Below are 43,643 nucleotides of genomic sequence, written 5' to 3'. Positions count from 1 at the left end.
AACAGTTCCGTAGAGTGGCTACGCGCTATGAGAGAAAGGCTAAGTACTATTTAGGGACGCTTCAATTAGCTGCTTCTATGATTTGGTTAGCGTAATTGTCAACGCCCCCTAAGTCCATTTAAATGGATAGTCCTTAGTTTTAGATAAAAAGGGGAACAGGAAGCGGTTCCCTTTTTTGTTTCTTAACTTTGCTGATGTTTATAGCTTGCAGCAGGCGAAGAGCGCGAGTTCCCCCTCACACTGGGCCAAGAGGGGATCAACAGCAATTCCCTCTTGGATCACCCTGCCGCCCCTAGCGAAGTTATTATCCTTATACTTCATTGAAAATATTCTATCATTTCCGATGGGGCGTCCTGCCCCGCGAAAACTAGGTGAACATCCATGTTCACACTCACGATAATTTCAATGTTTTATTTCGGTAACTTCGATGGGGAATTCAAAACAAAGACAGTGTGTTTTTTTCGAGTTAGTTTGTGATGAGCTATAACTCTGTTGATGTTTATTGCTTGCAGCGGGCTAAGATCGTGGATCCCCATCCACACTGGGATTAGGAGGACTGCTAGTCCTAACAACGTTCATGTTTAAAGGCCAGTTCGATGTCCCTATCTCTCGTTTATAACGAATAATCATATTATTCTTCACCCTACTACGCTTTACATGATTTTTTGCACGCATTTCAGCAATTTCGATGGGGAATTCAAAGGCTGTATGCTTCTTCGATTTAGTGTTGTCTTGAATGAAAGGGGGGGGGAATAATAAATACGCGTTTTTAACGATGGATTTTTTGATGGTAATCAATTAAGTTGTATTAAATGCAGTATATTAGCTATGTGTATTTTTACTAGTCTGATAAATGTGCCTGTGCACTAAATTAAGGGTTATAACTTACTCAGGGCCAGATCATGAATGTTTTTTGTACAAAAAATATTGAATTTGACCGAGATTTCAATGTGTGATCTTATACTCACTTTTTGTGATAGATAAGATGGTCCTTAACACTTTTGAACAGCATTTTGGCCAATTAGATGATCAACGACAGTCAGCCAAAATCACTTATCACCTTTTTGATATATTGTTCGTGACCTTATGTGCAGTGATAGCAGGTGCTGAAGGTTGGAAAGATATTAAAGAATATGCAGAAGGTCACTTAGACTGGTTTCAAAAGCATGGTTTTTTACCTTCCGGGATCCCTGTTGATGATACGATTGCACGTGTTATTGCAAGAATAAAACCTGAGCAATTCAATCAATGTTTCGTAACATGGATGCAATCGATTAATCAGCTCTCAAAAGGTGACATTATTGCGATAGACGGCAAGACACTTAGAGGCTCATATGACAGAGAAGATCGCCGCTCTACATTGCATATGGTTAATGCTTTTGCTTGTAAAAACAAGATGGTTATTGGTCAAGTCAGCACAGATGCTAAATCCAATGAGATCACTGCAATACCTGAACTATTAAAGCTGTTAGATATTAAAGGGGCATTAGTTTCTATCGATGCAATGGGATGCCAAAAAGACATTGCTAATACCATCATTAAGCAAAAAGCAGATTATCTTTTAGCACTCAAGGGAAACCAAAAGTCACTGCATAACGCAGTCGAAGATATGTTTAAAGATTTTCGTAGTTCAGAGTCAACCCACTTGAATATAGAAAAAATCGTAATCGTTACGAAGCAAGAAGTTATCAAATACTGGACGGCAAGAAGCTTGCTAAACAATTCCCAGAGTGGGCTAAGCTAAGCACCATAGGGATTAGCATGGGGTATCGCCAAGAGAAAGGGAAAGCGCCAAGCTTAGAATATCGTTATTACATTAGTTCAGCGACATTAACCGATGAAAAATTTGCTGAAGCCGTTAGGGATCACTGGGCTATAGAAAATAGTCTTCATTGGGTTCTTGATGTAACAATGAATGAAGATGACTGCCAAATTTACAAAGATAACGGTGCAGAAAACTGGGGGATATTACGTCAAACAGCTTTGAATATGTTAAGAAAAGAAAAAACGAAAGTGAGTATTCCAACAAAGAGAAAGCGAGCGTGGATGAAAACAGCCTTTCTTGAGAAGGTATTAACCTCTGGATCTACTGATGTGGATAAAAGTTAATCACTCATGCGGTTGCCCTGATAACTAACTGGAGAAGCATCTGTGTCTCAACGGATCAACGAAATTGTTAGTATATGTTCTAATCTTATTGGTGACTTGACTGTAGCTGTTGAAGTTTTAAGAGATTTTGAGTCGAAAAGTGCTCTATCTCCCGTAAAAAGGCAAGCTGTATGGCGGTTATGTTTTTTTCCATCATTATGAATTGCCGTAAATATGTTGAGGTTTGTGAGAAGTATGGGGCGGAACTCAATAAAGAGATCCCAGATATAAAAGTTCTTAAAGGTAAATATGTTGAAGAAATAAATCGAAATAGTGCAATTGCTGACTTAAGAAATCATTATGTTGCCCATGTACAAAAAAAGTCTGAAAAAAGAGCGCTTTCAGATGAAGACGTTCAAAATTATATTCTTAGTATGGTCGGTGGTGATAATGCATCAGAATTCATAAACTGGATATGTCCAGATGATTTTGAAAAGTCAAATAGGGAAGATAGCTTGGTTGGTGTTATTGAGATTATTAAGGATAAGGTGGTAAAACGTTATAATAAGAATTAAGTAGTCGGACGGTTAAAGTCATCTGCTGTTTTAGGTATTCAGATCATGGAGGGTGAAAATGTCTGATAAAATAGAATTTAATTCATTATGGGCTTATGAAGAAGACAGGGATTGCATATCATTTTCAGCACAATTACCAGATGGAACCATTGATTGTTTAATATCCTCCGAAGCACTTCAATATTGCTTCAATGATGGTTCTAATGAAGGTAAGGTACAAGCATTCGAAGCTAATAGGTTAGCCATTAACGAACTCGCAGTAGGAAAGATCAAGGCTGGTGCATTCGAAGGCGAAGACTTAATTCTTATTGTTATTTTTGATTGTGAAGCACATGGATTTGAATCGGAGTGCTAATCACTTTTAACTGGTTAGGTAAGTGGAAATGCGCCACAACTTCCCTATTTCTTAACGTTTTAAAAATACTACATTTTCTAATCGAACAACTCGAGTCATAGACATTTTTCTAGCGCGTTTCTATCCAAATATGATCTATTTACTAGCATTAAATACGTTTAAATATAGAGAGCTGATTTCAGCTCCCTATTTTATTATTGCTCTGCATGCTCTGCTGGCTGGAGAACAGGTAAAGCATCTTGGGCTGTTTTGATATCAGTAGGCTCTTCGATTGCTTCTGTTACTTTTTCATCTGTATCTAATGGCTTACTGTTGATTTGAGCCGTTAAATCTTGAATCAATGCCGTTTTCATTCTGTTAATTGTGGTTTGATAGTTTTTTGTCAGTTCTGCAAATTCAGGCCCTTCATCCCATGCTTTTTCATTGGGGGTGACTTCTTTAAGCTGGCCATACCACAGCATCTTGTTGGTGGTGAGATCTACTAACGTACCTGCAACTATCATCGTAGCATTAGGTTCAGAGAGAGGAATAAAGCCATGGTAACTGCGATTTACGCCTAATCGTAAAATCTTAAATAGCAATAAATGATCGACATTCAATTCTGCTTTTAGTGGCGTGAGATCGGCTGGGAAATAAAAATCTTCGCCTTTTTTCTTCCCTTTAAATTTTTGGATGGTCTTAGCTGTAATGGCATCTGTATCTAAGGACGTTAAGGTTATTGAATGTTTGTTCTCGCTGATTTTTTGCTTTAACTCATTTGATATATCAATAAAGCCTTCATCATCCAAGGTCTCAATGTGATTTGATAGCTCACTCGTTGCTGCGCTGATAATGGCCCAATCTAAAAGGCCTATAGCGCCTTCGGGGCGAAAATTGGCTTGTTTAGGAGATTGAATATGAATGCCGAGGCTTTTTCCCCCTTCCCAAAACTCATGCTCGAGTGTGATAGGGGGCTGAGTTGAGCAGGCAGCGAGTATGGCAATAATAGGGAGTAAAAAAAATAATTTAAAAATATTTTTGTTAAAGGTGAAACTGAGCACGGATGCAATCCTTTATATTTGTTTTAGCTTAATTGAGAAAGGCGCTAATTTAACGACGAAACCTTCAAATTACAACCTAAAAGAATCAGTTTTATAGTTTGTCACCATGTTATGTGACAAACTTATCATTATGTTACTTTGCGTTCTAATGTCTTATTGGTGGAGGGGGGATTAAACTACAGTTGCGCCTGATTTTTAGACTGTAGCATTGGCTTTTTACAATGGTATTCACTGATTTTGTTGAGGCTGGGTTCGAAGAAATAAGTATTAAAGCTTACATCTGTAGAGCTCGAAAATTGAAAATACATGAGTCCAGACTCTTTTATTTTTTTATTCTGTTGGTTTTCAACATAATCGACGGCGATGTGTTTATTTGCATCATAAAGCATGTGTCCTTTTTATTGCCCTGTTATTTGTTTGGAATCACCTGTAACAATCATTGAAAAACAAAGAAGCGCTCATCAAGGGGGAGGGATATTTTGATTAAGGCTAATACTCAACTGTCTATCATAACCATGGGTTATATTGTTGCATTGATAATGGTCTGTAATGGAACATTATCTGCCCAAGCATGTGTAGATATTAGTAAAAAAATATACATGATAATACGCGTTAGCTGTTGTAATCGAATAGGATGAAAAATGTTCATCAACTTAATGATCCTAAGCAAAAGGTGTCATATTAGTCATGTTTGCTGTTTTGGGTTAACTCTCTTTTTCACAATAGTATTCACCGATTTTATTGAGGCTGGGTTCAAGGAAGTAGGTGGTGAAGCTGATTTCTTGTGCGGATGAAAATGTGACATAAGTCAACCCAGGGCTTTTATTGTTTTTTTTGTTTTTACTTTCAAGGTAACTGACGGCTGTATGTGTCTGGACATCGTAGAGCATATAGCCCTTGGTGAAGCTTGATAGGGCATTTTCGGATCCAGAAAAAAGTAATTGAAAAATATAAAAGCGTTCTTCAAATGGGGTTAGCGTTGGGGTGAGGTTGATGGTTAATTGAGGATTGTAACCGCTCTGTAAGTGTTTGCAGTAATAATCACCTTCAATAGTACTGAGGGGCGTTTTATGTGTGCTTGCATTGGCTGGATGAGTCAACAAGATTAATAAAATGAGACTACTGCAAAATACTATTGATAAGGATAGCGATAAGCATTTTGAAAAGTATTGATGATTGATGCCCATAATGTTGCTCACTATTTTGTGGCGATTCAATAGTGAGTTTAGTGGGCAATTATGAGGTGTGTAAAATAAAGGGAGTATATATGTTCCTAATTGGGTTGAGGAGCGACTGTTTTAAGGACTTGTTCACAGTGTGCGATGCCCATTTTGTCTCTGAATCTATCGATGAAATAAGCGCTGAACTTAACCGGTTTGGAATCTGTGAGTTCAAACTCAATTAGGCCCGCGCCTCTAATGCGATTATCGACTTGATTTTCTAGGTAACCAACTGCACTGAGCTTTTGTGTATCGACAATCATATAACCTATGGCGTTACTAAAAACCTTATTGCCCTCAGTTAGCTCTTGATCGACGTTGCCAGAAAAATATACATTGTAAGTATAAAAACGCTTATCGATGTCGATATGTTGGGGGGTTTCAATGAGGGTGAGTTTTCTTTTTATTTTCTTTTTGACCCCTTGGCAAATATATTGACCAGCAATGATATCTTTAATCGGTTTCGTACTATTGGCGTAGGTAACACTAGAGTAAAATACGCTGGTGAGTAAGACGATAATGATTGAGTAGCCTTTTTGACGAAATTCCATTATGACACCTTGTTTTCATTGTTTCTTATCAAAATAACCCAATTTAATGAGACTCGTAAAGAGGTATAGCGAATGAAACAACAAATAATGTTATTTTTAACCCAGTTATTTTCTTATTTATCAGATTGTTGATGAATATGAGAGTTGCTTTGTTTGACGCATAAATTAGAGCCCACTCGACTTTCTAATTTGTCGATAAAGTAGGCTTCAAAGCTGATGCTACCGGTATCGGATAATGTAAAATATAGCACCCCCACCCCTTCTACTCTATTGTCGACTTGGTTTCTCAGATAGCCTGAAGCGGTTTGCCTTTTACTATCGAAAATCATATAACCAATGGAATTTCCATAGACTTTACTATTTCCTGCTGTTAGGTATAAAGAAAAACTATAAAAACCTTCATCTGTGGGCGATATTTTTTCATCTTCGATTATTTTAAGCTTTCTTAAATGCCCACCTTTCACGTTGGTACAGTGGTATCGACCTTCTATTATTTGACTTGTGATGCGTTTTTTCTTAACGGAAGGTGTTGGCGTTTCAGTAAGTTGGGTTTGAGCCTTAGTGGCTTGGGGATCCGTTATTTTAGTGGGGGCTTCCTCTTTAGCGTTATTGGCAGCATAGAGGAAAGATAAACTCGATAACCCTAAGTTAATAGCGATAGCATAAATAATACCCATATAAAGTTTAGCTAGCTTACTCGAAAAAAACATAATAACTCCTTTACTTTCTATCGATTGATAAGGTTTCTATAACGAATATAAACTCAGTCCGGCATTCGCTGCACTATGCTTAGGGCTAGTTTTATTTTAGCTGGTATAACCCGATAACAATAGCCACAGTTTGATAAACAAGATTAAGGATAGAAGATGGACTTGATAGAATTATCAATAGATACTGCACTTAACGCCCATAAAGGTCAAAAGGATAAAGCGGGTAAGCCTTACATATTACATCCATTACGTTTGATGGCTAAAATGCAAACGCCTAATGAAATGATGGTGGCGGTATTACATGATGTGCTGGAAGACTCGTCACTGACTGCGGCGGATTTAGTTAAACTTGGGATACCAGATGAGGTGGTAAAAGCGATTGAATGTCTAACAAAATGCGAAGGTGAGGCTTATGGTGATTATCTTGAGAGGGTGTTAAGCAGTTTATTGGCGGTTAAAGTTAAACGGGCAGACTTGGAAGATAATATGAATATTTTGAGGCTGGATACCATGACAGATAAAGATCTTAACCGCCTGCAAAAATATCATCAAGCTTGGCAAAAACTATCCGGATTGTAACGGTGATCCTGTCGGGATTTAGAATGAGAAGATAAATAGGTGTTCGGTATAGGTGGGTCAATAAAAAGAGACCCAATGACCTCTTTTTATGACACTATAGTTTTTTGTCAATATTAGTATTGTTTAGTGACCGTAAAATCATCATAGGCTAAGCGCCAAACACCATCGGCTTGTTTAGCCCACTTTTCTTCAGTAATAATCCCTTCACCCACATTCATTTTCCAATTTGATGATACCAATACGGTATGACTGTCTATCACGTTAAACTTGGTATCTTTATAAACTAAATCACTGGCACCACTCGCAATAAAAGGGGCCCAAAACTGATAAATCGCTTCTCGTCCGACAAATTCTCCCATGGGGCGTGCATTCATGGTGGCATCAACAGTGTAAGCATTAGCGAGGTATCTTGCATCGCCTTCATTGAAGTGTTGTATCCAACTTAAACTGGCTGCCCTAACTTGTGCTTCAGCTTGATCTTGGGAATGGGTGCTTAGGTTATTACAAGCCGTTAGCCCTAAACTAATGAGGATGAGATAGAGATATTTCATAAGTGAATCCAAATAAAGTGATTGATTGAAAGTGGATGAAGTATAGTCAGTCTATATTGATTGAAAAATAGCGAACGAGTGAATATATAGTTTAGTATGAATAAACAATTAAGTTATCGAATGCAGCTTTTTGCTCAAATCATTCGCTCGGGGAGTTTCACCGCAGCAGCAGAGCATTTAGGGCAAACTAAATCGAGTCTCAGTCAACATCTGACGCAATTAGAAAGTGATCTGGGGACTCTGCTTATTCAACGAACCACCAGACGGTTAGTGCTCACAGAGCAAGGTCGCTTGTTCTATCAACGTTGCAGTGAATTAGTGGAATTATTAGAGCTTGCTATTGATGAAGTGAGTACCGAGCCGTCTCAAATAAAAGGCAGCGTCACCATCACGGCACCTCAAGCCATAATCGATTTAATCATCATCCCTGTAATGGCAAGATTACAAAATCAATATATTGATTTAAAAATGAACCTATTGGTTGAAGATAAGCAGTTAGACTTACTCGAACATAAAGTCGATTTGGCTATTCGAGTGGGAAACATGGCTGATGTGAGCTACAAGGCAAGAAGAATAGGTACAATGAAGGAGCATTGGTATGAGAGCGCTGCTTTTAAAGCGAATGAGGTATCGTCAGTCGTTTGTTTACCTTGGCAAAGCGGTCAGCAGCGCATGATCAGAGTCAACAATCTTGCAGCAGCAGCGCAATTAGTCAGCCAAGGCGTCGGGAGGGCGTTATTGCCAGACTTGTTTGTTAAAGGTCTAGTGTTATCTCAATCGCTAATACGCTCTGATATTGAGGACATTAATCAATCGATCCCTATCTATGCCGTTCATGCGTATCGTGATCATCTTCCTCTACGAGTCAAGCGAATATTGGATGCAATAGAAGCACAATTTCAATTGCAAGCCGTTAGATATTAATAATACTGGCTAATTGCCTTTGATTCTTATTTATTTGAATAATGTAGATATTTTTATTTGGAACATTACCGCCATGAAAACGGATGTCGCCACTGGCACCAGAATAAAGCTTGAGTGTTGATAGCCATTGATCTAGCTGGGGCGGGTTTTGATTTTTTGAGCCTGCGAGTAATTCTGCCGCTAACATTGTGACATCGTGTCCTAGAGTCGTAAATGCATTTTTAGGCAATACAGTGTATTTTTGCTGATAATGTTGGATAGAATTTAGCGTCGATGCGGGGGCATCATTAGGGGATAAAACGGCATGAGTTGTAAAGTAGACATCGATTAATAATGTACTGGGTGCCTTTACTATCGTATCTGAGTCAAAACCGTCCGCACCGATAATGGGTTGTTCGAAACCTGCTTGTCTTAACTGCTTGATCACTTCAAGTGTCTTTGGGACGCCAGAGGCAAAATAAATAGCTATAGCTCCTTTTTTTAATGGACTCATTTTATTAATCAAATTATCTATTTTAAGTGTATCAGGAGTGAAACTTATTTTGGTGATGAGCTGACCCTTTAATAATTGAAGTTCTTTGATAAAAGCGTTGGTTACATTGATGGCATATTGCATTTGGGTGTTTTCAATGACGATAACTTGAGAGGCATGTAAGGTCTGCACTGCAAACCTTGTCGCAGCGGTACCTTGCATCGCATCTGTATAACAGGCTAGGATTAAATTTTGTGGGAATTTCACTGCTAATTTTCCTGATGTGGTGCCAGCAGTAATGAAGCGTTTATGGTTTCTTACTACGCTTGGCATTGCGGCTTTGCCGAGCTTAAAATCAATAAAGGGAATAACATCGTTTTAGTTAATTGTTTTTTGAATGAGTATTTCACTTTAAAAAATAGCTTCCTATCTATAGGTTTGCCTCTGAAGAGGAATCAATGAATAACTTTACTTCGTTGATGTTGCCTTTGGGGATATCAATATTGGTTGATAACGGATGCACAGATAAAATCACCTTTATATCGGGAATAACGGTGACACTTTGGATGATTATTGCTATTGGAGGACTTGTTTTCCCAGTGAGTAAACCCGAATAGGTCAACACTGCATTGGGCGCTCCATTGGAAAATATTTTATTAAATTCTTTTAAAAAATGATTGGAAGGGATCATTTTCGTCTCACTAAAAGATTCATCCGTGATGGCAATGACGCCTTTATCAATGTCGGTGAGTGATAGCTCATAGGAGGTGTTGCTTTTTTGATAGCGTATTTTACCTTTATCGGCGCTGAGTACGAATAACCATTGTTTGGCAGTAGCTGGAGTTATTTTTTGCTGTATTTGTGGCTTGGAAGCCTCGATGTTTTTTGCCATTACGCTATAAGAGAATAGGCTTGTAATGAAGAAAACGAATATAGGGGTGAACAAGTTTTTTTTGAATGACATAGCTTTCTCTCTAATCCTTGAGTAAGGCTTATCCTTTCTTTAAAAGGATAGAACGATGTAAATATTCAAAACCTCATATGAGTATAATAAAAGAATGACAGCTTGCTTGTTTTATCGCTAAAACCATTGAAGGTAACAAGCTTAGGTTGTTCTTTCTGTCGATAACTGTCTTAAAGTCGCTTATTGATTTATTTGTTTATTATCCGATAAAGGTGTGGCTGTAGATAATCAATAAAAGTGCTGACCTTGGTAGGTAAATGCTTGCGAGCAGAAAAAACCGCATAAATGGCATGTTTAGGTAAGGAATATTCAGTGAGTAGCGGTACTAATTTGCCCGTTTTAAGTGCATCGTTAACTATGAAAATAGGCATCTGGCAAATGCCGAGTCCATCGAGTAAAGCTTGATATAAAGCCTCGCTATTATTAACTCGGTAATTGCCTTTGGGTTGAACAGATATAACGCCTTTATTGCTATTAAATTGCCATTCACTCCCCGCTTGAAAGTATGAATAGACCAAACAATTATGGGCTTTCAATGCTTGAGGGCTATCGGGTATACCATGTTGTTGGAGGTAATCAGGGGATGCGCATAATACGCTGTCACAAGGCGCTAGCTTACGAGCTATAAGGCTCGAGTCTGGCAACTTTCCAATACGAATAGCAAGGTCAAAGCGGTGCTCTATCATATCTAACACCTTATCATCCATGATCATTTCAATACTGACTTTAGAATGTTTCTTTAAAAATGTGGAGATTAAAGGTGCAAGGTGTAGGCGCCCAAAAGCCATCGGTGCATTAATGCGTAAATGACCTTGAATCTCTATTTGATGTTGATTAATGGCATCTCTAGCATTGTTGGCCAGTGTCAGTGCTTCATTAACGCTATCAAAATAGATTTGGCCAGCTTGTGTCAGGCTTAAACTGCGTGTCGTTCTGTGTAATAAACGTATTCCTAGCGCGGTTTCTAACTGTGTTATACGCTTACTGACTGCCGATTTTGAGCTGTTGAGTCGTTCGGCCGCTTTTGAAAAGCTGCCTGTTTCAACAATGGCGACAAATACAGGAATAGCTGAAAAAACGTTCATAAGTGATCTCCTTTTAATGTTGAGTTTTATTCACAATTGAGTTTCCTTTTTTGGGGATTATAAATCAAATCGAAACAATATAAAGTTCGTTATCGTTGATAAGGCAGTCATATCCATCTTGCTAAATCAATGCTCAGTTCAGGGTCGTTGAGGCTTTTCAATTCAAGGTGAATTGATGAAGCAATGCTTGTAGTTTTTTAAGTCAATACAACACAGAAGTGGAATATATAAATGTTAAGACAAGTATCAGATAGATTACTCGCCATTGTGGCAGGTTCATTATTAGCTTTAATGATCAGTATTAATAGCGGATTAGCTATATTAAATTCTCCGCTTCAGGCCTCCTGGGCAGCGCATGGTATTGGTGCTTTGGTGGCCATATTTTTAGTCGTCGTGTATTCACGTTGTTTTCGATTGAGTCAGAGTAAAGCCAATCGCCATAAGAAGGATAATAAATTAATTAGCTTACCGTCTTGGGCTTACTTTGGCGGGATCCCTGGTGCCTTTACTGTGCTGTTAGCTGCAATAACAGTGAATAGTGAAATCGGACTCAGTGGCACTTTAGCGTGTGCGCTCGTCGGGCAAATTGTTTTTGGCATGATATCGGATCATTTTGGATGGTTTGAAAGCGAGATAAAAGCCTTTGTATTACAGGATTTATTAAAAGTATTACCGATTATAGCGGGCAGTTTTTTGCTTATATTCATTTAAAATACAAAGAGGTTAAGTAGTGTTACTTTATATTATTATTGGGTTGTTAAACGGTGTGGTAATTGGTTGTAGCCGAGCACTCAATGGGCAACTAAGTATGCATGTGATTGACCCATTAAAAGCCGTTATGCAATAGGATTAATTAAAAGTGTTGCCAGTGATAACGGGGACGTTTTTTTACTTATATTCATTTAAAATACAAAGAGGTCAAGTAGTGTTACTTTATATTGTTATTGGGTTGTTAAACGGTGTGGTGATGGGTTGTAGCCGAGCACTCAATGGGCAGCTAAGTATGCATGTTATTGACCCATTAAAAGCCGTTATGCAATAGGATTTATTAAAAGTGTTGTCAGTGATAACGGGGATGTTTTTTACTTCTACTCATTTAAAATACAAAGAGGTTAAGCAGTGTTGTTTTATATTGTTATTGCGTTATTAAACGGTGTGGTGATGGGTTGTAGCCGAGCACTCAATGGGCAACTAAGTATGCAAGCAGGCCCATTAAAAGCATCAGTGTGTAATCATTTAGTGGGTTTTATCCTGTTAAGCTTTTTATTGATTATCTGGAGCGTATTTCAGTCAGAGACGGAGTTATTGATTGTTTCTGCGCCTTGGTATTTATATTTAGGCGGTTTCATCGGTGCGCTTTATGTGGCGTTAAACAGTTTTATTTTATCGCAAATTGGGGCCGCGAATACCGCACTATTGGTGATCAGTGGGCAAATGATCACCGGAATATTTTTAGAGCATGAGTCTATGGCATTGAACAATTTTTTGGCCAATATCGTAGGCGTGATTTTGATTGGTATTGGGATTTACTTTTCACAGCTCAATTCATTTAAATTAATAAAGCAAAAATAAACCCAACAAGGTAACTTTTAGGTTTGATTAATGGTAATTAAGTTCCACCAGCATCAAAATCAATTTTTTCTTTTTGCTCTTTAGCAAACTCAAGCTTATGCTGATGCTCAACATCTTTCAGGCGGCTTGCTTCTTTTTTTGGAATATGTTGTATAGCATCTTCTAAAGCAAGAATGAGAAAATCACTGGATAATAGCTCTAAATCGCAGCCATATTCAGATGAAAGAGTTTCTAGTTCTCGATAGAGATGGATGGGTATATATACATTCAGTTTATGAAAATCGGGGAAGCAATTTCACAACGAGGATGTTCTACATGTTTTTCTGCACAGAGCTTTTCTATTAAGTGAGTTATTTTTGTTTTCATAAATACAGCTGTGCAATTTATGGTCAACCTAATGCTCGTAGGTGTAAATTTGTAAAATGTAAAATACTTGTTTCATTTTATTGTCATGCGGTTTTTATAAAGTTGGGTGAAAAAACAAGCTCTACTTTTACCCCTCCTGTTTTTGTATTGTGGATGTTAAATTGACCATTTAAATGTTGACTGCGCTCTTGCATGATTACCAATCCGTAATGATTGAGTTTTGTTGTTTTTTCAGGAAGGCCTATACCGTCGTCCTCTACGCATAAATGGATCTGTTTCTTTGTATCTGAAAAAACACGAACACTAACATTGTTGGCCTGAGAATGATTGAGTGCATTTTGTGTCGCTTCACGGGCTATCTGCATTAAATGGATTTCTTCATTTGGGGTGAGGGGTAAGTTTTGTATTTGATAATCTAAGTTAAAAAGCATTTTATTTTTTGCTCTTTCATTAACTTGATCGATGGTATAGATAAATGTTTGATATAAACCTTCATCATCGATTTTCAATCTAAAGGTAGTGAGTAATTCTCTCAGCTGCCGATAAGCATTATTAAGTCCATTTTTCAATTCGAGTTCAACATCTGCAATTTGAGCATCATTAGCCTTGCGTTGGCGAAGCTTCTGTAATCGAGCAACTTGCATTTTCAAATAAGATAAGGCTTGCGCTAGAGAGTCATGCAGTTCTCGTGCGATGGTATTACGTTCTGTTAATAATGCAATCCTGCGGTTTTGCTCATGCTGTTGACGAATGTAAAGTCCATTAGCTATTAAGGTTGAAATGGAAGAGAAAAGTTTATCCTGCCAAGGTTCGAGTATGATTCCTTTAGGTATGTGACAAATAAGAACACCGTAGTTAACATCATCTTTTTGGATGGCATAATGGGCAACTTGTGGATTGGTGCTTGGTTGTTTACTCGTATTTAAGCAATCATCACATTCTTTGGCTAAACAAGTTATTGGTAGCGGCTTATCTTGGGTAATTATGTGCTCATAGGGCACATTACTTTGCTCTGTGGTTAAGCATAAGTCAATGTCTGGCTTATTAGTGATAATGGCCAGTTTACTGATAATGGGGGCTAGATTCAGTTTTGAACCGGATTGATTGATCAGTTGTGATGTTTGATAGAGCAGGGCTAAAGAATCATTACTTTGGCGTGACTCGAAGGTTTTCTCTCTCACTCTTTGTTCCAGCTCGCCGTAAGAATTGGATAAAGCTTCTGACATTCGGTTCATGGTATCTGATAAAAGTCCTAGCTCATCATTTTGCTGAATTTGCGTTCTACTGGTGTAGTCGCCACTCATGATTTTTCTGGCTGTTTGAGTAAGTTCAGATAATGGCTTTTCAATTTTTTGATGCAGTTGGTACAAGATGAAAGCGGCCAGCGTGATGGTAATAAGCAGAGATAAGCTCAAAATCATGCGGATCATTAATATCCTATCTTCAGCCCCTTTTTGATAAAGGCCGACTAATTTATCTAAGTGATTAACGAAATATTCTATTTGACTATCGAGCAGTATTAAGTTTCTCTCGTTGAGCCTGTTTGGTTGGGCGGCGAGTAATAATAACCTCGGTTCTAAATCATTATTCCAGCTTCGTTGTGCTGAGGCCAATGAGTTTTCGATAGCAGGCTTGGCCATGGTGTTTAATAAGTTAGGATTGGATTGCTGCACTAAAAAGTTCAGTTTTTTAGAGAAGGCCTCAATAGCGGTATGAATTTTAGTTTGTTGTTGTGAATGGGTTAGAGTTTGCGTTTGTGGCAGTAAGGTTAAGTGGGTCAATATTTTATAGCTTTCATAGCGCAATGATCCGGCATTATTAATCACAAAGGCGTCTTGATCGGCCAGATCACTGATGAGGACAGAGCTTAGCATGCTAATAATCGATACCACGCTGATTAATAAAATCATGCTGCCAATTCGAAAAACGATGGAGTGAAACAATTGTTTTAGCATCTGTTTGCCTTAAAGTGCTATATGTTTATGCTTACCTCTAAAAAGTAAGTTGATTAACCCTTATATGGAATAAATAGCCTAAAGCTTGATAGAGTCTGATATTCAGGTTTCATGCATATACCTCCATAGAGGTAGTTAAGTGATAGTGACAAACAATCACATTTTAAAACTTGATCTGAGTCAAAGTATTATTTCATTCACTCTTTAATATGCAGGGCAATTATTATCGATTGGAGAATGAGATGAGTCGATTTTTGGACCGATTACGCTTCTTTAAACCTAAATCAGAAAGTTTTTCTGGAGAGCATGGCGTTACAACTGAGGAAGATCGTGGTTGGGAAGAGGGTTATCGTCGTCGCTGGCAACACGATAAAATCGTACGATCGACTCATGGTGTTAATTGCACGGGGTCTTGCAGTTGGAAAATCTATGTTAAAGATGGTTTGGTGACATGGGAAACCCAACAAACAGATTATCCCCGTACCCGGCCCGATTTACCCAATCATGAACCCCGAGGCTGCCCACGTGGTGCTTCTTATTCTTGGTATATTTACAGCGCCAATCGATTAAAGTATCCCAAAGTACGTAAGCGTTTAATTAAACTATGGCGTGAAGCGAGAACACAGTTTAATGATCCTGTTGATGCTTGGGGTTCTATTGTCGAAGATTCAGATAAATCTAAATCCTACAAACAGCAGCGTGGATTGGGTGGTTTCGTGCGTGCGGATTGGAAAGAAGTCAATGAAATCATTGCCGCTGCCAATGTGTATACCACTAAGACATTTGGTCCAGATCGTGTTTCAGGTTTTTCACCTATCCCTGCAATGTCAATGATTTCCTATGCTGCCGGCTCACGATATTTATCGTTGATCGGCGGTAATTGCTTAAGTTTTTATGACTGGTACTGTGATTTACCGCCCGCGTCACCTCAAGTTTGGGGGGAGCAAACCGATGTGCCTGAGTCGGCAGATTGGTACAACTCTAACTATATTCTGGCTTGGGGCTCAAATGTCCCTCAAACACGGACACCCGATGCGCACTTTTTAACGGAAGTGCGCTACAAAGGCACTAAAGTGGTGTCTATTTGCTCTGATTACTCTGAACTGTCAAAACTGACGGATCAATGGTTAGCGCCTAAACAAGGGACCGATGCGGCTTTGGCCATGGCATTTGGTCATGTCATTTTAAGTGAATATCATAAAACGGGTAAGAGTGAGTATTTCAACAATTACGTTAGAACCACTACGGATTTTCCTTATCTGGTGATGTTAGATGAAGAAGAGGGGCGCTTGATTCAAGGGCGTTTCTTACGAGCTTCTGATTTAGCCAATAACCTAGAGCAAGACAATAACCCTGAATGGAAAACCATCGGTGTTAATGAAACATCGGGTGAATTAGTGTCACCTACAGGCTCAGTCGGTTATCGTTGGGGTGAAAAAGGCAAGTGGAATATCAAGCCTCTCGATGGAAAAACAGGTGAAGAGGTTAAGTTACAGTTAAGCTTGAAACACAATAACGATGAAATTGTTGAGGTGGCCTTTCCGTATTTTGCCACTGAAGCGAATGCTCATGAACACAATTATTTTAGCCATACCGAGCATAGCGATATTATTAATCGGAAGGTACCCGCTAAGCGCATCACACTTGCTGATGGCTCACAAGTATTAGTCACGACAGTATTTGATTTAACCTTGGCCAATTATGGGGTTGATAATGGCTATGATTGTCAAAACTGTGCCACCTCTTATGATCAAGATTTACCTTATACTCCTGCTTGGCAAGAAAGGATCACGGGTTGTCGTCCTCAAGATGTGATTAAGGTGGCAAAAGAGTTTGCCTATAATGCCCATAAAACGCAGGGCCGCTCCATGATCATCGTTGGGGCCGGTTTGAATCATTGGTATCACATGGATATGAGCTACCGTGGTTTGATTAATATGCTAATGATGTGTGGCTGTATTGGTCAGTCTGGTGGTGGTTGGGCTCATTATGTTGGGCAAGAAAAACTACGGCCACAAACTGGTTGGCAACCGCTTGCCTTCGGGCTCGATTGGCAAAAACCGCCTCGTCATATGAACGGTACGTCTTTCTTTTATAATCATGCCAGTCAATGGCGTTATGAGAAGTTAGATATGAGTGAAGTGATTTCACCCTTAGCGAATAAAGATAAGTGGTCTGGCTCAATTATTGATTTTAATGTTCGTGCTGAAAAAATGGGTTGGCTACCATCGGCGCCGCAACTGGGGGTGAATCCGCTGACGTTATGCAAAGAAGCCCAAGCTGCTGGTATGTCTGCGAAAGACTATACCATTAAAAAGCTGACCTCTGGTGAAGTGAAATTTGCTTGTGAAGAGCCCGATAATCCGAAAAATTTTCCACGTAATATGTTCATTTGGCGCTCTAACTTATTGGGGTCATCAGGTAAAGGCCATGAGTATATGCTGAAGCATTTACTCGGCACTAAGCATGGCTTAATGGGCAAAGATTTATCTGAGTCAGGCGATAAAAAACCTCAAGATGTGAAATTTGAAGAGAAAGCAGCAGAAGGCAAAGTTGATTTACTGGTGACGCTTGATTTCCGTATGTCTACGACCTGCTTATATTCAGATATCGTTTTGCCGACGGCAACTTGGTATGAAAAAGATGATTTGAATACCTCAGATATGCACCCTTTTATTCATCCGCTTTCTCAGGCGGTGGATCCTGCATGGGAAGCACGTTCTGATTGGGATATCTTTAAAGGGATTGCGAAGCAATTCTCTAAAGCTTGTGTCGGCCATTTAGGCAAAGAGAAAGACATCGTCACGGTACCTATTTTGCATGACACGCCAGCTGAAATAGCTCAGCCATTTGGAGTGAAAGCGTGGTGGAAAGGTGAGTGTGACTTTATTCCGGGTCAAACGGCACCTAATTTAGTAGAAGTGGAACGCGATTATCCTAATACCTATGCTCGTTTTACCTCTTTGGGTCCAACATTGGATACTCAAGGTAATGGCGGTAAAGGGATTCACTGGAATACCCAAGATGAAGTAGATTTCTTAGGTTTACTCAATAAGAAGCACACTCATGGTGCTAATGCTGGACGGCCAAAAATAGAATCGGCAATTGATGCAGCCGAAGTGATTTTATCATTAGCACCTGAAACTAATGGTGCGGTCGCGGTAAAAGCATGGCAAGCGTTAGGTGAGTTGACGGGTCTTGACCATACGCATTTAGCACTGTCTAAAGCAGATGAGAAAATCCGTTTTCGTGATATTCAAGCTCAACCGCGTAAAATTATTTCGTCGCCTATTTGGTCGGGGTTAGAGGATGAGCATGTGTCTTATAACGCAGGTTATACCAATGTTCATGAGTCGATTCCATGGCGTACCATTACGGGGCGTCAGCAATTTTATCAAGATCATGAGTGGATGCGTGATTTTGGCGAGAATATGTGTTGTTACAAGCCACCGATTAATACCAAAACTGTGCAGCCCTTGATGAACAAGAAGCCTAACGGTAATAAAGAAATCGCCCTTAACTGGATAACACCGCATCAGAAATGGGGTATTCACAGTACCTATTCAGACAATTTATTGATGCTGACGCTTTCTCGTGGTGGCCCTATTGTGTGGTTATCTGAGATTGATGCTGAAACGGCTGGTATTGTCGATAACGATTGGATTGAAATCTTTAACGTTAATGGTGCTATTGCGGCTCGTGCGGTGGTATCACAGCGAGTTCCTGAAGGTATGAGCATGATGTACCACGCTCAAGAGCGTATCGTGAATGTCCCCGGCGCTGAAACGACGCAAACCCGTGGTGGTATTCATAATTCAGTCACCCGAGCTGTGATGAAACCAACCCATATGATAGGGGGGTATGCGCAGCAATCTTATGGCTTTAACTATTACGGTACAGTGGGTTGTAACCGAGATGAATTCGTTATTGTGCGTAAGATGAGTAAGATAGATTGGCTCGACGAAGAGGCGAAACATGGCGGTGAAACACAGTCTGAAGAGCAAATGAATGAGTTTAAGGGGTAGAACGATGAAAATCAGAGCGCAGATAGGCATGGTTCTAAACTTAGATAAGTGTATTGGTTGTCATACTTGTTCGGTCACCTGCAAAAACGTGTGGACCTCACGTGAAGGTGTTGAATACGCTTGGTTTAACAACGTTGAAAGCAAACCCGGTATTGGTTTTCCTAAAGAGTGGGAAAACCAAGATAAGTGGAACGGGGGGTGGGTGCGTAATAAGTCCGGTAAATTAGAGCCTAAGCAAGGGGGTAAACGTCGTATTTTATCGAATATTTTTGCTAACCCTGATTTACCTGAAATTGATGATTATTACGAGCCGTTTGATTTCGATTATCAGCATTTACATACCGCCGGTGAAGCAAAGCATCAACCCGTTGCTCGTCCTCGATCTTTGATCACGGGTCAAAGAATGGAGAAGATTAACTGGGGTCCGAATTGGGAAGAAATTCTGGGAACCGAGTTTAAGCATCGTCGAGCGGATAAGAATTTCGATAACGTACAAGCAGATATGTATGGTGAGTTTGAAAATACCTTCATGATGTATTTGCCCCGTTTGTGTGAGCATTGCTTAAACCCCGCATGTGTTGCGAGTTGCCCAAGTGGTGCAATTTATAAGCGCGATGAAGATGGCATAGTCTTGATTGACCAAGAAAAATGCCGTGGTTGGAGAATGTGCGTTTCCGGTTGCCCGTACAAAAAAATCTATTACAACTGGAAAACCGGTAAGTCAGAGAAATGTATTTTCTGTTATCCACGTATTGAAGCGGGCGAACCGACAGTCTGCTCTGAAACTTGTGTGGGTCGTATTCGCTACCTTGGGGTCATGTTATATGACGCAGATCGTATCGAAGAAGCGGCATCGGTGCCGAATGAGCAGGATTTGTATCAGGCTCAGTGTGATATTTTTCTTGACCCGAATGATGAAGCCGTCCAGGAAGCGGCATTGAAGGAGGGGATCCCTCAAGCATGGCTTGACGCTGCTGTGGCATCGCCTGTGTATAAAATGGCGATGGAATGGAAAGTGGCGCTGCCATTACACCCTGAATACCGTACCTTGCCTATGGTGTGGTATGTACCGCCATTGAGCCCAGTGCAATCGGCGATTGAAGCGGGTCATGTAGGAGTTAATGGTGTTATTCCAGACTTGAAGTCATTACGGATCCCCATGAAGTACCTGGCTAATCTATTAACTGCGGGTGATGAAGCGCCAGTGATTAATGCCATGGAGCGAATGTTGGCCATGCGTGCCTTTAAACGTGCTGAGCAAGTGGAGCACGTTGAAGATTTAGCGGTGCTTGAACAAGTGGGAATGGATAAATATCAAGTCGAAGATATGTATCAAACCATGGCAATAGCGAATTATGAAGATCGTTTCGTTATTCCATCGAGCCATAAATCTTATGCTGAAAATGCCTTTGAGGTGAAATCGGGCTGTGGCTTTAGTTTCGGTGATGGTTGTAGCAGTAGTGGGGATGCTAATGGGGTTAATGTGTTTGGGGGTAAGAGCCAAACTAAGCGTGAGGTTATTCCCGTTAAAATCATCGATGCGGCAGATTAAGGAGTCACAATATGCAGATATTAACGATTGTTTCTCATTTAATCGATTATCCCACTCAAGCGCTTTGTGATGAGCAGGAACAGATTAAGGACTTGATTAAAAAGGATGACTTTTTAATCGATGAGGATAAAAACGCGCTGCTTAACTTTGTTGAAATGCGCATGCAAATGCCTTTGCTTGATTGGCAATCTGAATATGATGGGTTGTTTGAGCGGGGGCGCTCATTATCGCTGTTTTTGTTCGAGCACCTTCATGGCGAGAGTCGAGATCGTGGCCAAGCAATGATTGATTTAATTGCTCACTATAAAGAGGCTGGGCTGGATATTGGGGTACGTGAATTACCTGATTATATTCCATTATTCTTAGAGTTTGTCTCGACTCAAGGCGAGAAAAATGCTCGTTCTTGGTTGCAAGATGTGTCGCATATTTTAGCGTTACTACAAGTTAGGTTAGTGCAGCGGGAGAGCAATTATGATTGTTTATTTGCCGCCTTGTTGAACTTAGCTGAAGCCGATATTGATCTGACTGATCTCGCCGCGCAAGTTAAAGACGAGCCCAGAGATGACACCAAGGAAGCGATTGACAAGGTGTGGGAAGAAGAGATGGTGACTTTTGGTGGTGAATCACAAGCCGAGGCTTGTGGTAATAGTAACAATAAGCCCAATGAGACCCAAAGACGGGATCAAGAAGTGCCTATTCATTTAATGGATCCTATCTTGGAGACAATGAAAGCCGCATCAGGCTCAAAGAGTACCACACATATCGATAATGGCACTAAAAAAACAGTAGGAGGGATGTGATCATGGATTACCTTAATACATTATTGTTTGGCGTTTACCCTTACATTGCGTTTACCGTGTTTTTGGTAGGCAGTGGGCTTAGATATGATATGGGGCAATATACCTGGAAAACAGGCTCTAGCCAAATGCTGGATAGTAAAGGGATTAAAAAAGGCAGTCTGGCATTTCATATTGGTATTATTGCCGTGTTAGCGGGCCACTTCGTGGGCTTGTTGACACCACATCAAGTCTGGGATGTGTTGGGCATCTCTGGGCCGACGAAGCAATTGATTGCTATGGGGGCAGGGGGCTTCTTTGGACTGATTTGTTTATATGGTATCGTCATTTTATTAAAGCGCCGCTTAAATAATCCACGGGTGCGAGCCACGAGCTCACGCATGGATATTGTTATTTTACTGCTAATTTTTATTCAGCTTGTTTTAGGCTTGATCAGTATTTTATTCTCCTTCGCCCATCTCGATGGCGTTGACATGTATAAGATGATGGGTTGGGCACAGAATATTGTAACCTTCGATGCCGCTGAAGCTGCTGCCTCATTGAGCAGTGTGGGCTTTATTTATAAATTGCACATTTTGTTGGGAATGACCTTATTTGTGCTGTTTCCCTTTAGCCGATTAGTGCATGTGTGGAGTGTACCTGTGGGTTATATGACGCGTCAGTATCAAATTGTCCGTAAAAAAGTATGATATTAACGCTAGCTCTAAGAGCTAGCTGTTTTGACTGAATAATAAAAGAGGTTGTTATGCAAGCAACAGATAGAGCTGGATCAAGTGCTAAGCATACAGGATGTCATGGCGCTGAAGTGAAAGCGGAAACCTTACCTGATATCTCCAATATTCAGGTTAACGGTGTCTTGATCGATGAAGCCAGTGTGTTGGCTGAAATGCAATATCATAATGCCAGTTCACAGTCTGCCGCTATGGTTGAAGCGGTGAGATCATTGATTATTCATGAACTGTTACTGCAGCAATTAAAAAAAACAAGTATTAAAGAAGATATTGAGGCACTCAATTCCACTGAAGAGAGTGCGTATTTCGACCGTTTGATAGAACAAGAGGTGTATACCCCTCAGGCTAATGAGCAAGAGTGCCAACACTTCTTTGATAATAACCGTAAAAAATTCAGCACATCTCCTTTATTGGAAGTACGGCATATTTTACTGGCGGCGAGCCCTGAGGATATCAAGTTACGAGCGGAGTTGAAAGTACTTGCAGAGAATATGATTGAGTCACTCAAGCAAGATATTCATGGTTTTGAGGCTTTAGTTGAGATGCATTCAGCTTGTCCATCTAAAAAGCATAAAGGCCAGCTAGGGCAAGTATCTAAAGGGCAAACCGTTGCAGAGTTTGAAAAATATTTACTGGTGGCTGAAGAAGGGCTTATTCCTTTCGTCATAGAGTCTCGCTATGGGTTTCATGTTGTGGTGATTGACAGACGAGTCGAAGGGGTCGAGTTGCCGTTTGAATATGTTAAAGATCGGATTTTGGGTTACCTTAATGAGAAGGTTCAGCGAAAAGCGACGGCGCAATATATTCAAACTTTGATCCAAGCGGCGGATATTAAAGGGCTTGATTTTGATATGGATACATCTCCTTTATTACAATAAATAATAATGTTTAAGCGTTTCCTAATGATTAAGTTTTAGGGGCGTATATATTCGTAGCTATTTAAGCTGCATATTCAATGATCACGGGTATCAATAAGACATGAAGTATCCACCATCAACTGGAAAAACGAATGCTGTCAGATGAGATTGGACGTCAGTTTCAATATTTACGCTTATCAATTACCGATGTGTGTAATTTTAAATGTAATTATTGTTTACCAGAAGGTTATGACTGTGATGGTGAACGAGACTTTTTATCGATGCCTGAATTCACCACCTTGGTGCAGGCCTTTGCACAATTGGGAATGAAGAAAATTCGATTAACGGGGGGGGAACCGGGGTTACGGAGAGAATTGACCGATATTATTCACCTTTGTAGCCGGACTGAAGGCATTGAACAAGTTGCACTAACCACCAATGGTTTTAATTTAGAAACCCATATAGAACAATGGGTAGGTGCAGGGTTGACGGCGTTAAATGTCAGCGTGGACAGTTTAGACCCTCGATTATTCCATGCCATTACGGGACATCAAAAGCTACAAAGCATCTTGAGAGGGCTTGAGCGTGCAGAGCAACTTGGGCTGAAGAAAATTAAGCTTAATGCCGTGTTGTTGAAACAGTTCAATTATCATCAATTGGATGATTATCTTGCTTGGATCAAAACAAGAAATGTGACTATTCGTTTTATCGAGCTAATGGAAACCTTAGATAATCAAACTTTTTTTGATGAAAATCATATATCGGGAGAGAAAATCCAGCAATACTTATTGCAACAGGGTTGGAATGAAGTAATAAAACCACCCTTTTCTGGGCCGGCAGTTGAATTCTATCACAATGATTATGTTGGTAGAATAGGCTTGATTATGCCTTACAGTAAAGATTTTTGTGCCCAATGCAATCGCTTACGTATGTCTGCAACGGGTAAGCTGCATTTGTGTTTGTTTGGCGAAGAAGGCATTGATTTACGCCCTCAATTACGTAATGGTGATCTTATTGGCACCAGTGAGGCAATAGAGGCGGCACTATTCGATAAAAATAAAGCGCATCAATTATCGCAACGGATAGTGGGGCAAACTCGACACTTGGCTATGCTAGGAGGTTAAAGGGAAGTCTTACTGATGATAGAGATAGTAGGCAATATGGGAAATTGAGAAGTGGTGGAGGTAATGATAGAAACGGCAACAGTATTAGGCGTGATCCTTGCGGGTGGGAAATCAAAACGAATGGGCACCGATAAAGCCAATCTTTGTATTGATGGGCAATCTATGCTGGTGCGTAATCAGCTTTTATTACAATCCATCGGTATCAACAACATTCTTGTATGTCGAAATAAAGCCGAGTATTTGTCGGATATTCATCCTGATTGTGGACCTATGGGAGCGATCCATAGTGCGCTTAATTATGCGCAAAAAAATAATAAATATCAGTCACTCATTATTATACCTATTGATATGCCGTTACTCAATAAGCCATTATTACAAGCGCTGATGAATACTCAAGGGAGCTGCTCTGCTCAATATTATCAAGATACGCCGTTGCCTTTATTTTTACCTTATCATTCCTCTTATGTTGCTTTGAGCGAAACGGTGGCGACGTCCCCAATAAATCGCTCAATTAAAGCATTTCTAGGCTTAATCGACAGTGAATATCTCATCTATGAGCAGTCTGAAAGATTAATCAATACCAATAGCAAAGAGCAATGGAGACAAGCGGTTAATACATTGCTAGCAAATAAAAAGGAATAAGGTAATGACAAAAAACAAACCTTTTAAATCATTAAATATCGTTGTGTTGACGGTGTCGGATTCACGTGATGAGTCCAATAATACCGCTGGTGATCTGTTAGCGGATGCACTCGTGGCCGAAGGGCATCAGTTGAGTGAAAAAGTGATCGCGACAGATGATATTTATCAAATTCGTGCGCTTACCTCTGTTTGGATCGCTTCGACGGATGTACAAGTGGTATTGGTCACGGGTGGCACTGGCTTTAACGATAAGAATGCCACGATTAAAGCATTGACGCCTTTATTTGATAAAACCGTCGAGGGTTTTGGAGAATTATTTCGTCAATTATCGTTCGATGATATTGGGACGTCGACATTGCAGTCGCGCGCGGTAGCTGGACTTGCGAATGGTACGGTTATTTTCTGCATGCCTGGCTCAATAGGCGCATGCCAATTGGGCTGGGACAAAATCATACAGACCCAGCTCGATGCTCGACATGGTCCTTGTAATTTTGTGCCGCATTTGAAATGAGTCTGCACAGGGTTATTTATTATGTGGTCTAAACTGTTGCAGCCTTTCTTTATGTTATTTTGCAATTCACAATCCAAGCAGGGCTTTTTTACTTTACTCCTCTTGTTTTAAAATTGTTCAATAAAATAGGTTGTTATGCTGTCTATTGTTTATTCCATTTTGCCAATATTTTTAGCCCTTACTGGTGGGGTTGTATTAGGGAAAAGTGCGCCTAATACACTGCCTCAGTTAGCGGCTAAATTTATCGGGCCATTAGTTTGGTTATTACTATTATCGATTGGAATACAGTTCGGCAGTATTTTTGAAGATCCTAAAGCGGCGGGGCGTACTTTATATGTGGCTGCTGTGTTTGCAGGCCTCACGACTTTAGTACCTTGTGTATTAATGTTTGGTTTATCTCATAAAAAGAGAAAAGCTGAAAAGCGTGCGATTCAACAAGATAAAGTCAGTCTTTTGGCCCCATTAAAAGAGTGTGCTCTAGCTCTAGGCATGTTGTTGATGGGGATTTTATTGTCTTTGTTTTTTGCCTCAATTAATGTGAATGAAAATGCTTTTTTTGAAGCGGCATTATTGACTGATATTTTGTTGTATAGCTTAATTTTTTTAGTCGGGGTTGATATTGTTGGCGTGAAGCTATCTTCGAGCTGGTATTCCTTGAATATTCTCATTATTCCGATATTAGTGGTTTTAGGTTCACTGTTAGGTGGCTTAATAGCTGCGGTATTCATCAAGCTGCCTTTTACAACAGGGTTGGCGTTATCCAGTGGTTTTGGCTGGTTTACCTTGTCAGGCGTACTAGTGTCCGCTGAGTTAGGGCCTGCTTTTGGTGCTATCGCCTTGATGACTGATCTCTTTCGAGAGTTATTGGCGATTATTCTGCTGTATTTATTTGGAAGGGAGTTTTCCAGAGAGTGCATTGCCGCAGGAGGCGCAACCACATTGGATTCAACCTTGCCTATTGTGAAACAAACCTGTTCCAGTGATAATCTTCTGACAGCATTGGTGAGTGGATTACTATTGACGTTATTGGCACCTATTTTGATGACGTTTTTCTTATCAATAAGTCACTTATACCCGTGATACTTCAAGATGCATGTTTTCAGAGTCAGTAAAACCAATCAATTTAAAGCGCATGATTGCGGGAATGTAGGCACCTTTTAAAAGCATGCAACACAGAAGTGGTTGGTTTTAATGGCTCCTAATAGGCTGGTTTAAAAGCCTTTTATACTGCGTTGTTGAGCATTAACTTAGAATCACTAGGTCATCTGCTCAGAGCCTTGCCTACAAGTCTTTTAATTCCAGCTGAATCCTGCATTTTGAAGTATCACGGGTATATAATCTCCGTAAGTCCGCTGTATTAATGACTATACTCCAAACCAAAAGCAGGATCATCAATGTATGCTTTTCTTATTCTAAGAAAAGCATACAGACAAACTTATATTAGTGAAGCAATGACTTAGGCTTCTGTGAACGATGGCTCAGGATAAAAATAATCTTCAGCGAAACCTATAATTGCCATTCCCGATGCACAAAGGGCACCCGTCGCTAAAATCTCTGGAGCGGCAAAGGCCAATGCTACAACTGAAGCGGCAGCTATGCCAATTACTGCACCGTTTATAGCGTAGTCTGATGCGCGATTCCCACCGTTAACTTGCTCTATTTCATTGATATTTAATTCTTTCATGTTATTGATGCTCTCTTAGGTATTAATGAGGATATTTCCCTTGTTTCTCAACATATCGGGAGATATGAGATGATTCGACTCAACTCTTTAATGAAATTATACCAATTAACATATTGTTATTCTTATACAAAAAAACTAATTTATAAGAAACAGCCTTAGACTTTAGCCGGAGGCTTGTCTAACGTCTCTATGTTTTTTTAGGCGGTGTTGCTTGATCTGATATGTAACTCTCATTTTATTTGAGATTTGTTGTCACACTTTTAATTTGTTAGTTGTCTTGGATAGATTGAGTGTGAATGAGCGAACGAACCGCATTCATATTACACGACATCTTTCATTTTAAATTTAAGGAAATTGCCGATATTTTGAATAAGTCGTCAGCGACATGTCGAAAATTAGCCTGTCGTAGTCGAGATAAATTAAATCAAAAAAATACTGATGTAGTAACGTCTGTGGCACAACATCAAAAAATGATCGACGCTTTTTTTGTGGCCATAAAAGAGGCTAATATGGATGGCATAATTAACATACTCAGTGATGATGTGGTGTTTTATTCGGACGGAGGCGGTAAAGCGGCGGCATCGAAAAAAGTCATTACAGGACAAGAGGCTGTGATCACCTGGATGTTAAAAGTCTTACATCCGGCATTTTCAGCGACAGGAGATAGAGCGCTGACTCGGCGTGCCATTTGGTACAATGGTGGGCCTGGTTTAGGGTTATTTTCAAAAGGCACAATAGTAACGGCATTTAATTTCACGCTCTCAGGTAAAGGCATCGAATCTATTTTTGCCTTACGGAATCCGGATAAATTGAAATATTTTTCTAACATTAATCGGTAAATACTTGATGTCTTCATCATGGTCTGAAAGATAGCTAAGCCAATAACCAATATCATGTGATATTCAAGCCATAGGTTTCATATTGCCTATGGCGATTTCTTTGCTTGGTAATTAACCATCCATACGGCTGCCTCAACGCGAGATTTTAAGGCTAGCTTTTTGAGTAAGTGTTTTACATGGACTTTCACTGTGCCATCTGTAATGTCGAGTTCTCTTGCGATTAGCTTATTACTTAAACCCTTGGCGATAAGCTTGATAATGTCATGTTCTCGACTGGTTAACAGAGAAAGAATTTTAGTGTCTTTCTTTTCAGGGCGTCTGAGTGCGGTGATTAAGACATCGGTGAGCGTTTCACTAATGACCATTTTTCCGGTGACGGATTCTTTGATTTTTTCTATAATATCATCTGGTTCCATATCTTTAAGTAAGTAACCATCCGCGCCAGAACGAATAGCTTCTAAGACATCTTCATTATTATCGGAAACGGTGAGCATGAGTATTTTTGCTTGAACGCCTTGATGACGTAATGCTCGAAGTGTTTCTAATCCATCCATACCTTGCATGTTGAGATCGAGAGTGATCAAATCTGGATTTTTTTCTGCTGCGATAGTGAGTGCTTCAACACCTGAACTGGCTTCGGCTACAACTTTCAATTCATTTTCTAATTCAATTAGTTGTCTAAGACCTTTACGTAATAAAGGGTGGTCGTCGACCATCATTATGGACATTCTTTCATCTAATAGCATTCATTGGATCCTTACTTCCGAGTTGTTGGTTGTTAATATCATAACGCCCTATTATTTATAGAGTATGATTCACATCAATAAAGAGGCTATTAATGAGTAAGTCTGTTTATCCCTAAAGCGGTAGTTTTCACCGTGGCGAGATTATGGTAAGTCTTTGTATTTAAGTTAATTTACATTGTTTTCTCTTGGTTTGTTTGAGCCGTTTTATCGATAGGGATAAGTGAGCCTACTCATTCATGTGAATAGTGATGCAGTACAAAAATTGTCATAGTTAAAGTTCATAATATTGAGCTGATTTGAGCTTGTGGAGGGTACGATGGCAGACTTACAAAAGTGGGATCCTGAAGATAAGGTTTTTTGGGAGTCCGAAGGCAAAAAAATAGCAAACCGGAATCTTTGGATTTCGATTCCAAGCTTGTTATGTGGGTTTGCCGTGTGGTTATATTGGGGGGTCATTACAGTACAGATGCTTAATCTTGGCTTCCCTTTTGCTAAATCTGAATTGTTTACTTTAATGGCTATATCGGGGTTAACTGGAGCGACACTTAGGATCCCCAGTAGTTTCTTTATTCGTTTATGTGGTGGACGTAATACCTTATTCTTCACGACCGCCTTATTAATGCTACCTGCATTTGGAACTGGGATTGCGTTGCAAAGCCAAGATACGCCTTTATGGGTTTTTCAGGTTTTAGCACTATTGTCGGGGATTGGCGGGGGGAATTTTGCTTCTTCTATGTCAAATATTAGTTTTTTCTTTCCCAAAAAACAGCAGGGTTTAGCGCTTGGAATGAATGCGGGACTCGGCAATTTTGGCGTGACTAGTATGCAAATTCTGGTGCCTTTGTTTATGACCTTTGCCGCTTTTGGTGGCGATCCAATGATCTTGTTAAATTCCAGTGGCACCTTGATAGGTAAAATTCCTGCTGGCTCTGAGACTTGGATACAAAATTCAGGTTGGATTTGGTTGGTGTTTTTAATTCCATTAGCGTTTGCTGGTTGGTTTGGTCTTAACAATATTAAAACACCTGATGTGTCTCCTGACATAGGTAACCCCTTGACATCTTGGTTACTGATTTCTGTGATGTTACTTATCGGCTTTTTAACTGCAGGGGTGGGGTTATGGCTATTACTCCCTCAAGAAGTGAATGGTTCAGGATTTAATGTACCTAAAGAAATTGTTGTAATAATGGTAGTTATTTCTACAGTCTTCTTATTAAAACAACTACCCGGAGCGATAAGATCAAGTTTAGATCGTCAATATAAAATTTTCGATAATAAACATACTTGGATTATGAGTATTATTTATACCATGACCTTTGGGTCGTTTATTGGCTTTTCGGCATCCTTACCTTTGTCTATCAAGGTCATATTTGGTTATCAACATATCATGGTTGATGGTGTGATGACCCATAGTACGGTGAATACCAATGGTCCTAGTGCACTCATGTACGCTTGGATGGGGCCTTTTATCGGTGCGTTGATCCGACCTGTTGGAGGCTGGATTGCCGATAAACTGGGTGGTGCTTTAGTGACCCAAGTTTGCTCTTTTATTATGGTGATAAGTGCCCTCGCGGTTGCTTATTACATGCAAGCAGCTTATCAATCATCAACGCCTGAAATTTATTTTGTGCCCTTTTTCTTATTGTTTTTAGTGTTATTTGCGGCCACAGGCATAGGCAATGGTTCCACTTTTCGGACAATTGCGATGGTTTTCCCGAAAGAACAAGTCGGACCCGTATTGGGTTGGACTTCTGCCATTGCCGCTTATGGTGCGTTTTACATACCGAAAGTATTGGGGGAGCAAATTAAATTAACCACCCCAGAGGATGCACTCATCGGGTTTGCTGGTTTCTACCTGATTTGTTTATTTATCAACTGGTGGTTTTATTTACGTAAAGGTGCGGAATTTCATAATCCTTAACGTTGATTAACTTGGATATATATGTTTAAAAGCATTGAGCTTGATCCTCAATGCTTTTAAGTTAACGTCAGTTCTTGTTCTAAGATGTTGTGTAATTCGGGCAAACAACTGCCGCAGCCGGATCCCGCTTGCGTGACTCGAGTCAGATCAGTCAGCTGATTGATGTCATGTTGACGTATGGCATGGCATAACTGAGTGCGACCGACTTGTTTACAGGCGCAAATGAGCTCACCTACGGCAAGTGATCCTTGTGGTAAGTTAGCTAGTAAGCTCAGTGACATGTCACTATCTATGGGGTGGCTGAGTAACGTCCTAAACCAAGAACGGCTATCTTTGGGGAGTTTATTGGAAACCATATAGGCAAAATCAATTTGCTTATCTGTGATATTCGCAAATCGAAAATTGGATTGATTGTCATTAAAGCTTAGCTGGTTATGGTGAGCGACTTTCTGAAATGAATGCAGTTGCTGTTGTAATTGAGCGGGAATGAGTTGACTGGCTATATGATATAAATACCCATTCGTGACCGTTTGCTTCACCCAATAAGGAAAGGCAGTTAAGTCTGACTCTAACGCTGAAATTGTTTTCTTCGTCAGTAGTAAGGCGTCACTTTGATAAGGATAAACGTGAATATTAACGGCGGTATGTTTGAATTCAGGTTGTCCAGATATGGCATCAACATGCTGACTAATGAGTTGGCCAATTTTACCTCGACTGGAGGTGGTGTTGCTCCAGTGTATGGGAGCAAACAATTCACCACGGCGAAGTTGCTCAGATAATGTCACTTTAAGAAGACTCTTTCCCAATGTACTGGATATTTCAACAAGTTCTCCTTGCTGTAATGCTTGGCGTTTAGCATCAAGGGGATGAAGATAAAGCGTGGGTTCGGCTTGATAAGCACTGAGGCTTGGGGATAACCCACTGCGGGTCATCGTATGCCATTGATCGCGTATTCTTCCCGTATTGAGTATAAAAGGATATTGACTGCTCACCTGCTGTAAGGGTAAATGATATTTTAGGGCGATAAATTGAGCTTTAGTCGAAGAGGTGAAGTAAACGCCTTCGCTAAACAGTCTGTGATGTTCAATGTTGCTTTGCTTACTCATTAATGGCCACTGCTGCGGCGATAATAGATTATATTCAGTGGCACTTAACTGGCTTAAGCCTGCTAAATTTAATGCCCTTGCTGTTGAACCATAATTATTAAGCTCCGTGAGTTGGGCATATTCTTTGAAAATATCAGCTTCGTGGCGATAGTTGAAAGCGCTTTCAAATCCCATATGCTTAGCCACCTGGCTAATAATCCACCAGTCTGGCTTTCCTTCACCTGGCGTGGGGAGTAGACGTCGTTGCCTTGAAATACGTCTCTCTGAATTGGTCACCGTGCCCGACTTTTCAGCCCAGCCTTGCGCGGGTAGCAATACATTGGCCGTACGTGTGGTGTCGGTATCTTCAATACAATCAGATACCACCACAAAAGGACATTTTTCGAGTGCTTGTTGTATTTTATGGCTATTGGGTAGGCTGACGACAGGATTGGTTGCCATGATCCAAATCGCTTTTATTTCACCGCGATCCAGCGCATCGAACATATCGATTGCTTTAAGGCCGGGTTTGCTTGCTAACGTTGAGGTTTGCCAATATTCACTGAGCGTTTGATGGTGTGCTTGGTGATTAAACTCCATGTGGGCAGCTAACGTATTAGCAAGGCCACCGACTTCTCTTCCTCCCATCGCATTGGGTTGGCCTGTTATTGAGAAAGGGCATGCGCCGAGTCGGCCTACTTTACCTGTGGCGAGATGGCAATTGATAATGGCGTTGACCTTATCCGTGCCATAACAGGATTGATTCACGCCTTGAGAGTAGAATGTCATCACTTTGTTAGTATTGGCAAAATGCTCATAAAAAGTCATGAGATCGGTTTGAGATAAGGATAATAACGCGGCGAGTTTATCGAAACTGGGGGTGTCTTGTTGAGCACTGACAAGCGTATCGCTAAAGCCTTCGGTATGTTTTTCGATGTAATGTCTATCCAGCTTTTGCCTGCGATTAAGTTCACACAACAGTCCGTTAAAAAGGGCTACATCGGCACCAGGGCGGATCGCTAAATGTAAATTGGCTATCTCACAGCTAGCCGTAGAACGGGGATCGATAACAACCACATATAAATGAGGCTTGTATTTTTTAGCCTCTTTTATACGCTGATAAATAACGGGGTGACACCAAGCTAGATTTGAGCCAACAAGAATGATCATCTCAGCGTGTTCTATATCTTGATAGCAGCCTGGCACCAGATCTGAGCCAAAGGCGCGTTTGTGGGCACTCACACTCGAAGACATGCAAAGACGCGAGTTAGTATCAATATTTGCACTACCAATAAAGCCCTTCATGAGTTTATTAGCCACATAATAGTCTTCGGTGAGTAATTGCCCTGAGGCATAAAATGCAATGGCATTCGGTCCATGCTCTCGGATGATTTTGGTGAATTGTTGGGCGACATGGGTTAATGCTTGTGGCCAAGCGGTCATTTCTTTTTCGATCATTGGGTGATGCAATCTCCCTGTGGGTGTCACTGTTTCCCCCAGTGCCAATCCTTTAGAGCATAGCTTGCCATAGTTCGCTGGATGGGTTTCATCTCCTCTTATTTCGAGTTGACCTTGATGATTTGTTTTTGCTTCAACGCCACAACCGACACCGCAATAAGCGCAAGTGGTTTTGATCCATGGCCGACTTGAATCTTGGCTCATTAATGACTCCATTATCTTATTTTTATTTCTCTTTTAAAAAGCTAAGCAATGATCGAACCAAATCAATGCACAGACTAAATGTACTTTTTTATTGTCAGGTTTAATTTAAAAATCAGTTCGTTAGTGAGGATTTTGTTTTATGGTGAGGCGGTATAATCGTCAGTGATGGGTCATCATCTGGGCACAGGTATGAATTGTTCACCAATTTAGCGCATGAATGCACTGAATTGTTTCTTTTTTGTAACTATTGCTTGCTTGCCCTGTAATGTTAAAAAAGTGTTATTCTCATATATTATAATTAATGCATTGTTTGTAAAGGTTTTATTTTTTAATTGTGCATGTGTTTTTTTATTGGCATTGCCTTTGCTGAGCTTTAGACCCAAGTAGTCTGTAAAGAAGGAGGCGATGATGTTCAATAATAGTATTCATTCGAGCCGAGAGGTCGTCAGTCTAGCGGCGCGTTTTCTTGCGGGGAAGCGTCTTCTGGGCAAAGTGAGTCTTGTGGGGGCGGGGCCTGGGGATCCGGACTTACTCACAGTGAAAGCACTTCGCTGCATTCAAAGCTGCGACTTGATTGTGTATGACCGTTTAGTGAGTGATGACATATGCAACTTATTTCCGGCTAAGACTGAATCTATCTATATGGGAAAAGCCAAGAATTGTCGTCGTTTTTCTCAAGATGACATTAATCAATTATTGATAGAAAAAGCGAAGTTAGGCATGAATATTTGCAGGCTAAAAGGGGGCGATGCATTTGTTTTTGGTCGCGGTGGTGAAGAGGTTTTAGCACTAAAGCAAGCTGGCGTTGAGGTGGATCTTGTTCCCGGTATTACAGCTGCAGCGGGATGCACGACTTATGCCGGTATACCCTTAACTCATCGAGGGCTGGCACAAGGCTGCACTTTTATTACTGCACATGCAGAAAAAAATCTCGATATTCACTGGCAGAGTTTAGCGCAACTCGATCACACCTTAGTTTTTTATATGGGCATAACCAAAGCCGACTTTATTCAATCTCATTTGATGAATGCGGGACTCGACCCTTCCACACCAGCGGCATTAATTGAAAATGGTTGTTGTGACAACCAAAGGGTGATTTCGGGTGTGCTATCTCAACTCAGTCAACTCGTCGAGTCAAACCAAGTGCAATCACCGGCATTAATTGTGATTGGAAAGGTGGTGAATTTAGCGCAGCAGTTAACGTGGTTTCAGCAAGAAACAACAGCACGGTCGATACGGCAATTTGCTTGATATGAAGAATAAAAAAGGACTAGGGGGTCGGTAATGAATAAGTTGATGAATAACTCAATGAGTAAAAAGCGTATTTTAGTCGTCGGTAATGGCATGGTCGGACATCGTTTCATTGATACTCTCATTAAAGCCGATGAAAAAGACAATTATTCGTTAAGGACTTTTTCAGAAGAGCCTCTTTTAGCTTATGACAGAGTGCAATTAACGCAGTATTTTAACGGTAAGACGAAGCAGGACTTGGCGTTAACGGACAGTGATTATTATCATCAACACGGGGTGGACTTTATCTTAAATGATAAAGTGACTCGTATTGAAGCAGGATCGAAGAAAGTGATCACCGCTTCGGGTCGCGAGGCCTATTATGACAAATTAGTGCTAGCCACCGGCTCTTATCCTTTTGTGCCTCCCATTCCTGGAAAAGATCAAGCACATTGCTTGGTATATCGTACCCTCGATGATTTAGATGCCATTCGTTTATCGGCTAAAAAAAGTAAAGTGGGTGTGGTGATTGGGGGGGGATTATTAGGACTTGAGGCCGCCAATGCGTTAAAGAGTTTGGGTATGGAAACTCATGTTGTCGAATTCGCCCCCCGTTTAATGGCTGTGCAACTGGATGATGGTGGGGCTGCACTGTTGAGGCGAAAAATTGAAGCCTTAGGGGTCGGCGTTCATACTGAAAAAGCCACCACTGAAATCATTAAAGGTGAAGATTGCCGTTATCGATTGAATTTTACCGATGACACTTATGTTGAGACCGATATGCTGGTTTTTTCTGCAGGTATTCGCCCCCAAGATGAACTAGCGCGTCAATCAGGATTAGACTTAGGTCAGCGCGGGGGCATTGTGATTAACGATCAATGCCAAACCAGTGATCCGGATATTTATGCCATCGGTGAATGCGCCTTATGGCAGCAACGTATTTTCGGCCTTGTGGCACCGGGATATGCCATGGCGAAAGTGGCAGCAGCTCATATTCTAGGGCAAGAAGCGGCTTTTACGGGAGCCGATATGAGCACTAAACTGAAATTATTGGGAGTGGATGTCGCCAGTATTGGTGATGCTCATGGAAAAACTTCAGGCGCACAATCTTATACCTATCATGATGAAATTGAACAAGTGTATAAGCGTTTAATTGTATCCAGTGATAATAAAAAAATCTTAGGTGCTGTGCTCGTTGGGGATGTGAGTGCCTACAGCCATTTATTGCAACTTATGTTGAATAATATGACTTTACCTGAAAATCCTGCTTCATTGATCTTACCGAATAGCGGAGCGGGGGCGGCCACGGGTGCTGGATTGGAGAGTCTGCCAGATTTGGCTCAGATATGCTCTTGCTTCGATGTGTCCAAAGCCTGTATTAAACAAGCTGTAGCTGAGGGAAATACGAGTCTATCTGAGCTGAAAAGTTGTACCAAAGCATCAACAGGATGTGGCGGATGCAGTGCATTGGTGAAGCAATTACTGGATAGTGAATTATTGGCACTGGGTCATGATGTCGATAACAACCTCTGTGAGCACTTTGCTTATACTCGTCCCGAGTTAGTTGACATAGTCAGGATTAAAAAGGTCAAAACCTTTGATGGTTTACTGAAAAGTCATGGCTCTGGATTGGGCTGCGAAATATGTAAGCCAACCGTCGGCTCCATCTTGGCTTCTTTTTGGAATGAATATGTTTTAGAAGAGCCCCATATGGGACTGCAAGATACCAATGATCGTTATTTAGGTAATATGCAAAAAGATGGTACTTATTCCGTTGTGCCCCGAATTGCTGGCGGTGAAATTACGCCTGACAAGCTTATATTCATAGGGGAAATAGCCAAAGAATTTGATCTCTATACTAAAATCACTGGCGGGCAACGTATTGATTTATTTGGTGCTCAATTACATGAACTGCCGATTATTTGGCGAAAACTGGTTGATGCGGGATTTGAAACAGGGCAAGCCTATGGTAAATCGGTGCGAACGGTTAAAGCGTGTGTTGGCGAGACTTGGTGCCGATTTGGTATTAATGACAGTTTGGGTTTCGCCATTGATATTGAGGATCGCTATAAAGGGCTACGCGCCCCGAATAAGCTTAAGTTTGCGGTATCGGGATGCACTAGAGAGTGCGCCGAAGCACAGTCAAAAGATGTGGGAATGATTGCCACTGAAAACGGTTGGAACTTATATGTCGGCGGTAATGGAGGCATGCGACCACGTCACGGTGATTTATTTGCGACCAATTTAGATGATAAAACCCTCATTCAATATATCGATCGCTTTCTCATGTTTTATATCCGCAGTGCCGAAAAAGGTCAGCGCACGTCGGTTTGGCTGGAAAGTCTAGAAGGGGGACTCGAATATCTCAAGCAGGTGATTATTGATGACAAACTCGGTTTAGCACAAGAATTAGAAACTGAGATGGCATATAGCATTAGCCAATATCAATGTGAGTGGAAGACAACCTTAGACAATCCAGAAAAATTAAAACGTTTTCAGCATTTTATTAATAGTAAGCAGAGTGATCCGCATCTTATATATGAGATTGAGCGTGAGCAGCGTAAACCCAGTAATAACGATCAGAGAATAAAAATACTCGAAGTTGCAGATTGAACGTCAATAAGAAGAAGTTGCAGATTGAACGTCAATAAGAAGAAGTTGCAGATTGAACGTCAATAAGAAAAGGGAAAGGAAGAATGAAAAAGTGGATATCAGTTTGCCTACAACATGATTTGAACTCAGGGGCCGGAATATGTGCTTTGCTTGGTGATGAGCAAGTGGCCGTATTTCAATGTCGCCAGACACAGGCACTCTATGCCGTCTCTAATTATGATCCTATTGGTAAAGCCAATGTCATTTCTAGAGGAATAATGGGCTCTATAAAAGAGGAGGCTGTTGTTTCTTCACCTTTATATAAGCAACATTTTAATTTGAGTAACGGACTCTGTCTTCAAGAGCCTGATCGTCAACTCAAAACCTACCCTATCCGGCTGCACGGGAGAGAAGTTCAGCTTGCTTATGGCTAGTTAGCCTTTCTATTTCTGCCTATTTTGTTTGTGCCCGTCATATTGCGGGTAGGTATTCGGCTGACTATTTTCATTAATAAAGGATGATCCAATGAGCCATGTAAATCGATTTAATCTATTTTCATTTAGTGGGAAAATGAAAATATTACACCTTAGCTGGATGGCATTTTTTATAACGTTTATGGTGTGGTTTAATTTTGTCCCATTATTACAATCGGTAAAATCTTCATTAGGATTAACCAGTGCAGAGATTAAAACCCTATTAATTCTCAATGTGGCTTTTACTATTCCTGCAAGGGTATTAATTGGCATGCTGACCGACAAGTATGGACCTCGATGGGTTTATTCAGTTTTATTGGCTGTGAGCGCGGTGCCCTGTTTTGCATTTGCCTTGGCCGATAACTTTATTCAGGCCGCTGTCGCGCGTTTTTTCCTCGGCTTTATTGGCGCTGGTTTTGTCATCGGTATTCGATTAGTGTCGGAGTGGTTTCCTCATAATGAATTAGGCACGGCTGAAGGTGTATACGGTGGTTGGGGCAATTTTGGTTCGGCTGCTGCGGCATTTACGTTACCAACGTTAGCTCTGTTCTTCGGGGGGGAAGATGGCTGGCGCTATGCAATGGCCATAACAGGCTTAATGAGTTTAGTGTTTGCCTTTGTTTTTTTTAGACATGTCAGCGACACGCCTAAGGGGGCGACGTATTTTCGCCCTAAAAACTTAACCGCAATGGAGGTCACCTCTAAAGGTGATTTCTTTCTACTACTCATCATGAAATTACCGATGTACGGGGCATTAGCCTTATTGGCGTGGAAGTTATCTCCGGCAGGAGTGGCTATGTTATCTGCTTGGACGGTGAACGTTATTTACTTGAGCTTAGTCATTATTTACGGCTACGATGCCTCTTTAGTGTGGAAGGTGAATAAAACGATTTTTGAAAAACCAGTTCCTGCGATCCATCAATATAAATTTAAGCAGGTTGCTGTATTGAATGTTCTGTATTTCGCGACTTTTGGATCTGAGTTAGCCGTAGTGTCGATGTTGCCACTCTTTTTTTCTGAGACTTTTGAGTTAACGCCTGTTGTGGCGGGAATGGTGGCTTCAGCTTATGCCTTCATGAATTTGATATCCCGTCCCGGCGGGGGCTGGATTTCAGATAAATTTGGCCGCAAACTCACTTTATTAATTTTAACCGCAGGTCTCTCGCTGGGGTATTTTTTAATGGGACAAGTTAATAGTGATTGGCCAGTGGGACTTGCTGTTGCTGCTGCTATGTTGTGCTCTTTCTTTGTGCAGTCGGGTGAGGGGGCAGTGTTTGCGACGATACCTTTGATTAAGAGACGTATGACGGGGCAAATTGCTGGAATGACCGGAGCTTATGGCAATGTGGGAGCAGTTTGTTATTTGACTGTTTTGTCCTTTGTTGATTACAGCACTTTTTATTATGTGATTGCGATAACGGCATTATTGGGTTTTGTGGCCTTGCTAGTGATGGAGGAGCCTTCAGGACAAATTGCTGAAATGAATGAAGATGGTAGTGTGACCTTAATTGACGTATCGCATTAAAGAGATGAAAAGCACTTCACTCAAACTCGTGGATGCACCAGCGGGATCGGCAATGATTAGCCCACTGAAACCAAAACTGCATGTGAATGTGGGGGGGAAATCGAGGGCAGGATTAAGATTGGAAAATCAAGATGCCTTCGCAGTCCGTCATCCGAAAAATCACCATGCCATCGTTTGTAAGGGGATCACGGCTTGTATCGCTGATGGAGTCAGTTGCAGCGATAATGGTCAGCAAGCCAGTCAGCTTAGTGTCACACAATTTATTACTGATTATTATGCGACGCCAGATACTTGGTCAGTGAAGCAATCTGCTAGTCGAGTATTAAGATCATTAAATGATTGGTTATATCATCATAGTCAGCTTGCCTATCTTCGACACAATGGCTTTGTGACTACATTAAGTAGTGTGATCATCAAGTCAAATCGAGCCCATATATTTCATGTGGGAGATACGCGGATTTATCGCTTTAGACAGGGAGCATTAACACTCATAACCCGTGACCATTGCCATAAACCCTTTAATAAAGGTAATTTTCTAACGCGAGCTTTAGGCATTGATAGTCATTTAGAAATCGATTATCAAGAATTAAACATTCGCTGTGATGACGTCTTTATTTTGACAAGCGATGGAGTGCACCAATGGGTCTGTGAGCTTGAGTTGACCGCTTTATTGAAAGCAGCGTCAACAGGTCTGGAATCAACAGCGGATAAAGTACTTCAGCATGCGATGCAAAAAGGCAGCGATGATAATCTCACGTGTTTATTGTTGAAAGTCACCTCGCTCCCCCTTACTGGGATTGATGAGTTAAATGAAACAGGATTGAAGCAAATCTTTCCTCCTGCCTTAGCTGTGGGTCATCGAATTGATCATTTTAAGGTGTTGAACATTTTACATTCAGGCAGTCGCAGCCATGTGTATTTGGTCGAAGATAATACGAATAAACAAGTCTTCACCCTTAAAGCGCCTTCTCTCAATTACAGTGATGACATTTATTATTTACAAGCCTTTATACGTGAACAATGGGTGGGAGAGAGAGCGAACTCATCAGGATTAATGAGTATATACCCACATAAGTCGCGTTTTCTTTATCATTTATGTGAGTATGTCGAGGGCGAAACGTTGAGGCAGTGGATGTATGATCATCCTAAACCGAGTTTGCAGCTTGTTAGAAAATTACTCATTGAAATGGTAACCTCGGTTCGTGCTTTACAGAGGTTGGGAGTTATTCATCGAGATTTAAAGCCTGAAAATTTCATGATGAATGAAGCGCAAAAATTAGTATTGATAGACTATGGTGCAGTGCAAATTGATAGTTTGGAAGACATGGAGCTTGAGGCGCAGGAAAAGATCCCTTTGGGGGCGTTAGAGTACATGTCGCCAGAGTATTTGAATAAGCATATTGCCAAACATCAATCTGATATTTTTTCGATGGGGGTGATGATTTATGAAATGCTCACTCAATATTTACCTTATCAACACAATCTAACATCTGGAATAAATAAGATCCCCAAAAAGGATTGGCGCTATATTTCAATTCAACAATATCGCCCCGATATTCCATTATGGATAGACTTGGTGATACGAAAAGCTTGTCATCCAGACATCGAGCAGCGTTATCAGGCAATGTCAGAATTTATCGCCGATCTTTCCACGCCGAATCCAGCGTTAGTCGATAAACATTATTTTGCTGCGTTAATAGAAGATGACCCACTCCGCTTGTGGCGTATACTCACCTTTATTCTTTTACTTTTACTCATAATACAAAGCTTACACTTTATGCGTTAGCAGGCAGGCTAATACTGGCGTTAATGAGAGTGTATCGCTGGAGTCGTTGATTCTAATGTACCTTCCTTCTTTGCATCATAACGTTTCCATACTTTTTCATGAAAGTAAAAAACAACAGTATTGATAGCAGGCTCAACCAATGCAACAGCGCCACCGATGAGCATACTTCCTGTTAATAAATAGGTTACGGTAAAAGCAACGCTAAAATGAAGTGCGGCAAACGTCATCGTCTTAGTCATATTAACCTCTGGATACGATATCTTAATGCGGTAAATGATAACAGTTCTCATTTGTATTTAAAGGGGGGAGTTAGATTGTTTTGGTCTTTATTTAATCTAAAATGATATGTTAGGTTATATAAAGAAAGGCTATGGTAAGTATTATACTGATAATAGTGGGTTTTTGTTCAGTAAGGACAAAAGCCTTTGTTGGTCAGCAATACCAACAAAGGTTGTAGAGGACTAATTAAACAATGAATTATTTAATTTTGTAGCTCTTTACAGATATAGTCTTGGCTGTCTTTGCTAAAGCTACTGCTTTGCGGTGCACTTGGCGCGCAGTATTCATCGACAAACTGCTTCATTTTTTCTTTAGATTGAGCCAGCAAGTCAAAAGCCTGTTTCTCAGTGCCGGATAATTTAGCATCGATAGTGGCTTTAAGCGATTGCACTTTTGCTTCTAGTGTATCCATTTGAGCATCGGTTGCTTTGTCGAGTTTATCCTGAGTTGACTCCACAAATGTTTGGGCACTATCCATCGGCTTATCGACACCGTCACTCTTAGTGTACAAGTAATATGCAAGGGCAACTAATATTGCCAAGATGATCCAGTTTCTCATATTTTAGTCCTATCTAAGTGAATAACATGTGTTATAAGAGTTATAATAGACCAGTTTTCTGGCAATGTTAAAGCTGTAAGGCTGTAAAATGAACGCAGATAAAAACCAAAAAGACTATTCAAAGGCTGAACGAATTAAGATCCATCAGCCCGATCCAACGAAAGCAGACCGTTTTAATCCCAGAAATCGAATATATGTTCGGGCGGTAAAAGGCTTGTGGACCACTTTACGTCGCCGTTTAGGCTGGGTGGCCATGCTGGTATTTTTAGTGATCCCTTGGTTTTCTTGGGGTGACAGACAAGCCGTGTTGTTTAACTTAGCCGAGCAAAAGTTTCATATATTTGGACTTACCATTTGGCCTCAAGATCTGACATTATTAGCGGCTTTATTAATGATAGCGGCTTTTGGGTTATTCTTTGTGACCACATATTTGGGTAGAGTTTGGTGTGGCTACACTTGCCCACAAACCGTGTGGACTTTCATATTCATTTGGTTTGAAGAAAAATTCGAAGGCACGAGACATAAACGAATTAAATTAGATCAGCTTCCTTGGAGCTTTAATAAAATTTGGCGTAAAGCAGCAAAACACACTGCTTGGCTAGCGGTCTCTTTATTGACGGCAACAACTTTCATTTCTTATTTTGTGCCAGCCCATCAAATTTACATTGATCTTTTTTCGTTGAATGAGACGGGTTTAGTGTATTTTTGGGTTGTTTTCTTTGCTTTGGCGACTTACGGTAATGCTGGCTGGATGCGTGAAATCATGTGCATCCACATATGTCCATATGCTCGTTTCCAAGCGGTTATGTTTGATAAGAACACTTATATAGTGGGTTACGATAGTCAACGAGGAGAAAATAGAGGCCCAAGGGCGCGTAAGTCTGATCCCAAAGAGCAAGGTTTGGGCGATTGTATTGACTGTGATTTATGCGTTCAAGTTTGCCCGACAGGTATTGATATCCGTAATGGGCTCCAGTATGAATGTATTAATTGCGGTGCCTGTATTGATGCTTGCGATAATACCATGTCACATATGGGCTATGCTAAAGGCCTCATTAGCTACACAACAGAAAACAAGTTAGACAAGATTAAAGAAAAAGTCCTTAGACCTAAGCTAGTGGGTTACGGTGTGATGCTGAGTATTATGATGTTACTCTTTATTTATGCCAGTATGACCATCGCCCCTATGCGACTGGATGTCATCCGAGATCGCAATCAGCTATATAGAGAAAATAATGACGGTTTGATTGAAAATACTTTTACTTTAAAAGTATTCAATAAAACGGAATCGACTCACGAGTACGACATGAATGTAGAAGGTTTGTCAGATTATCAATGGATAGGGCCTAAACACGTAACCTTAATGTCTGGGGAAGTACTTAGTGTGCCGATAAGTTTAGCTGTTGATCCTGTAGAACTGACAAAAAGTGTGACTAATATTACTTTTCACGTCATCAGTGTAGATAGAAAGGTAGAAGTTACACAGGAATCTCGTTTTTTCAGTCATTAAAAGACAGATAAAATGATAAAAAAGGGCGTTAAAGCCCTTTTTTTAAACGTTTAGCTGGCTTTGTGTTCACTCAATGGGTTTGTTTCATTTAAATGCTAAAAAGGGCTTGTGCTTAGCTCAAATCTCCCTATAATGCGCAACCACTGACACGGCAAAGCAGGCTTACTACCTAGTCGAAAGATTAGAGAGTACGGGACTTGCAGCGGTGTTAGAGAGAATAATCTCTTCGGATTTTAATCTCAGGTGACAAGCGCTTTAAGGGCTTCGGTTTTGATTATTTATCACATGAGTGATTAAGAAATCAACACTTGAAAAACTTCTTAAAATAAGCACTTGACGCCGCGACTGGAGAGTGTAGAATACGCCTCCTCAAGCCAACGACCTAGCGTCTTAGGCTGCTAGCTGAAAAATGCGTTTTTCATACTAGCAACGCTCTTTAACAATATGACAAGCAAATCTGTGTGGGCACTCACAGGTGTTGAGTTATTCGAAATTGCTTTTATTTC

The 43,643-nt window shown here is 40.5% G+C and carries 39 protein-coding genes and 1 pseudogene; 25 read left to right on the top strand and 15 right to left on the bottom strand.

Translation table 11 applies throughout. The annotated features are described in order from the left end of the window. Positions 1-985 precede the first annotated feature (985 nt). The 3 genes and pseudogenes from L2764_RS11645 (at position 986) to L2764_RS11635 (ending at position 3,018) form a co-directional block, all read left to right on the top strand. Positions 986-2,109: pseudogene (locus L2764_RS11645) on the top strand (ISAs1 family transposase). A 170-nt stretch (positions 2,110-2,279) separates the two neighbouring features. Beyond that, positions 2,280-2,663, top strand: coding sequence for a hypothetical protein (locus L2764_RS11640; protein WP_248940394.1), 384 nt, complete (start codon positions 2,280-2,282; stop codon positions 2,661-2,663). A gap of 58 nt (positions 2,664-2,721) precedes the next feature. Further along, positions 2,722-3,018: a DUF1488 family protein gene (locus L2764_RS11635; RefSeq protein WP_248940393.1), complete on the top strand. Its 297-nt coding sequence runs from the start codon at positions 2,722-2,724 to the stop codon at positions 3,016-3,018. Between the two features lie 194 nt (positions 3,019-3,212). Here the strand turns inward: L2764_RS11635 and L2764_RS11630 are convergent, their stop codons facing one another. The 5 genes from L2764_RS11630 to L2764_RS11610 form a co-directional block, all read right to left on the bottom strand. Continuing rightward, positions 3,213-4,058 carry a hypothetical protein gene (locus L2764_RS11630; RefSeq protein ID WP_248940391.1) on the bottom strand — a complete coding sequence of 282 codons (846 nt, stop codon included), beginning with the start codon at positions 4,056-4,058 and terminating at the stop codon, positions 3,213-3,215. 176 nt (positions 4,059-4,234) lie between these two features. Beyond that, entirely contained in the window at positions 4,235-4,447 is a 213-nt protein-coding gene (locus L2764_RS11625) for a hypothetical protein (protein ID WP_248940390.1), read from the bottom strand. A gap of 315 nt (positions 4,448-4,762) precedes the next feature. Continuing rightward, the gene (locus tag L2764_RS11620; RefSeq protein ID WP_248940389.1) at positions 4,763-5,245 is read right to left on the bottom strand and encodes a hypothetical protein; all 483 of its coding nucleotides are present in this window, start codon (positions 5,243-5,245) and stop codon (positions 4,763-4,765) included. 86 nt (positions 5,246-5,331) lie between these two features. After that, complete coding sequence (locus L2764_RS11615; protein WP_248940388.1) at positions 5,332-5,829, bottom strand: hypothetical protein; 498 nt, start codon at positions 5,827-5,829, stop codon at positions 5,332-5,334. A gap of 113 nt (positions 5,830-5,942) precedes the next feature. Further along, entirely contained in the window at positions 5,943-6,539 is a 597-nt protein-coding gene (locus L2764_RS11610; protein ID WP_248940387.1) for a hypothetical protein, read from the bottom strand. Between the two features lie 156 nt (positions 6,540-6,695). Here L2764_RS11610 and L2764_RS11605 point away from each other — a divergent pair, with 156 nt between their 5' ends. Further along, entirely contained in the window at positions 6,696-7,118 is a 423-nt protein-coding gene (locus tag L2764_RS11605) for a hypothetical protein (protein WP_248940386.1), read from the top strand. A 113-nt stretch (positions 7,119-7,231) separates the two neighbouring features. Here L2764_RS11605 and L2764_RS11600 read toward each other — a convergent pair whose 3' ends face one another. Next, positions 7,232-7,669, bottom strand: a complete 438-nt coding sequence (locus tag L2764_RS11600) for a YybH family protein (RefSeq protein ID WP_248940385.1) — start codon at positions 7,667-7,669, stop codon at positions 7,232-7,234. Positions 7,670-7,765: 96 nt separating this feature from the next. Between L2764_RS11600 and L2764_RS11595 the strand changes: the two genes are divergently transcribed. After that, positions 7,766-8,593, top strand: a complete 828-nt coding sequence (locus tag L2764_RS11595) for a LysR family transcriptional regulator (protein ID WP_248940384.1) — start codon at positions 7,766-7,768, stop codon at positions 8,591-8,593. Here L2764_RS11595 and L2764_RS11590 read toward each other — a convergent pair. The 3 genes from L2764_RS11590 to L2764_RS11580 all read right to left on the bottom strand — a co-directional run bounded on the left by L2764_RS11590 (position 8,583) and on the right by L2764_RS11580 (position 11,114). Next, on the bottom strand, positions 8,583-9,398 hold the full coding sequence (locus tag L2764_RS11590) for an ABC transporter substrate-binding protein (RefSeq protein ID WP_248940383.1): 816 nt from the start codon (positions 9,396-9,398) through the stop codon (positions 8,583-8,585). The genes L2764_RS11595 and L2764_RS11590 overlap by 11 nt on opposite strands. Positions 9,399-9,495: 97 nt before the next feature. Continuing rightward, on the bottom strand, positions 9,496-10,029 hold the full coding sequence (locus tag L2764_RS11585; protein WP_248940382.1) for a hypothetical protein: 534 nt from the start codon (positions 10,027-10,029) through the stop codon (positions 9,496-9,498). A gap of 188 nt (positions 10,030-10,217) precedes the next feature. After that, the gene (locus L2764_RS11580) at positions 10,218-11,114 is read right to left on the bottom strand and encodes a LysR family transcriptional regulator (protein ID WP_248940381.1); all 897 of its coding nucleotides are present in this window, start codon (positions 11,112-11,114) and stop codon (positions 10,218-10,220) included. A 231-nt stretch (positions 11,115-11,345) separates the two neighbouring features. On the opposite strand from L2764_RS11580, the gene L2764_RS11575 reads away from it, so the two are divergent. The 3 genes from L2764_RS11575 to L2764_RS11565 all read left to right on the top strand — a co-directional run bounded on the left by L2764_RS11575 (position 11,346) and on the right by L2764_RS11565 (position 12,686). Further along, complete coding sequence (locus tag L2764_RS11575) at positions 11,346-11,825, top strand: DMT family transporter (protein ID WP_248940379.1); 480 nt, start codon at positions 11,346-11,348, stop codon at positions 11,823-11,825. A gap of 148 nt (positions 11,826-11,973) precedes the next feature. Continuing rightward, complete coding sequence (locus L2764_RS11570) at positions 11,974-12,156, top strand: hypothetical protein (protein WP_248940378.1); 183 nt, start codon at positions 11,974-11,976, stop codon at positions 12,154-12,156. Between the two features lie 77 nt (positions 12,157-12,233). Further along, positions 12,234-12,686, top strand: a complete 453-nt coding sequence (locus L2764_RS11565; protein WP_248940377.1) for a DMT family transporter — start codon at positions 12,234-12,236, stop codon at positions 12,684-12,686. A 449-nt stretch (positions 12,687-13,135) separates the two neighbouring features. Here the strand turns inward: L2764_RS11565 and L2764_RS11560 are convergent, their stop codons facing one another. After that, positions 13,136-15,007, bottom strand: a complete 1,872-nt coding sequence (locus tag L2764_RS11560; RefSeq protein ID WP_248940376.1) for a histidine kinase — start codon at positions 15,005-15,007, stop codon at positions 13,136-13,138. Positions 15,008-15,249: 242 nt separating this feature from the next. Here L2764_RS11560 and L2764_RS11555 point away from each other — a divergent pair, with 242 nt between their 5' ends. The 9 genes from L2764_RS11555 to L2764_RS11515 all read left to right on the top strand — a co-directional run bounded on the left by L2764_RS11555 (position 15,250) and on the right by L2764_RS11515 (position 26,326). After that, complete coding sequence (locus L2764_RS11555) at positions 15,250-19,032, top strand: nitrate reductase subunit alpha (RefSeq protein ID WP_248940375.1); 3,783 nt, start codon at positions 15,250-15,252, stop codon at positions 19,030-19,032. Between the two features lie 4 nt (positions 19,033-19,036). Next, entirely contained in the window at positions 19,037-20,584 is a 1,548-nt protein-coding gene (gene narH, locus L2764_RS11550; protein ID WP_248940374.1) for a nitrate reductase subunit beta, read from the top strand. Between the two features lie 11 nt (positions 20,585-20,595). Next, a complete protein-coding gene (gene narJ, locus L2764_RS11545) occupies positions 20,596-21,384 on the top strand; it encodes a nitrate reductase molybdenum cofactor assembly chaperone (protein WP_248940373.1) in 789 nt (262 codons plus the stop codon). Positions 21,385-21,386: 2 nt separating this feature from the next. Then, positions 21,387-22,070, top strand: coding sequence for a respiratory nitrate reductase subunit gamma (narI, locus tag L2764_RS11540; RefSeq protein WP_248940372.1), 684 nt, complete (start codon positions 21,387-21,389; stop codon positions 22,068-22,070). 56 nt (positions 22,071-22,126) lie between these two features. Next, complete coding sequence (locus L2764_RS11535; protein WP_248940371.1) at positions 22,127-22,990, top strand: peptidylprolyl isomerase; 864 nt, start codon at positions 22,127-22,129, stop codon at positions 22,988-22,990. A 131-nt stretch (positions 22,991-23,121) separates the two neighbouring features. Next, a complete protein-coding gene (gene moaA / locus L2764_RS11530) occupies positions 23,122-24,093 on the top strand; it encodes a GTP 3',8-cyclase MoaA (protein WP_248940370.1) in 972 nt (323 codons plus the stop codon). 63 nt (positions 24,094-24,156) lie between these two features. After that, positions 24,157-24,735 carry a molybdenum cofactor guanylyltransferase gene (gene mobA, locus L2764_RS11525; RefSeq protein ID WP_248940369.1) on the top strand — a complete coding sequence of 193 codons (579 nt, stop codon included), beginning with the start codon at positions 24,157-24,159 and terminating at the stop codon, positions 24,733-24,735. 4 nt (positions 24,736-24,739) lie between these two features. Then, entirely contained in the window at positions 24,740-25,246 is a 507-nt protein-coding gene (moaB, locus tag L2764_RS11520; protein WP_248940368.1) for a molybdenum cofactor biosynthesis protein B, read from the top strand. Positions 25,247-25,381: 135 nt separating this feature from the next. Beyond that, a complete protein-coding gene (locus L2764_RS11515) occupies positions 25,382-26,326 on the top strand; it encodes a LysO family transporter (RefSeq protein WP_248940367.1) in 945 nt (314 codons plus the stop codon). A 376-nt stretch (positions 26,327-26,702) separates the two neighbouring features. Here the strand turns inward: L2764_RS11515 and L2764_RS11510 are convergent, their stop codons facing one another. Next, entirely contained in the window at positions 26,703-26,930 is a 228-nt protein-coding gene (locus L2764_RS11510) for a hypothetical protein (protein ID WP_248940365.1), read from the bottom strand. Positions 26,931-27,226: 296 nt separating this feature from the next. Here L2764_RS11510 and L2764_RS11505 point away from each other — a divergent pair, with 296 nt between their 5' ends. Then, positions 27,227-27,769, top strand: a complete 543-nt coding sequence (locus tag L2764_RS11505) for a sigma factor-like helix-turn-helix DNA-binding protein (protein ID WP_248940364.1) — start codon at positions 27,227-27,229, stop codon at positions 27,767-27,769. An 86-nt stretch (positions 27,770-27,855) separates the two neighbouring features. Here L2764_RS11505 and narL read toward each other — a convergent pair whose 3' ends face one another. After that, positions 27,856-28,515, bottom strand: a complete 660-nt coding sequence (narL, locus tag L2764_RS11500) for a two-component system response regulator NarL (protein ID WP_248940362.1) — start codon at positions 28,513-28,515, stop codon at positions 27,856-27,858. 316 nt (positions 28,516-28,831) lie between these two features. On the opposite strand from narL, the gene L2764_RS11495 reads away from it, so the two are divergent. Further along, complete coding sequence (locus L2764_RS11495; protein WP_248940361.1) at positions 28,832-30,436, top strand: MFS transporter; 1,605 nt, start codon at positions 28,832-28,834, stop codon at positions 30,434-30,436. A gap of 56 nt (positions 30,437-30,492) precedes the next feature. Here L2764_RS11495 and L2764_RS11490 read toward each other — a convergent pair whose 3' ends face one another. Beyond that, positions 30,493-33,183: a nitrate reductase gene (locus L2764_RS11490; protein WP_248940360.1), complete on the bottom strand. Its 2,691-nt coding sequence runs from the start codon at positions 33,181-33,183 to the stop codon at positions 30,493-30,495. Between the two features lie 405 nt (positions 33,184-33,588). Here L2764_RS11490 and cobA point away from each other — a divergent pair, with 405 nt between their 5' ends. The 5 genes from cobA (at position 33,589) to L2764_RS11465 (ending at position 40,789) form a co-directional block, all read left to right on the top strand. Continuing rightward, complete coding sequence (gene cobA / locus L2764_RS11485; RefSeq protein WP_248940359.1) at positions 33,589-34,434, top strand: uroporphyrinogen-III C-methyltransferase; 846 nt, start codon at positions 33,589-33,591, stop codon at positions 34,432-34,434. Positions 34,435-34,491: 57 nt separating this feature from the next. Continuing rightward, positions 34,492-37,026 (top strand): nitrite reductase large subunit NirB, encoded by a 2,535-nt coding sequence (gene nirB, locus L2764_RS11480; protein WP_248940395.1) that lies wholly within the window; start codon positions 34,492-34,494, stop codon positions 37,024-37,026. Positions 37,027-37,109: 83 nt separating this feature from the next. Next, complete coding sequence (nirD, locus tag L2764_RS11475; protein WP_248940357.1) at positions 37,110-37,439, top strand: nitrite reductase small subunit NirD; 330 nt, start codon at positions 37,110-37,112, stop codon at positions 37,437-37,439. Positions 37,440-37,530: 91 nt separating this feature from the next. After that, complete coding sequence (locus tag L2764_RS11470) at positions 37,531-39,003, top strand: NarK family nitrate/nitrite MFS transporter (protein WP_248940356.1); 1,473 nt, start codon at positions 37,531-37,533, stop codon at positions 39,001-39,003. Positions 39,004-39,007: 4 nt separating this feature from the next. Continuing rightward, positions 39,008-40,789, top strand: a complete 1,782-nt coding sequence (locus L2764_RS11465; protein ID WP_248940354.1) for a bifunctional protein-serine/threonine kinase/phosphatase — start codon at positions 39,008-39,010, stop codon at positions 40,787-40,789. Positions 40,790-40,809: 20 nt separating this feature from the next. On the opposite strand, the gene L2764_RS11460 is transcribed toward L2764_RS11465, so the two are convergent. Both L2764_RS11460 and L2764_RS11455 read right to left on the bottom strand, forming a co-directional pair. Then, on the bottom strand, positions 40,810-41,028 hold the full coding sequence (locus L2764_RS11460; protein WP_248940353.1) for a DUF2061 domain-containing protein: 219 nt from the start codon (positions 41,026-41,028) through the stop codon (positions 40,810-40,812). A gap of 242 nt (positions 41,029-41,270) precedes the next feature. Then, the gene (locus L2764_RS11455; protein ID WP_248940352.1) at positions 41,271-41,627 is read right to left on the bottom strand and encodes an apolipoprotein A1/A4/E family protein; all 357 of its coding nucleotides are present in this window, start codon (positions 41,625-41,627) and stop codon (positions 41,271-41,273) included. A gap of 88 nt (positions 41,628-41,715) precedes the next feature. Between L2764_RS11455 and ccoG the strand changes: the two genes are divergently transcribed. After that, positions 41,716-43,137, top strand: coding sequence for a cytochrome c oxidase accessory protein CcoG (gene ccoG, locus L2764_RS11450; RefSeq protein ID WP_248940351.1), 1,422 nt, complete (start codon positions 41,716-41,718; stop codon positions 43,135-43,137). Positions 43,138-43,643: the final 506 nt, after the last annotated feature.

Origin of the sequence: Shewanella surugensis (assembly GCF_023284005.1) — a bacterium.
In the GTDB taxonomy this organism is placed as follows: Bacteria; Pseudomonadota; Gammaproteobacteria; order Enterobacterales; family Shewanellaceae; genus Shewanella; species Shewanella surugensis.
This window is presented reverse-complemented; position numbering and strand designations above follow the sequence as displayed.

Excerpts from the sequence above, each read along its gene's own strand:
- L2764_RS11470 (WP_248940356.1), top strand. The coding sequence starts at position 37,531 with ATGAGCCATGTAAATCGATTTAATCTATTTTCATTTAGTGGGAAAATG.
- ccoG (WP_248940351.1), top strand. The coding sequence starts at position 41,716 with ATGAACGCAGATAAAAACCAAAAAGACTATTCAAAGGCTGAACGAATT.
- L2764_RS11625 (WP_248940390.1), bottom strand. The coding sequence starts at position 4,447 with ATGCTTTATGATGCAAATAAACACATCGCCGTCGATTATGTTGAAAAC.
- L2764_RS11585 (WP_248940382.1), bottom strand. The coding sequence starts at position 10,029 with ATGTCATTCAAAAAAAACTTGTTCACCCCTATATTCGTTTTCTTCATT.
- L2764_RS11560 (WP_248940376.1), bottom strand. The coding sequence starts at position 15,007 with ATGCTAAAACAATTGTTTCACTCCATCGTTTTTCGAATTGGCAGCATG.
- nirB (WP_248940395.1), top strand. The coding sequence starts at position 34,492 with ATGAGTAAAAAGCGTATTTTAGTCGTCGGTAATGGCATGGTCGGACAT.
- L2764_RS11635 (WP_248940393.1), top strand. The coding sequence starts at position 2,722 with ATGTCTGATAAAATAGAATTTAATTCATTATGGGCTTATGAAGAAGAC.
- nirD (WP_248940357.1), top strand. The coding sequence starts at position 37,110 with ATGAAAAAGTGGATATCAGTTTGCCTACAACATGATTTGAACTCAGGG.
- moaB (WP_248940368.1), top strand. The coding sequence starts at position 24,740 with ATGACAAAAAACAAACCTTTTAAATCATTAAATATCGTTGTGTTGACG.
- L2764_RS11600 (WP_248940385.1), bottom strand. The coding sequence starts at position 7,669 with ATGAAATATCTCTATCTCATCCTCATTAGTTTAGGGCTAACGGCTTGT.
- L2764_RS11465 (WP_248940354.1), top strand. The coding sequence starts at position 39,008 with ATGAAAAGCACTTCACTCAAACTCGTGGATGCACCAGCGGGATCGGCA.
- L2764_RS11620 (WP_248940389.1), bottom strand. The coding sequence starts at position 5,245 with ATGGGCATCAATCATCAATACTTTTCAAAATGCTTATCGCTATCCTTA.
- L2764_RS11455 (WP_248940352.1), bottom strand. The coding sequence starts at position 41,627 with ATGAGAAACTGGATCATCTTGGCAATATTAGTTGCCCTTGCATATTAC.
- narJ (WP_248940373.1), top strand. The coding sequence starts at position 20,596 with ATGCAGATATTAACGATTGTTTCTCATTTAATCGATTATCCCACTCAA.
- L2764_RS11580 (WP_248940381.1), bottom strand. The coding sequence starts at position 11,114 with ATGAACGTTTTTTCAGCTATTCCTGTATTTGTCGCCATTGTTGAAACA.
- L2764_RS11510 (WP_248940365.1), bottom strand. The coding sequence starts at position 26,930 with ATGAAAGAATTAAATATCAATGAAATAGAGCAAGTTAACGGTGGGAAT.
- L2764_RS11605 (WP_248940386.1), top strand. The coding sequence starts at position 6,696 with ATGGACTTGATAGAATTATCAATAGATACTGCACTTAACGCCCATAAA.
- L2764_RS11590 (WP_248940383.1), bottom strand. The coding sequence starts at position 9,398 with ATGCCAAGCGTAGTAAGAAACCATAAACGCTTCATTACTGCTGGCACC.
- moaA (WP_248940370.1), top strand. The coding sequence starts at position 23,122 with ATGCTGTCAGATGAGATTGGACGTCAGTTTCAATATTTACGCTTATCA.
- L2764_RS11640 (WP_248940394.1), top strand. The coding sequence starts at position 2,280 with ATGGCGGTTATGTTTTTTTCCATCATTATGAATTGCCGTAAATATGTT.
- L2764_RS11515 (WP_248940367.1), top strand. The coding sequence starts at position 25,382 with ATGCTGTCTATTGTTTATTCCATTTTGCCAATATTTTTAGCCCTTACT.
- L2764_RS11555 (WP_248940375.1), top strand. The coding sequence starts at position 15,250 with ATGAGTCGATTTTTGGACCGATTACGCTTCTTTAAACCTAAATCAGAA.
- mobA (WP_248940369.1), top strand. The coding sequence starts at position 24,157 with ATGATAGAAACGGCAACAGTATTAGGCGTGATCCTTGCGGGTGGGAAA.
- narI (WP_248940372.1), top strand. The coding sequence starts at position 21,387 with ATGGATTACCTTAATACATTATTGTTTGGCGTTTACCCTTACATTGCG.
- L2764_RS11505 (WP_248940364.1), top strand. The coding sequence starts at position 27,227 with ATGAGCGAACGAACCGCATTCATATTACACGACATCTTTCATTTTAAA.
- L2764_RS11495 (WP_248940361.1), top strand. The coding sequence starts at position 28,832 with ATGGCAGACTTACAAAAGTGGGATCCTGAAGATAAGGTTTTTTGGGAG.
- L2764_RS11490 (WP_248940360.1), bottom strand. The coding sequence starts at position 33,183 with ATGAGCCAAGATTCAAGTCGGCCATGGATCAAAACCACTTGCGCTTAT.
- narL (WP_248940362.1), bottom strand. The coding sequence starts at position 28,515 with ATGCTATTAGATGAAAGAATGTCCATAATGATGGTCGACGACCACCCT.
- cobA (WP_248940359.1), top strand. The coding sequence starts at position 33,589 with ATGATGTTCAATAATAGTATTCATTCGAGCCGAGAGGTCGTCAGTCTA.
- L2764_RS11460 (WP_248940353.1), bottom strand. The coding sequence starts at position 41,028 with ATGACTAAGACGATGACGTTTGCCGCACTTCATTTTAGCGTTGCTTTT.
- L2764_RS11535 (WP_248940371.1), top strand. The coding sequence starts at position 22,127 with ATGCAAGCAACAGATAGAGCTGGATCAAGTGCTAAGCATACAGGATGT.
- L2764_RS11575 (WP_248940379.1), top strand. The coding sequence starts at position 11,346 with ATGTTAAGACAAGTATCAGATAGATTACTCGCCATTGTGGCAGGTTCA.
- L2764_RS11615 (WP_248940388.1), bottom strand. The coding sequence starts at position 5,829 with ATGGAATTTCGTCAAAAAGGCTACTCAATCATTATCGTCTTACTCACC.
- L2764_RS11595 (WP_248940384.1), top strand. The coding sequence starts at position 7,766 with ATGAATAAACAATTAAGTTATCGAATGCAGCTTTTTGCTCAAATCATT.
- narH (WP_248940374.1), top strand. The coding sequence starts at position 19,037 with ATGAAAATCAGAGCGCAGATAGGCATGGTTCTAAACTTAGATAAGTGT.
- L2764_RS11610 (WP_248940387.1), bottom strand. The coding sequence starts at position 6,539 with ATGTTTTTTTCGAGTAAGCTAGCTAAACTTTATATGGGTATTATTTAT.